This is a genomic window from Tenacibaculum sp. 190130A14a (assembly GCF_964048965.1).
GTDB lineage: Bacteria > Bacteroidota > Bacteroidia > Flavobacteriales > Flavobacteriaceae > Polaribacter > Polaribacter polynesiense.
Map to the genome: position 1 here is coordinate 2,710,557 of NZ_OZ040189.1, position 57,671 is coordinate 2,768,227.

Below are 57,671 nucleotides of genomic sequence, written 5' to 3' on the forward strand. Positions count from 1 at the left end.
ACTCTTCCTTGTTTTTTTGTTGATATCTTAATCTATTTATCTTGTCTTTTTTTTTAGAAATCTCCCGTATATTTGTTGCCTATTTTACCATATATGACTTCAAAAATTACCATAGCTATAGACGGATTTTCTTCTACAGGAAAAAGTACCATTGCAAAACAACTTGCTAAACAACTTGGGTATATTTATGTAGATACCGGTGCAATGTATAGAGCAGTTACGCTATATGCTATGCAACAAAATTATGTTTCAGATAATCATTTTGACGAGCATAAATTAATTGGAGATTTACCCAAAATTTCTCTTTCTTTTTCATTTAATGATTCTTTAGGTTTTGCTGAAATGTTTTTGAACGGACATAATGTGGAACAACCAATTAGAACTATCGAAGTTTCTAGATTGGTAAGTAAAGTAGCTGCTGTTTCTGAAGTTAGAAAAAAATTAGTAAGCGAGCAGCAAGAAATGGGGAAAAACAAGGGAATTGTAATGGATGGGCGCGATATTGGTACGGTAGTTTTTCCAGATGCAGAGTTAAAGTTATTTATGACCGCTTCTGCTGATAAACGTGCAAAACGACGTTATAAAGAGTTACTGGATAGAGGTGACAATGTAAATTACGAAGAAATTTTACATAATGTACAAGAACGTGACAGAATTGATTCTACCCGTGAAGACTCTCCTTTAGTAAAAGCAGCAGACGCCATTGAGTTTGATAATTCAGACATGGGACTTGAAGAGCAGTTCGAACGTATTATGCGCTTGGTAAATGATAAGATATAAATCAATTTAACAACATAAAAAAAGCAGTGAAAAATTCACTGCTTTTTTTATGTTATCTCATCTTATTTTACTCATCCTCTAACTCTAGTGTTGAGTTTTCAGAATAACGCTTCCATTTCTCTAAACAATCGGTGATATCTTTAGGTATTTCTGAATTAAATTGTAAAAACTCACCCGTAGTTGGATGCGTAAATCCTAAGGTTTTTGCATGTAAGGCCTGTCTTGGCAACACCTTAAAACAATTATCTACAAACTGCTTGTATTTTGTAAAAGTGGTTCCTTTCAAAATTCGATCCCCACCATAACGTTCATCATTAAAAAGTGTATGACCTATATGTTTAAAGTGTGCTCTAATTTGATGTGTTCTACCTGTTTCTAATTTACATTGCACCAACGTTACATAAGTATATCTTTCTATTACTTTAAAGTGTGTAATAGCTGGTTTTCCATGCTCTCCATCTGGAAAGACATCCATTTGCATTCTATTGGTAAAACTTCTTCCAATATGTCCTTCAATAGTACCGCTATCTTCATCAATATTCCCCCAAACTAAAGCATAGTACAAACGTTCTGTTGTACGGTCAAAAAACTGCTTAGACAAATGTGCCATAGCAAATTCTGTTTTTGCCACAACTAACAGTCCACTCGTATCTTTATCTATTCGATGTACTAATCCAGGTCGATCGCTACTATTGTTTGGTAAATTTTCGATATGATGAATCAATCCATTCACCAAGGTCCCAGAATAGTTTCCATGTCCTGGGTGTACTACCATTCCTGGCTCTTTGTTTACTACAATCACCTCATCATCTTCATACACTATATTCAACGGAATATCTTCTGCAACTAATAAGTTTTCATGTGGTGGGTACGCTAATACCACTCTCACCACATCTTTTGGCTTTACTTTGTAGTTTGACTTTACTGCAATATCATTTACTAACACATTTCCAGCCTTTGCTGCTTGTTGTATTTTGTTACGTGTAGCATTTTCAATAAAGTTCATTAAAAACTTATCTACTCGCAATGGCTCTTGTCCATCAGTTGCTACAAAGCGATAATGTTCGTATAATTCGTCGTTATCTATTTCTTTATTCTCGTGCTCTTTCATCAAAAAATCAATCTACATTTCTTCATTAATTAGCATTACCATCACCTAAAATTAGGTCGATTGTTGATTGCTTTGGTAAACTTGTTCCTGGTTCTAATTTTTCTCCTTTATACTTCAATCCTCTTACTACATTCTTACCTATATCTCTCACATAAGTTATATTGGTTCCTACTTTAAATCCAATAGAGCGTAAATGTGTCGTCGCTTGTCTTTGCGTACGTCCATTTAAATCAGGAATTAACACATCTCGGTACTTAGATGGATTTAGGGTTAAGTATATTTTTCTCTTTTCCTTTACAAAATCTCCTGGTTCAGGATTTTGCTCTAATACTGATTTATTTGGATAATTCGGATTGTAACTAGCACTATCAATTACTACATAGTCTAAATCCAATTCATTCAATTTTGTTTGTACATCAGCCAAAGACATTTTATGCAAGTTCGGCACCTGTATTTTCTGACCATGGTTTGTAGTTACCCCTAACCACCACTGTAACAAAAACACAAAAACCAAAATACCCACCACGGCAAAAATGATTTGTTTTAAAAATGATTTACTTTTTAAAAATTGAAATAATCCTTTAAGGTTCTCAGCAAAATTACTCATAGTTTTTCTTTAAAAGGTCGGACAAATTTACCATAAAAATATTAGTATTTTTAAATACTAAACAATTAAACGACTTTTTTTGGTAAGTTTGTATATGAGCTTTCAAATAGAAGCTAAATCGTTTTTTAAAAACTTCTACAAAAGAGACTAAACAAGTGAAGAAAAATATAGCCATTATCATGGGAGGATATTCTTCGGAAGTAGCAATATCCTTAAAGAGTGGAAATGTAGTATACAAACATCTAGACAAAGAAAAATACAACGCATTTAAAGTTCATATTTTAAAAGAAAAGTGGGTATTAATAGACGAAAACAATAACGAATACCCAATTAACAAACATGATTTTTCTGCTGAAGTTAACGGTACAAAAATTACGTTCGACTGTGTTTTTAATGCCATTCATGGTACACCAGGCGAAAATGGAGTTATTTTAGCCTACTTTGATTTAATTCATTTAAAACACACCTCTGCTCCATTTTACCAAATGGCTCTTACCTTTAATAAACGAGATACTTTAAGTGTTTTAAAACAATACGGAATTCCAACGGCTACTTCTATTTATTTTGATCAAGGAGATGCGGTTTCTAATGAAGAAATAATAGCCAAAGTAGGACTACCTTGTTTTGTAAAACCAAACAATGCAGGTTCTAGTTTTGGTATTTCTAAAGTGAATAAAAAAGAAGAATTAACAGCTGCCATTGAAAAAGCTTTTAAAGAAGATTCTGAAATATTGATTGAGAGCTTTTTAGATGGTACAGAAGTGTCTGTTGGAGTTATTGATTATAAAAACGAAACTAAAGTTTTACCGATTACTGAAATTGTTTCAGAAAATGACTTTTTTGATTACGAAGCAAAATACGAAGGTAAATCACAAGAAATTACCCCTGCCAGACTTACTAAAACACAAGAAAACAATGTGGTTGTCATGGCTAAGCGAGTGTATGAAATTTTAAACATGAGTGGATTTTCTCGTTCTGAGTATATTTTTGTAAACGACGTTCCTCATTTTTTAGAAATGAATACAGTTCCTGGTTTAACCGAAGCAAGTATTTTACCTCAACAAGCAAACAAAGCAGGTATCAGTTTATCTCAACTTTTTGGAAATGCAATTGAAACAGCTTTAAACAACTAACTTATGAAAAGAGCTATTTTTCCTGGATCATTTGATCCAATCACCCTAGGTCATGTTGATATTATTGAACGTGGTGTAACCTTATTTGACGAATTAATTATTGCCATTGGTGTTAATGCCGATAAAAAATATATGTTTTCTTTAGAAGAACGAAAGCAGTTTATTGAAGAAACATTTAAACATGAACCTAAAATAAAAGTAGTAACCTACAGCGGACTTACCGTTAACTTTTGCAAAGAACAAGAAGCTCAATTTATTTTAAGAGGTCTAAGAAATCCTGCCGATTTTGAATTTGAAAAAGCCATTGCCCATACCAATCGTAAACTTTCAGAAATAGAAACTGTTTTCTTACTGACTTCTTCAGGTAAAAGTTATATCTCCTCTTCAATTGTAAGGGATGTTATTAGAAATAATGGTGATTATACAGGTCTGGTTCCAGATGCAGTTAGAGTTTAATTCTCCTCTTCAAAAAAGGAATAAAATACTTGAGTTATACCCATTCTCAATAACCCATAATATTGAATCACATGCGTAAGATATTTTTTATCATTAGTAGTTTCGTTTTTCTATTATCATGTCAATCTAAAAAAGAAACTTCTTTTGATTTTACAACAACCTTTGAAAAATCTAAGGGTCTTGAGACTCCTACCTACCAAGAAGTCATTACTTTTTATAAAAATTTAGCCAATACCCATCCTGAAATTTCTCTTTTTGAAATAGGAGAAACTGACGCAAGAAAACCATTACATTTAGTAGTTTTCAATGCACAAGGTGCTATAGAACAATCACAATTAACATCTTCTTCTAAAAACCGAATTTTGATTAATAACGGAATTCATCCTGGAGAATCTGATGGTATTGATGCTTCTATGCTTCTTTTAAGAAATCTTGTTCAAAATGACACTCTAAAAAAACAATACCAAAACTCGTTAATTTGTGTTATTCCCGTTTATAATATCGGAGGCGCTTTGAACAGAAATTCACATACAAGAGCCAATCAAAACGGGCCTAAAGAATATGGTTTTCGTGGGAATACAAGAAACTATGATTTAAACAGAGATTTTATTAAACAAGATACTAAAAATGCTGCTGCTTTTGCGGAAATTTTTCATTTAGTCAACCCTGATGTTTTTATTGACAATCATGTTAGCAATGGTGCTGATTATCAATACACTTTAACTCATTTATTTACTCAACATAATAAACTAGGAGGTAATTTAGGCATGTTTTTAGAAAACACTATGCGACCAGAAATAGAAAAAAATCTATCCAATAAAAACATTCCTATTACTCCTTATGTAAATGTTTGGGGGACCACTCCTGAAAGTGGTTGGAATCAGTTTTATGATTCTCCAAGATATTCTACTGGATACACTACACTTTTTAACTGTTTAGGGTTAATGGTGGAAACACATATGTTAAAACCCTATAAACAACGCGTAGAGCAAACCTATGAGCTAATGCTATCTGTATTCGATATTTCGCAACTACATACTTCAAAAATAAAAAAACTGCGAAGTGAAGCATTGCAAAACATTGTTGATAAGGGTAACTACCCTTTACAGTTTAAAGCAGATAGAAATAACCCTTCTACATTTAATTTCAAAGGATATGAAGGTGAAATTATAGATAGTAAAGTTACCAATGGAAAACGCTTGTTTTATGATCGAACTAAACCTTACATCAAAGAAGTAAACTATTATAATAATTATATTACTACTAAAGAAATAAAGGTTCCTAGTGCTTATATTTTACAACAAGGATGGCATAAAATTGTTGACAGACTTGTTAACAACAAAATTGAATTTACGCGTTTTGAAAAAGACACCACTTTGACAGTAACGGAAAATCACATAGTGCATTTCGAAACAAGAAAATCTCCTTACGAAGGACATTATTTACATTACAACACTGTAATCAGGTCTTCTGAAAAAATGGTAAGCTTTAAAAAGGGTGATCTTTACATTCCAACTAATCAATCTGGAATACGATATATTATTGAAACCTTAGAAGCTGAAGCCACTGATTCGTTTTTTAATTGGAATTTCTTTGATACTATTTTACAGCAAAAAGAAGGATATTCTGCCTATGTTTTTGAAGATATTGCTGAAGACTTCTTAAACAATAATCTAAAAATCAAAGAAGAATTTCAAGAGAAAATAAAGACCCAAGAAGATTTTGCTAGCAATCCAAGAGCTCAATTATATTGGATATATCAGCAAACACCTCATTATGAAAAAGCTCATATGAAACTACCTATTTATAAAGTAAACTATTAAAAAAAGCCTCATTCACATGAGGCTTTTTTTAATAGTTTCTATATTGTTTTGTCTCTTCAAAAACATGTTCCAAAATTCGTTGTTCCTTTTCATCAAATTCTATATTTCGACGTCTCATTACAACCTCAGCTACTTCAAATACTTTATTGGTTTTATACTCGGTAAATCCAGAAGCTCCTCCCCAACTAAATGAAGGAACAAAGTTTCTTGGGAATCCACTACCAAAAATATTAGCTGACACTCCAACTACCGTACCTGTATTAAACATGGTATTAATTCCACATTTAGAATGGTCTCCCATCATTAATCCGCAGAATTGTAATCCAGTTTTTGCAAAACGTCCTGATTGATAATCCCATAAACGAACCTCTGCGTAATTATTCTTTAAATTTGAATTATTGGTATCTGCTCCTAAATTACACCATTCCCCCAGAACTGAGTTTCCTAAGAATCCGTCGTGCCCTTTGTTAGAATACCCCATTAAGACCGAATTATTCACCTCTCCTCCTACTTTACAATAAGGCCCTAGCGTGGTTGCTCCGTATATTTTTGCTCCCAGCTTCAACACTGAATTTTCGCACATTGCCAACGCTCCTCTTACTACAACACCTTCCATAATCTCTGCTCCTTTTCCTATATAAATTGGCCCTGTAGATGCGTTTAATGTTGCAAAGGTAAGTTTAGCTCCTTCCTCAACAAAAATATCTTCTCTATTGATACAGTTTACTGTTTCAGGTATTGGTGCCGATTTTCTTCCTTCTGTAATTAAATCGAAGTCAGCACGAATTACTTTATCATTCATTGAAAAAATATCCCATGTATTTTTTACTTGTAAGATATCATCTTCAAACTCAATTTCTTCATACGTTGTAAAATCGACCTCTTCTTGTGTATCTGTTGTATAAAAGGCAATTACATCTTCTCCTTTAAAAATAGCTTGATTTGGTCCTAAATTCTTAACAGCCTCAATTAATGACTTTGTTGGTAAAAAAGACGCATTTAATAATACATTTTCCTCCATCTCAACCATTGGATACTTTTCCTCTAAGTACTCTTCGGTAACTGTAGTGGTTGTATATCCTAAAAATCGCTCCCATTTTTCACGAATCGTTAAAATTCCAATTCTTATGTCAGCTACGGGTTTTGTATAGGTAAATGGTAATAATGCGTTACGTACATCACCATCAAATAAGATATAATTCATAGTTTCTATTTTCTAGTATAGCAAACTTACCAATTTCCATTCATTTTACAAGTCAAAATATTAATCTTACATTTGTTTAAGCTTAAAATAAATATTGTTTTATGAAGAAAATTTTAGCGTTAATACTTGTAGTTATTACCTTGATTGCCGCGCTGTACTATTCTTTTATCTATTTTATTCCTTATAGTGAAGGAGTTCGATCTGGAGAATTGATTAAGATTAGTTATAAGGGAGTTCTTGTAAAAACTTGGGAAGGAGAAATTAGCCAAGGTATTTCTGGTGCACAAATCTTTTCTTTTTCTGTAGAAGATAAAGAAGAACAAGTGATTAACGATTTACAAAAGTTTCAAGGAAGGTATGTAAAAGTACATTACAAAGAACGCTTTGGAACGTTTTTTTGGTTAGGTGATACCAAATATTTTATTACCAAAGTAGAAAAAGAACAATCTCCTCATTTCAGAGGTGTTACGAAAGATGATGATGAATAACTTTAAAAGTATAAAAGACACTCGCATTACCATTTCTGAATTAATGCTTCCATCACATGCTAACTTTAGTGGAAAAATTCATGGAGGTTACATTTTAAATTTAATGGATCAAATTGCTTTTGCTTGTGCGTCCAAACACTCTGGAACCTATTGTGTTACTGCCTCAGTGGATACCGTAAATTTTATCAACCCTATAGAAGTTGGTGAACTTGTTACCATGCGGGCTTCTATTAATTATGTCGGTAATACTTCTATGGTCGTTGGAATTCGTGTTGAATCTCAAAACATTCAAACTGGAAAAGTAAAACATTGCAATTCTTCTTATTTTACGATGGTTGCTAAAGATGGACTTGGAAACAATTCTAAAGTACCTGGAATTATTATTAGTAACGACAATGAAATGCGAAGGTTTCTAGAAGCTATTCATAGAAATGAAACTAAAAAGAATCGCCTTATAGATTTTGATAGCGAGAATTTCTCTCCAAAAGACCACATGAAAGAATTGGAAAATTACAACGTAAAAATTGCTTTGTAGTTCATGCCCGAAATTATTGATTTAAGTCAGGAAATTTTTGATGGAATGCCTGTTTACAAAAGTCTTCCTCAAGTAAAAATGAGCGTACATAACACCCATGAAGAATGGGACGGTATTGAAAACCCAACAACGCAAACTCCCGCTGTTTATAAATTAGAACTAGGAGAACATACCGGTACTCATGTAGATGCTATTAACCACATGGCGGCTAAGCACAAAGGAAAATCTATAGACACCATGCCGCTATCTATGTTCTATACAGAAGGGATTTGCTTAGATTTTTCTCATAAAAGGTTACAAGAATTGATTAGCTCTGAAGAAGTTAAAGACGCTTTAACCAAAGAAAACTTAACTATTAACAAGGGAGACACCGTACTGCTGTATACCAATCATTATAACAAGCATTTCAATACTAAAAACTGGGGAAAAGGACCTGGAATAACTATTGAATGTGCTCAGTGGCTTGGTGAGCAAGAAATAGCAGCTTTTGGAGTGGAAACAATGTCGCCCGGAGTTCCTAAAATTTCCAATAAGGAAGTGCATCATATCTGTGGGGATATGGGATTTACACATTACGAAAATATGATTAACCTTGACAAATTAATTGGCAGAGGACGTTTTAGATTTATTGCTTTGCCTTTAAAAATAAGAGGAGGTACTGGCTCTCCTGTAAGAGCTGTGGCTATTTTTGAATAAAAACCGAAGTGTAATAACACTTCGGTCAACTATATCTTTTAATTAATCTCATATTCAGTATTTACAGTCTCACTTAATCTGAAGTACCCCAATACCTCTTCACCTGGATCACTTACATTAAAACAATTCCCTTTTAAGCGCGCAGGAGTTGTCTGAAAAGGTCCACCTTCTCCTAGTTGTTCTATCAACAAGTCTAAATAATTATAATAACGCTGTGAAATTCCCTGAAAACTAAGGATAACATTTGTCCCTTTTTGCAAATTATCATCTTGATACTCCATAAAGTTTTGATTCCCATCTGTAAATTCATCCTTTAAAGTTTCAAAATCAGGAATGGCTATATTAGATGCTTTAAATACCCCTAAATAATAATTAGCAATATTAACAGGATCATCAAAATATACCTTTAATCGAATCTCCTCATCTCCACCAAACGAAGAAACTACTTCTTGCTCTATATTTACTATTTCAACAACAGAAACGAGTGTCTCTGAAGCATTATATGTACGACCTTCATATACTATTTCTAAATCATATGTATCATTTAAAACTGGATTAAAGGAGTTTGTGCTATATTCTCCATTATTCTGATGTACAAATGAAAAAACTTCTCCAGTAGTACTATTGGTAATAGTTACTGCCGCAGCAGTAACTGGTTCGTTTGAATTATTAGAAAAATACTCTGAAGATGTACTAAGCTTAATCGTTTGATTTGTTCCTGAAGTACCCTTTTCCCATAAGATTGAGGCTTCTACTACTAATCTCTCTCCAGCGTTTGGAACAGTTACATCTACTACTTTTGTGCAAGACGTAAAAACACCTATAACAACTAGTATTACTATTGATTTTATTGCGGTTTTAAACATAATCTATTTTTAGTTTAATTACTTGATATTTTATATAAACACTCTAGGGATTTTAGAACTTAAAATTATAACTCACTGAAGGAACAATTCCGAATATTGAGGTTTGTGTAGCTTCATTTAATCCCGATGTTGAATTCTGACCGAAGCTTATAGATGCTGCATTTTGCCTGTTGTATACGTTATAAATACTAAAAACCCACTCTCCTTTCCATTTTCTATTTTTATTCTTTCTTGGTGTTAAAGTAGCCGAAATATCTAAACGATGATACGCCGGTAATCTACTCGCATTTCTTTCTCCATAAGTTGGTACAGACAACCCTTGATATTGGAATTGACCATTTGGATACGTTACTGGCCTCCCTGTTTGGAAGGCAAAATTTCCTCCAAAACTCCACTTTTCATTTAACTTATAACTTCCTGTAAATGAAAAATCATGTGTACGATCATAGGCTGTATTGTACCAATTTCCATTGTTTATACCAAGACCTCCTGAATTATTCCCTGGTGTTCTTTGTTGTGCTTTAGATAATGTATATGAAATCCATCCGGTAAAATCTCCTTTGTTTTTTCTGAGTAAAAGCTCCGCCCCATAGGATCTCATTTCCCCAATTAGAATTTCTCTCTCTATGTTATTCTGTGCTATTAAATCTGCCCCATCAACATAATCTATACGATTGTTTACCGTTTTATAGTACCCCTCTATTTCGAAAGAATACATATTCTCTCGAAAATTCCTAAAGTATCCTATCGCATATTGATCTGCTAATTGAGGTTTTACAAATTTTCCACTTGGAGCCCATACATCTAGAGGAGTTGCTGAAGTTGTATTTGATATTAAATGTAAATATTGCGCTGTTCTGTTATAGCTAGTTTTAATAGATGATTTGTCATTTAATTGATAAGAAAGTGCAAATCTAGGTTCAAAATTCCCAAAAGAAGCTATCGTTTCACCACTTGCGTAAGCAGTTTCTCCTATAGCTACTGCTCTTTCATATATTCCTAGCTGGGTATTATATACTACAGGTAAATCATTCTCATACTCATTGAGTGTTTGACTTCCTAAACGATGAAACGTGCTAAAACGTACTCCATACATTGCTGTTAACTTATCTGATACTTTGTGCTCTAAACTCGTATAAACTCCTCCTTCCAAAGCAAACTTTTGATCTAGTTTTCTAGGGTTGATTCCAGAACTTTCATTTAAAGGATTCAACTCTCCTGGATTGAAGCGATAGTAAATTCCACTTGCTCCAAAATTGAATTTCATTTTATCATTAAGATAATAACCAATATCATATTTTACATTATAATTACTGATGTCAGATTTCCAATCTAACCCTGTTATATCTAATTGTAAGCCATAATTATACCTGCTATATATCAATGATAAGTTTGCAAATAATTTTTCATTGAAAATATGATTCCATCTCAAGTTTCCAGTCAAGTTTCCATAAGAGTTTGAAAATCTTTTAGATAAACTAAAATTATCTTGTCCTAAATACCCCGATAAAAACAATCTATTTTTATCGTTGATTTTATAATTAGTTTTAAAATTAACATCATAAAAATTGGCACTATTTTTATTATCGGTTAACTTTAAAAATAAATGAGCATAGAAGGCTCTCCCAGCCAATAAAAAAGAACCTTTATCATTAAATGCAGGGCCTTCAACTGTTAATCTACTAGAAATGGCCCCAACACCTCCTGTAAATGCTAATTCTTTACTATTTCCTTCTTTTTGTCGAATATCCAAAACCGAAGAAACTCGTCCTCCAAATTGCGCAGGAATACCACCTTTATATAATTTAATATCTTTAATAGCATCACTGTTAAAAACGGAAAAAAAACCAAATAAATGTGATGAGTTATAAATAATTGCTTCATCTAGAAGTACTAAATTTTGATCCTCTGCTCCTCCTCTAACATTAAATCCAGATGCTCCTTCTCCCGAATTTGTTACCCCAGGAAGAAGTTGTATGGATTTTATAATATCTACTTCCCCCATTACAGCGGGTATCTGTTTTATTGTTTTAGTAGATAGTTTTGTAACACTCATTTGTGGCGTTCGTAGATTTGTCTTTTTTGAACCATCCGTTGTAATTATAACTTCTTCCAATTGGGAAGTATCTTCTTTAAGTTCAAAATTTAACTTTACATTTTCCATTAAAGACACTTCTTTCTCAATTGTTGAATAGCCTAAATAAGATATCAAGAGTGTATAATCTCCTTTTACAACAGTTAATGAATAGAAACCATATTCGTTTGTTGATACCCCTAAATTAGTTCCTTTGATGAGAATAGTTGCTCCAGACAAAGTTTCCCCATTTGTTTTGTCCTTTAATATTCCACTAATGGTAATTTTTTCTTGAGAGAACCCATAGAAAGACCCCAAAAGCAAAACATATAGAATGAATTTCTTCATAAGTTTTAAATTGGTTTTTAATTAATTTTTCTTCAAAACTAACGAGAAGCCCCTCTTCGTATTGGTTATGTTTACTGGGGTTGGTGCGAAAAAACCTTTTTAGGTGCGAAAAGCTTTAGATTAACTTTTCTTTAAGAGAATGGAAAGTAACAAGAATAATATTAATACAACGACAGCTTTGTTTTAATATCTTTTAAATAAGTTTTTGAAACTGGAATTTTGATTAATTTTTCTGTTCCCAAAATCAAAATTGGCTTTTGATTAATGTATCGTAAGCTTACAATATTTAACATATTTACAGCATAAGAACGATGACATTTAATTATCGAAGGAAAATCTTCCAACTCTTTCAATGCTTTTGAAAATCGTGTTCTGACACTTTGTTCAAGTAATCGTTCATTTTTTAGATACTGGATAGATATATACTGGTTCTGCGATTCAATAGCATAAATTGCATTCATTGGAACAGTTAACTTACACTCATTCTTTTCATCTAAAAATTTTACAAGAGCTTCATTTCCCGATGCTATTTTATAATGATTTTCAACCGTTCTTAAATCACTCTCTATTTCTTTTTTATTTTCTTGCAATTGCTTTATATAATTATAAATCAGTGTTCCCATTACTGGATAAAGTAAAACGATTGACAAACTAAAAAAAATCTCTAATGACTGTAATATCACTTCATCAAAAAAATCTTGCCAATTTTTAATATCTTCTTCTAGAACAATAACATCTACAAAAGTTATAATTGTAACTATTAACGATACATCTATAAAAAACCATTTTAAAAGATACTTAATCGTGTACTTCTTTTTAGAATACTTATTTCTAATGATAAATTGACTCAATGATAGCACCACGAAAATAATAGTGGCAAAAATGAATACAACCAATACATAATGTACTAGAGAGTGATTATGTTCCTTAGCTCCATTTAAAATACCAAAAGGACGATAAATCAGTAAGAAAAGAATAAAGAACAACGTACAACTAATTACATATTGCCATTTTTCTTTTTTAGAGTTGCATAACTGGAAGGGAATATTGACAAATTGCTTTATTTTCATTGGTTAAGTTTGGGAATTACATTAACGGATATAAAACTAAAAAAATTGCGTTTTCAACTAGTTAAATTGTTCCCAATAAAAATCCCCAAAGGGGTTTCCTTTGGGGATTATCTGTTTTATAATAATCTTTCTATTTACTCAAGTACATTTTACGTCTTGAATATAGATCATAGAACGTATCATCTCTTAACGAATCAATAAATAAAATACTTTCTCCTGTAGACTTCATCTCTGGTCCTAGTTTCTTATTCACATTCGGGAACTTGTTAAACGAGAATACTGGTTGCTTAATTGCAAACCCTTCTAATTGAGGATTGAAATCAAAATCAGTTACTTTCTTCTCTCCTAGCATTACTTTCGTAGCATAGTTTACATAAGGCTCTTTGTATGCCTTTGCAATAAATGGTACTGTACGAGAGGCTCTTGGGTTTGCTTCAATAATGTATACTTTATCATCTTTAATAGCAAACTGGATATTTATCAATCCTTTTGTTTTTAATGCCAACGCAATTGTTTTTGTATACTCTCTAATTTGCTCTAAAACCAATTCTCCTAAGTTAAAGGCTGGCAATGTTGCGTTTGAATCTCCTGAGTGTACTCCACATGGTTCAATATGCTCCATGATTCCTATGATATATACATTTTCTCCGTCACAAATAGCATCTGCCTCTGCTTCAATTGCTCCTTCTAAGTAATGATCTAACAATAACTTGTTATTTGGAATCTTACGTAACAAATCTACTACGTGCTCTAATAACTCTTCTTTATTGATTACAATCTTCATTCCTTGCCCTCCTAACACATATGATGGACGCACTAATATTGGGAAATCTAGCTCATCTGCTAATTTCAATGCTTCATCTGCTGTAGATGCTACACCAAACTCTGGATAAGGAATATTATTATCTTTTAATAAGGTTGAGAAACTTCCTCTATCTTCTGCTAAATCTAAGGCCTCATAACTTGTTCCGATAATAGGAATTCCATAACGGTCTAATTTCTCAGCTAATTTTAAAGCCGTTTGCCCTCCTAACTGTACAATAACTCCTTCTGGTTTTTCATGCTTGATAATATCGTAGATATGTTCCCAGAATACTGGTTCAAAGTATAATTTATCCGCAGTATCAAAATCAGTAGAAACTGTTTCTGGATTACAGTTAATCATAATAGTTTCATAACCTGACTCTTTAGCGGCATATACCCCATGTACACAACAATAATCAAATTCTATTCCTTGCCCAATACGGTTAGGTCCAGAACCAAGTACTATAATTTTCTTTTTATCGGTTACAACACTCTCATTTGCTGGTAACTTCTCTCCATCAGCAGTTTCAACCTCATTTTCAAAAGTTGAATAATAATATGGCGTTTGTGCCTTAAACTCAGCTGCACAAGTATCTACTAACTTGTAAACACGCTTTATCTTTAACTCTTCACGCTTTTTATATACTTCACTCTCTAAACACCCTAACATATGTGCAATCTGACGATCTCCATATCCTTTTTGCTTAGCTTCTAATAATAACTCTCTATCTAAAGTATCAATAGTATACGTAGAGATTTCTTTCTCTAACTGGAACAACTCCTCGTATTGTTTTAAATACCACATATCAATCTTTGTGATATCATAAATCTTACTTAAAGGAATTCCCATTGCAATAGCATCGTAGATTGCAAAAACACGATCCCAACTTGCATAGGTTAACTTTTCAATAATTTGGTTATAATCTTTATATCCTTTTCCGTCAGCTCCTAAACCATTACGTTTAATTTCTAACGATTGCGTAGCTTTGTGTAACGCTTCTTGAAAAGAACGTCCAATTCCCATTACTTCACCCACCGCCTTCATTTGTAATCCTAAAGTTCTATCAGAGCCTTCAAATTTATCAAAGTTCCAACGTGGAATTTTTACAATAACATAATCTAATGTTGGCTCAAATAATGCCGAAGTAGATTTCGTAATTTGATTATCTAATTCATCTAAAGTATATCCGATAGCTAATTTTGCAGCAATCTTAGCAATTGGATATCCAGTTGCTTTAGATGCTAATGCTGATGAACGAGATACACGTGGGTTAATTTCAATTGCAATAATATCTTCTTTCTCATCTGGAGAAACTGCGAACTGAACATTACATCCTCCTGCAAATTCACCAATAGAACGCATCATTTTAATTGCCATATCACGCATTTTCTGATAGGTTTTATCAGAAAGTGTCATTGCTGGAGCAACTGTAATTGAATCTCCAGTATGGATTCCCATAGGATCCATATTTTCGATAGAACAGATAATTACAACGTTATCGTTATCATCTCGTAATAATTCTAACTCATACTCTTTCCATCCCATCATAGCCTTATCAATCATTACTTCATGAATAGGAGAAATTTCTAATCCTCTCGATAATGATTTTTCAAATTCAGCTTCATCATATACAATTGAGGCACCGGCACCACCTAAAGTAAAGGATGCTCTAATACATAATGGAAAACCAAACTCTTGTGCAATTTCTTTACCTTTTAAGAACGAAGTAGCAGTAGCTTGAGGAGCCATCGGCACATCTATTTCTTCCATTAACAAACGGAACTTATCTCTATCTTCCGTAATGTTAATTGCATCAATATCTACCCCAATAATTTCTACTCCAAAATCTTTCCAAATTCCTTTCTCATCTGCTTCAATACACAAGTTTAATGCTGTTTGTCCTCCCATAGTAGGTAAAACTGCATCAATTTGCGGATGTTCTTTTAAAATTTGAATAATCGATTTTGTATTTAAAGGCAATAAATACACATGATCTGCCATCGAAGGGTCGGTCATAATCGTTGCTGGATTCGAATTAATTAAAATTGTTTCGATTCCATCTTCTCTTAATGAACGTAATGCTTGTGATCCTGAGTAGTCAAATTCACATGCTTGACCAATTACGATAGGTCCAGATCCAATAATTAAAATTGATTTAAGGTCTTGTCTTTTAGGCATTTTTAATAGTGTGTTGTGTGTTTTTTGTAAAAATATAAATTGAATAGGTATAAAAAAAGGTGTTACTATAAAAAAGTAACACCTTTATTTAATGACTAACATCATTATCTTTTATGTCTTGTTTCAGAAGAAACAGATATTTTCTTTCTTCCTTTTGCTCTTCTTCTTGCTAATACTTTACGACCATTAGCAGAAGCCATTCTTTCTCTGAAACCATGTTTGTTTCTTCTCTTACGTTTCGATGGTTGGTACGTTCTTTTTGGCATTTCTAAATTTTTTAAATGTCTTGTTTATTAATTTAACTGCTTTCGTGAAATTCCGTCTGCTAAAAGCGTGGGCAAATATACAACAGTTTTTTAGTCTGACAAATCCATTTTTTATTTTTTTTCATTATTTTTTTTCATGAAAGAAAATCGCTGCAATATACTCTATTTTTTATTTTTTTTATTTGTTCGTATTGGCAGACTTCTTACTTTTGCCCAAACCTAACAACACCATGAACAACACTAAATATGTCTTTGTAACTGGAGGCGTAACTTCATCCTTAGGAAAAGGAATTATAGCAGCATCTTTAGCTAAATTATTACAACAAAGAGGCTACTCAGTAACCATTCAAAAATTAGACCCATATATTAACATAGACCCAGGAACATTAAATCCTTATGAACATGGAGAATGTTATGTTACTGACGATGGTGCTGAAACTGATTTAGATTTAGGTCATTACGAACGTTTTTTAAATATTCCTACTTCTCAGGCTAATAATGTAACTACTGGTAGGATTTATCAATCGGTAATTAACAAAGAGCGTAAAGGAGAGTTTTTAGGTAAAACGGTGCAAGTAATTCCGCATATTACTGATGAAATTAAACACAGAATTCAAATTCTTGGTAATACAGGTGATTATGATATTGTAATTACAGAAATTGGAGGAACTGTAGGTGATATTGAATCACTTCCTTACATAGAATCTGTACGTCAATTACAATGGGAGTTAGGAGAACACAATGCTATCGTTATTCATTTAACTTTAGTTCCTTATTTAGCTGCTGCAGGTGAATTGAAAACAAAACCTACACAGCACTCCGTAAAAATGTTAATGCAAAGTGGTGTTAGTCCTAATATTTTAGTGTGTAGATCTGAACATGAAATATCTGACGACATTAAGCGTAAACTAGCATTGTTTTGTAATGTTAAAAAAGAAAACGTTGTACAGTCTTTAGATGCTGAAACCATTTATGATGTTCCTAATTTGATGTTCAAAGAAGGATTAGATTATGTGGTTTTAGATAAATTGAACTTATCAACTAGAAAACAACCTAAGTTAACCGCTTGGAATAAATTTTTAGAAAAGCATAAAAATCCAACTTCTACGATAGAAATCGGTTTAGTTGGTAAATATGTAGAATTACACGATTCTTATAAATCAATAACAGAAGCCTTCATTCATGCTGGTGCTGCCAACAAAACAAAAGTAAATGTTCGTTGGATACATTCTGAAGAATTAACGCCAGATAATGCTGCATCAATGTTAGAAGGTTTAAACGGAGTTTTGGTTGCTCCTGGTTTTGGAGACAGAGGTATTGAAGGTAAAATTGCTGCAGTACAATATGTTCGTGAAAACAACATTCCGTTCTTAGGGATTTGTTTAGGAATGCAAATGGCTGTTATTGAATATTCACGTAACATTCTTGGATTGAAGGACGCCAATTCTACAGAAATGAATCCTAAAGTTAAGCACCCCGTTATTAACTTAATGGAAGAACAAAAAGATATTACCGATAAAGGTGGAACAATGCGTTTAGGTGCTTGGGATTGTCAAATAACTCAAGATTCTAAAGTTTTTGAAGCATATAAATCGGAGTTAATTAGCGAGCGTCACCGCCATCGTTATGAATTTAACAATGTATATAAAGAACAAATTGAAGAAGCTGGTATGAAAACAACAGGTATTAATCCAGATACTGGATTGGTTGAGATTGTAGAAATACCTTCTCACCCATGGTTTGTTGGAGTTCAGTACCACCCTGAATATAAAAGTACAGTGCTAAATCCACATCCTTTATTTGTTAATTTTGTAAAGGCTTCATTAAAGCACTCAAAAAAATAAAAACAAATCCTGCCTTTTGCAGGATTTTTTGTTTTTCCAAGAAAAACGGAACACCCTTTGAACTATATCCTATCAGTTAAATTAATCGTAGTAAAACCCATTAATTTATAGCTTGTTTTACTACCTTTGTCGGGTTTTCTCAATAAAAGAAAACGCATACTGACAAGTTGACATTTATAAAATATATCAATGGAACAAAAAAATTTTGATTTTAAATCCTTTATAGGAATGTTATTAATTGGTCTAGTCTTTTTTTGGTGGACCAATAACTCTAAAGAAGAAGTACCTACCGAAGAAACTACTACCGAACAGGTAACATCAGCACCAACGACTACAGAAACAACAGCAAGTGAAGCATTCATCGAAAATGATTCTTTACGTGCTATTGCTTTAAAAAATAAATTAGGAGCTTTTGCTTTTAGTGCTTTACAAACAAAACAAGAAACAAAAGTTTTAGAAAACGACGTTTTAAAACTTACTATTGATACAAAAGGAGGACAAATTGTTGAAGCTTTGATTAAAAATCAACAAACTTATGACTCTTTGCCTTTATATTTAATTAAAGACAAAAACGCCTCTTTTAATATTAATTTTGGAACTACTGATAACAGAATTTTAAATACGAAAGATTTACTATTTGAACCTTCTTATACTGAAAATGGAGAAAACAAGATACTTTCTATGAAGTTAAAAGTATCTGACAGTCAATTTTTGGAGTATCGTTATGAAATGAAACCTAACGATTATAGAGTTGGATTTGCAGTTCGTTCACAAGGATTAAGTACTGTTATTAATAGTTCACAACAAATCAACTTAGACTGGAACTTAAAAGGGTATAGACATGAAAAAAGTCAAAAGACTGAAAACATGTATACCTATTACTACTATAAAACAGATGATGAAGTAGAGTATTTAAATCCAAATGACTCTGAAGTTGTGAGTGATGTTGATTGGGTTGCTTACAAACAACATTTCTTTAGTTCTGTTTTAATGAGTGATACTCCTTTTAATGGAGCAACTGTTACTTCTACTGATTTTAAAGGAGAAGATGTAGACTCTGTTTACATGAAAACTTTTGCTTTAAAAACTCCTTTACAATTAATGAATGGAGAATTAAATTATAACATGGAATGGTTCTACGGACCTTCTAACTATAATTTATTAAAAACATATAAAGGAACCGATTTAGCAGAAATTAGTGATTTAGGTTGGGGAATTTTTGGTTTCTTAAACCGAACTATTTTCTACCCTGTATTTAACATGTTAAAAGGATTCATTGGAAACTTTGGACTCATCATTATTTTAATGACAATTGTAGTTCGTATTATCATGTCTCCAGTTTTATATAAATCGTATGTTTCTAGTGCTAAGATGAAAGTTATTCGTCCAGAAATGGAAGCGATTAACAAAAAGTATCCTGGAAATGAGAATGCAATGAAACGTCAACAAGAAATCATGGCGGTGCAACGAAAAGCAGGTGTTAGTATGATGTCTGGTTGTATCCCAGCACTATTACAAATGCCGGTATTCTTTGCTTTATTTAAGTTCTTCCCAACGAATTTCGATTTACGTCAAAAGAGTTTCTTATGGGCTAATGATTTATCTTCTTACGATATTGTTGCTAAACTTCCATTCAAGATTCCTTTCTATGGAGATCACGTAAGTTTATTTCCAATTTTAGCTTCTGTTGCTATTTTCTTTTATATGAAGATGAACCAGAGTCAACAAGCAAATATGCAAGCCCCTCCACAAGAAGGTATGCCAGATATGAGTAAAATGATGAAGTATATGATTTACTTCTCTCCTATCATGATGTTATTCTTCTTTAACAACTATGCAAGTGGATTAAGTTTATATTATTTCATCTCTAACTTACTTACCATCACAATTATGTTTGTAATTAAGAATTATGTAATCGATGAGGCTAAAATTCATGCTAAAATTGAAGAAAACAAAAAGAAACCTGTAAAGAAGAGTAAATTTAGAGAGCGTTTAGATGCTGCAATGAAACAAGCTCAAGAACAACAAGCTGCTCAACAAAAAGCTAAGACTAAAAATAAAAAATAAGCTATAATAGATATTCTATATCGAATCCCAAATCTTAATTGATTTGGGATTTTTTTAACGTATAAATTACAAAATATAATAACTATTTCAACGTTTGGAAGTACTAAACACTTCATATGCTTAGAACTATCCAAATAGTGGCTATACTACAAGGAATCTTTTTACTTTTCATTCTATCTCAACGTAAAAAAGTATATAAAAAAGTAAACTTTTGGCTCCTTTTTGCTGCTATTAGTTCGGTTATATTGTTTGTTATCGGAGATGATGATTATAACTTATTTGTAAAGAATTCTAATTGGTTTTTGTTTCACGAACCCCTAATCATAACTTTTTTCTTTTTATTAGTTCGTTATTACAAATCCGATAAAGATAGTTTTGCTAATAATGATTTTCTTTTTTTCCTTCCATACATATTAAACTTACTTTTAAATTTTTCAGAAGAGGTTCCAATACTTGCAGACCATATGATTATACTAATATTTGATGGATTGCTAGAGTTTGTTTTTATGGGAATGATTTTATATACTTTGTATGATATTGTAAAAAGAAAAAAGGAAAGCTGGCTCTTGTTTTTTATAGCTCCTTTGGCCTTTGTGTTTATAATTGGAGAATTCACCTATTTCATTACTAATTCACACGATACACCTTACTTTTTAGAAAGCTACGGGCTTATACTTACTTCTATATTCCTATTTTACTTGGTACTTTATAAACTCATTATAACTCCTAAAGATGTATTACCACAAGTTGGAGGCTGTAAATACAAATCTTCAAATTTGAATGAACTTTCAATTACTCATTTGAAAACGGCAATTCATCATTTAATTGTTGAAAAAAAATGGTATCGAAATCAAAAGTTGACCGTTAATGAAGTAGCGAAAGAATTAGGTGTACCTAGACAACAAATATCAGAAGTTTTGAATGTGCATATGCAAACCGGATTCCAAGATTTTCTAAACAAATATCGCGTTGAAGAATTTATAATATGCCTTCAAAATGAAACTTATAAAAGTTATACTCTTTTGGCTATTGCCAATGAAGTTGGATTTAGTTCTAAATCATCTTTTAATACTACGTTTAAAAAACTAACAGGTATCACTCCTAGCCAGTATAAAAAGGAATTAATGCTTTCTTAAATTATCTTAAAACAATACATCTACACCTATAAAAACCGTTCAGAATTCGAATTCTGAACGGTTTTTATTTCAAAATACATTTTCACAAACAATTAAAAAACAGCAAATTAACACTCGCTAGACTCAAATCAGTGTATAAAACGTATTCTGAACCTACTTTATTTTTAAACAGTTTACACTCCCTTTACTTTTGATTTAAAGTTCTTCTATATTTTTCAAATTCTAGAGAACATTTTGTTTAAATCAACTTTAATTCCTTTTAAAAATACGTGAACATAATTACTCTAAAAACAATAAAATGAATACAACTTTTAATTTGGCAATTGTAATTCCTTGTTACAATGAAGCACAAAGACTTAGAGTAGCAAAATATAAGAGCTTCCTAAAAAAATACTCCAATACCGTTATTTGTTTTGTAAATGATGGAAGTACCGATGACACCTATACCGTCCTAGAAAGTATTAGAACTGAATACCCATCCCAAGTATCAGTTTTAAATCAACCCAAAAATCTCGGTAAAGCAGAAGCTGTAAGAGCTGGAGTTTTACATTGCGGCAAAGAGTTTTATGCTGAAAAAATAGGTTATTTGGATGCCGATTTATCCACTTCCTTAGAAGAATGCTATCATATGAGTACAAACCTATCCTCTACTACTTATTTTGTTTTTGGATCTCGAATTGCAAAACTAGACAGTACTATAAACAGGAAACAATACAGGTTTTTAATAGGACGATGTATTGCTACATTAATCTCTCGGCAGTTACAATTAAAAATATATGACACTCAATGTGGCTGCAAAATTTTCAAACAATCCTTAGGTATGCTCTTATTTCAAGAGAGATTTATTTCTAAGTGGTTATTTGATGTTGAACTTTTTCATCGCTTAATCGCAATTTATGGAAGGAAGAATTTAAAAACCATTGCCAAAGAAATTCCTCTACAATCTTGGTGTGACACAGATGATTCAAAAGTTCCATTTAGCTATTTCTTTAAGCTTTGGACAGATTTAAGAAATATAGGAAGTACCTATAAGCGCTCAAACTCTCAATCTACTTTACCACATGAAACAATTCTTGAATAAAAAAACATTCTTTGGGTATGCTGTTCTTGGTTTACTATTGTTAAGGTCTTATTTAAATGCCGTACTTCCATTAATGGATAAAACCGAAGCTCGTTATGCCGAAATAGCTAGAATAATGGCTGAGACAAATAACTGGATTACTCCACAAATAGATTACGGCATCCCTTTTTGGGCCAAACCTCCTCTATCTACTTGGCTATCTGCATTGAGTATATCTTTATTTGGAGATAATGAATTTTCTGTAAGACTTCCTTATTTAATATTAGCTTTAGCCATAATCCTATTAGTTGGAAAATACGGTAAGAGAGCTCAACTTTCTTATTTCTTTCCTGCTTTTATCTTACTAACAATTCCTGAGTTCTTATTGCATGCTGGTGTAGTATCTACAGATACTGCTTTAGCCTTTTGTGTAGCCTTAACCATGCTTAGCTTTTGGGAAGCTATCCAAGAAAATGCCAAGTGGTATTGGAAATATCTCATTTTTGTAGGATTAGGGTTTGGTCTTTTGGCCAAAGGTCCTATTGTTGGCATTCTTACTCTTCCTCCTATTATCATCTGGTTGGCTTTACATAAAAAACTTTTATTTGCACTTAAAAAAACCCCAATTATCCTAGGCATATTAATCATCTTGTGTATTGCTCTACCTTGGTATTTATTAGCTGAAAAGAATACTCCTGGTTTTATAGATTATTTTATCGTAGGGGAACATTTTAAACGTTTCTTTGACTCTAGTTGGTCTGGAGACAAATATGGATTTCCTAAATCACAACCATTAGGAATGGTTTGGATATTTTTACTGTTTTTTGCTTTAAAATGGATTCAAGTAGTACTGTATAAAGTTTGGCAAAAACGAAAAACTATAAAAAAACACCCATGGATAAGCTTTTTACTCCTTTGGTTACTTTGGACTCCTTTCTTTTTTACCTTTTCAAAAAGTCTAATACATCCATATATTCTGCCAGTAATGGTTCCTATTGCTCTATTAATAACCCATTGGTTTAGTTCTTTTAACCGTAAAAAAACACTTATTAATATAGCGCTAGTTTTTCCAATACTCTCGCTATTTATAATCGTACCTGCTAACTTTCTTGGTTGCACAAAATACTTTGCTCCAACAGACAAATATTTAATTTTTAATAGTTCACCAATAAAGGGAAAACTATTCCATTTAAAATCCAAAAGTTATTCAAGTCAATTTTATTCAAAAGGTAATATAGAAAGTATTTCCATTCCTAAATTAGAACAAACAATTCAACAGAATGAAGATTCTTTCAAGGTTATTATTCCCAACAAAACGTTCCACAAAATATCTTTAGAGACTAGAAAAAAACTGCAACCTCTTGATAAAAATCACAAAAAGGGTATTTATGCTTTTTTCAAGTCAAAAAGTTAACGTTTTATTTAACACTCTTTTAACAAAGAAGGTTTAAACCTCTACGGAAATTTGCAGTCCTACTAGTTTAATCGAACAATTAACAATTTTAATGAAACATCTAACTATACTGCTACTTTTAATTTGTAGTGTAACCTTTGCACAAAGACCAAATTTCAAAGGAAAAAACATACCAAAAATTACACTAACTGGTAAAGTGGTAGAGACCAATTCGAAACAAGCTTTAGAATATGCTACGATAGTTTTAACGCATGTAAAAAGCAAAAGAGTAACCGGAGGTGTAACGGATATTCAAGGAAATTTTTCAATAGAAATTCCAAAGGGAAAATACAATATCAAAGTAGAGTTTATTGGTTTTAAAACAAAAAACTTAACCCCAAGGGTCTTTTCAGAAAACACCAATTTAGGAACCGTAACACTTTCTGAGGACACCGAAACTTTAGACGAAGTAGAAATCATTGCAGAAAAATCAACTGTTGAAATACGTTTAGATAAGAAAATCTATAATGTAGGTAAAGACATGACTGTAAAAGGAGGAAATGCTTCTGACGTTTTAGACAATGTACCCTCTGTAAATGTTGATGCTGAAGGAGCTGTTAGTCTACGCGGAAATGAGAACGTACGTATTTTAATCGATGGAAAACCATCAGCGCTTGTTGGCTTAAATGGTACCGATGCTTTAAGAAACCTTCCTGCAGAAGCTATTGAAAAAGTAGAAGTAATCACCTCTCCTTCTGCCCGATATGATGCCGAAGGTACTGCGGGTATTTTAAATATTATTCTTAGAAAAGGAAAAATTACTGGATTTAATGGTTCGGTAAATCTTACCGTTGGTAATCCAGACCAACTGGCTATAGCTCCTAATTTAAACTATCGTACTAAAAAGATTAACCTATTTTCAAACTTTGGGTACTCTTATAGAAAAGGTCCAGGAAATTCTTTTTCTAAATTTTCTTACTTAGGAGATGACGCTATTGTTGATAGTACTCAAACAGAAGACAGAACCTTTAACAGAAAAAACAAGAACTTTAATGCTTCTTTAGGATTAGAATACTATTTAACTAAGAACAGCTCTATTACAGGGTCTTTCTTTTACCGTGATTCTAATGGAGATGACATTGCTACAAATATTACAGACAGATATCTATTTGAAGATCCTAATCAAGCATTACTCAATGAAACACGTATAGAAAATGAGGAGGAAGATGGTACCGACAAACAATATTCTTTAAATTACACGAATAACTTTGACGGTAAAGGACAAAAACTAACTATTGATCTACAATATGGTGAAAGTGATGAAACAGAAAATGCTCCAATTACCACCAATGGAGTTCTTACAGAGAATAACTCTCAAATCACAAGTTCTACAGATAAACTTTTACAAATAGATTATGTTTTACCACTAGGTGAAAAAAGTCAGTTTGAAATTGGTCACAAGACTACTTTACAAGATTTAAATTCAGATTTTAGAGTACGTATTTTAGATCCTAACAACAGTTTTGATCCTTCAAATGCCATTAACTTTAAACAAAATATTTATGCATTTTACACCCAATTTGGAAGTAAAATAAACAAGTTTTCATACTTATTAGGGTTAAGAACTGAAATTACAGATATCGACTTAGATGTAATTACAACCAATCAAACTTCTGATAAAAATTTCACTGAATGGTTTCCTACAGTAAACCTTGGATATGAGTTAAACGATAATGAAAATATTACACTTGGGTATAGCAGAAGGTTAAGAAGACCTCGTCATTGGTTTTTAAATCCTTTTGAAAGCAGAAGCTCTGCTACCAATATTTTTAGAGGAAATCCTGATTTGACTCCAACATTTACAAGTTCATTTGATTTAGGATACAACACAAAAATTAATAAATTTAATTTAGGTGCATCTGTATATTATCAAATTTCTACAGATTTAATACGACCTGTTTCAATTACAGAAGTGAGAAATGGAACAAATGTATTTATTCGACAACCAATTAATCTGAATGACGAAAAAAGATATGGTTTTGAATTTACAACCAACTATACTCCCGCTAAATGGGCAAGATTCTCTGCATCTTTTAATTACTTTAAGTTTAATACAGATCCTTTTACTTATGTATATACCGCTTCTAATGGAGATCAAATAACTACCATTTTAGATGAAGTTAATGAAAGTAGCTGGTTTACACGTTTCAATTCAAGAATTACATTGCCTGCTAAAATTCAATGGCAAACACGTATTATGTATCGTGGACCTCAGGCCAATGCACAATCCGATAGAGATGGAATATTTGTTACGAACTTATCATTTAGCAAAGACATTTTTAAAGATAAAGCTTCATTGGTATTAAACGTTAGTGATGTATTCAATTCTCGTAAACGTCAAAGTACTACGTATTTTGGTAGTAGAGAAAATCCTACAACCCTTTCTACAGGAGAGTTTCAGTGGAGAGAACGTCAAATATCATTAAGTTTTACGTATCGATTCAATCAAAAGAAAAAACGCGAACGATCTCGTAGAGAATTCGATGGTGGTGGTGAAGAATTTGGTGGATAATAAAAATTAGAGGGAGTAATTATACTTCCTCTTTTTTTAAGAAAATAAAAAAAGCTCGTTCAAATGAACGAGCTTTCTTAATATCTTGCGTAAGATGCTTACTTACCTTCAGCAGCTTTCTTTGCTTCTTTTTTTAGTTTCCAGTTCTCCCAAATTGTTCCACCAATCCAGTAAGGTACTACAAATGTTAATAAGAAAATTAACAACCAAAATCCAGCTGTAAAAATAAACATGAATAATACTAATCCTGAAAATTCTGAAAAATCTAACATTTGTCTCTTCTTAATAATTTGTTACGCGACAAAATTAAAACTATTTTTTTTTACAACCAATAAAATCTCGTAAAAATCAACATCTAAAACTATAAGAATTTGTAATTTTGGACTTCGTTAATTTTAAGCAATTTAAACAATTCAACATGACTAAATATAGAATTGAAAAAGATACCATGGGACAGGTAGAAGTACCTGCAGATAAATATTGGGGAGCGCAAACAGAACGTTCTCGTAACAATTTTAAAATTGGAGCTCCTGCTTCTATGCCATTAGAAGTAGTATACGGATTTGCTTACTTAAAAAAAGCTGCTGCTTTTACCAACTGCGAATTGGGTGTTTTAGCAGAGGAAAAACGTGATTTAATTGGTCAGGTTTGTGATGAAATTTTAGCAGGAAAGCACGACAATCAATTTCCTTTAGTAATCTGGCAAACTGGTTCGGGTACACAATCTAACATGAATGTAAACGAAGTAATTGCCAATAGAGCTCATGAAATTGCTGGTAAAGTAATTGGTGAAGGAGAAAAAACAATTCAACCAAATGATGATGTAAACAAATCGCAATCATCGAATGATACCTTCCCTACTGGGATGCACATTGCTGCTTACAAGAAAATTGTAGAAGTAACTATTCCTGGTGTAGAACAATTACGTGATACTTTACAAGCTAAATCTGAAGCTTTTAAAGATGTTGTAAAAATTGGACGTACACACTTAATGGATGCAACTCCGTTAACCTTAGGACAAGAATTCTCTGGCTATGTAGCACAGTTAAACTTTGGTTTAAAAGCGTTAAAAAATTCATTAGCACACCTAGCTCAATTAGCTTTAGGAGGTACAGCTGTAGGTACTGGTTTAAATACTCCAGCAGGATACGATGTATTAGTAGCAAAATATATTGCAGAGTTTACAGGATTACCATTTGTTACTGCTGAAAATAAATTTGAAGCTTTAGCTGCACACGACGCTTTAGTAGAAACGCACGGAGCTTTAAAGCAATTAGCTGTTTCTTTAAATAAAATAGCAAACGATATTCGTTTAATGGCATCAGGACCTCGTTCTGGAATTGGAGAGTTAATCATTCCTGCAAATGAACCAGGATCTTCTATTATGCCAGGTAAAGTAAACCCTACACAAGCTGAAGCTATTACAATGGTTTGTGCACAAGTAATGGGGAACGATGTTGCTGTAACTGTTGGTGGAACTCAAGGACACTATGAATTGAATGTATTTAAACCAATGATGGCAGCTAACGTATTACAATCAGCTCAATTGATTGGTGATGCTTGTGTTTCATTTGATGTAAACTGTGCAGCAGGTATTGAACCAAACCACGGTAGAATTACAGAATTGGTAAACAACTCATTAATGTTAGTAACTGCTTTAAATACTAAAATTGGTTATTATAAAGCAGCAGAAATCGCAAATACTGCACACGCCAACGGAACTACTTTAAAAGAAGAAGCTATCAATTTAGGGTATGTAACGGCTGAACAATATGACGAATGGGTAAAACCAGAAGACATGACAGGTAGTTTAAAATAAATTATTACTTTTGTAAAGAACTTAAAAGCTGCAAATTTTTGCGGCTTTTTTTAGCTAGAAAATTAACCATATAAGATAATGAAGATGAACAAACACGAAGAATATATGAGTGAAGCTGTAAAAGCAGCTTTACGTGGAATGCAGAACAACGAAGGAGGTCCTTTCGGTTGTATTATAGTAAAAGATGGAGAAATTGTTGGACGAGGTAATAACAAAGTTACCTCAACCAATGACCCTACAGCACATGCAGAAGTAACAGCAATTAGAGACGCCTGTAAAAACTTAGGCTCATTTCAATTAGATGGCTGTGTTGTATATACCTCATGCGAACCTTGTCCTATGTGTTTAGGTGCAATCTATTGGGCAAGACCAGACAAAGTTTTCTACGGAAGTAATCAAGTAGATGCTGCTAATATTGGCTTTGATGATGAATTCATTTACAAAGAAATTCCATTGCCATATGAGAAAAGAAGTATTCCGTTTGAACAAGTAGGACGTGAAATAGCTTTAGAACCTTTTCAAAAATGGTCTGAAAAAGATGATAAAATTGAATACTAATTCAATTTGAATACATAAAATTAAAAGCCTTTGCATTTTCTTGCAGAGGCTTTTTTTTCACCCATACCCAAATACCATACTCTTAAGGATTCTTTTACAATAGCTTATTCCTGAATTCATAATTTTAGTTGTAGATTTATAGATAACCAAACTCAAAAAATTAACTAACTATGACTAAACCTTCAAATGAAAGGTCTTCATCATGCTGGAATTGTGATGGAGACATTGGTGTTGTTACACAACGTTTAAAAGAAATGTTCGTTGAAATGGGGCAAAAAACTCGAATTGAAAACGGACAACAACCAGCTGAAAGAGCTGTTTTTAGAAAGCAACACGGAATTACATATGGACATTTTATCGTAAATGAAGACATTGATGAAAAATTCAAAATTGGAATTTTTGCAGGAGATAGATATGAATGTGCTGTACGCTTTTCAAGTGACACCTCTCCTACATCACCTGACTTACATTCTACTTTAGGAGTTGGACTTAAACTTTTTGGAGTAGAAGGCCCTAAATTACTAGGAGACGGAACAAATGCTGATTTTATTTTTCAAAACATTGATCGTTTCTTTGCTCGCGATGCTCAACAAATGTGCTCGTTTACTACTGCAGGTGTTATTGATAGAGATTATAGCTCTTACATAGAAAAACACCCTGAACTAGCAGAAATTTTAAAAGCAATGACCAAGGAAGAAGCCAGCGTTTTAAGCGCTAGTTATTGGGCTATTTTACCTTTTAAGCTAGGCAATTCTCAAATTGTTAAATATCGTTTAGTTCCTGAAGACACTTACGAAGGCGCTCCTTTTAATGACAACAATTACCTTGCTCTAGATTTACAAAAACGTTTATTACAAGGCTCAGCCACCTTCCGTTTTGAAATTCAGTTAAGAACTAATGAGGCTACCATGCCTTTAGATGATGCTCAAAAAGTATGGAGTACTGAAGAGAGTCCATATATATGTATTGCTAAACTACATTTACCTCAACAGGATGTATGCAGTATTGGGCAAGCTGAATTTGGAAGTAATCTTTCTTTTAACATATGGAGAACCTTACCAGAACATGAGCCTTTAGGTTCTATTGCCCAGGTAAGAAAAGTAGTATATGCCGCAAGTGCAGAGGCCAGACATCAAGCCAACGGCCAGCAAATGCAAGAACCTAAAGACATCAATCCTAAGTTTGAAGGAAATACCGATGAGGATAGTGATTGTATTGTAAAAGCAGGAATATATCCTCCTATTGGTATCATGAGAGTTGGAAATAGTAAAGATGAATACTATGTAGGACCGTTAATTGATAATCCAGTCCCACAAACCGATCCATATGCTTACAGAGACCAAACCGGTGCTTTAAAAAGACAAGCTGCTCAATTTAGAATCTACGGATTCAATGCTGCAGGAAAAGCAGTTAAAGAATTAACAGCTGAAAATGCAACAATAAAATGGCATTGTCATTTAGCAAATCAAAAAGCTTCTTGGTATCAATTTAATATAGCTTTAGACATTCCAGAAGCAGCGGATGCACCTCCATCTATGCTAAGAAATATTGATGTAAAAGATCGAAACGATTTATTGATTGACGGCGGAGCACAAACTATTTCAGGAACCAATATTAGTGATGGACCATTCTTTGAAGGAGAGTTTTTATCGAAAAAAGTATACTTAGGAGAAATGCGTACTGATGAAAAAGGACGTTTACTAATGTTAGGTGGACATGGAAAATCTGAAAACATCAATGGAGATATTGCCATTACTTTTGCCAACAATGAAGGTTGGTATGATGATACCTCTGATGGACCAATTACAGCAGAAGTTGAATACAACGGAACAAAATTAAAAGTTGATCCGGCTTGGGTTGTTTGTGCTCCACCAGATTATGCTCCAATGCAAAAATCGGTAAGAACGATGTGGGATTTAATGAGAGATGTAGCTGTTCAGTCAAAAATGCTAATTCGCCCTACCCGACCATCATTTACCAAAGATATTCTACCTATTTTCCAACGTATGACTGATTTACAATGGGTAAATGCAGGATTTGCAGGAGCTTTCGGTTTTGGAGGTCAGTTTAACTACACCACAAACCAATGGATTAAAAAATTAGGAAACCCATCACCTGCCTTTATGGAAATGCGTAGAACTATTTCTAACAATTTCAGAAGATTTGATGTTTCTGGAGCAGAAGCTCCACAGTTATGGCCTTGGTTATATGGAGATGCTATTAGTATTCCTTCAACAGGATCTGTTCGTCAGCATGCAACACTATCCAATTTACAGTTAGAATTTTTAGACCAATGGGTTAAAGGAGATTTTGATGCTGATTATGTTGACATGACTGGATGTCCGCATACTCCAAAAACACCAACCATAGATGAACTACCTATTACTGAACAACCAGATATGTTAACCAAAGCTGCCATGGAATTTTGTTTGGCTGATGCTTTTCACCCTGGATGTGAAATGACTTGGCCAATGCGTTCTTCTGGAATGTATATGGCTCCTTTCAGGATTAAACATGCTCCCAAAACACCTCCGGTAAACACACATTATTATGGACCTCTCATGAATAATGACGTATTACCTTTAGCCAAAGGGCCTATATTAGGAGGTCAAGTAGCTGGTGGGATTACAAGATGGATGGCCATTCCTTGGCAAACAGATACCGCTAGTTGTAGAGATGGTTATACAAGCGAGTATGATCCTTACTTACCTACTTTCTGGCCTGCAAGAGTTCCGAACAACATTTTAAATGAAGAACGTTACCAACAGACAATAAATTCTAATTTGGCAGAAGAAACCAGAATGGAAGCATTTGCTTTTAGAGCAGATTGGTTAGACAACCTTCCGTTAGATGGACAATCACCTACTTATACCAATCAAATTAATAGTATGATTAAATATTTTGATAAGCTAGCGGTAGTTCAAAAACGACCTGGAGTATATAACGATCCTAACTTTCCAAATGAAATGCAAGTTGGAATTACACCAACTCCAGAACAAGAAGCTGCCTTACTAAAAGCTACTTTAGGTGATTTAGATAATGTTTTAAAGAGTAAAAAATTAAGTGGTGAAATACAAAAGATTGTACATACTGCTGTTGAGAAGTTATCAGACAAGCATCTACTGAATGAACAATTCTTATTGGAAAACACGCAAAATGAATTGTTAAGCTTAGTAGAAAATGAATTGATTAAAGATTTTGATGCAACACCAAATATTACCAAAACTATTCATTTAATAGCTTCTAAATTGCATCAAATAAATAAATCAAAATCGCATCAAGAAACTCCAGCTCCTAAAATTGAAGTTGGTATTCCTGAGAAAATGACGCGTTTCTCAAGATACACTCCAAAATAAAATTGCTTTTTGATATTCTTACATGTTACAAAAAACAGAAATACTAATTATTGGTGGTGGCATTGCAGGTTGCATTGCTGCCATTTCTTTAGCTGAAAAATATCAGGTAACTATAGTTGATAAACTTTACCATCCTATAGATCGTGTTGGCGAGTCTTTAGCTCCAGCGTGCCAAAGGATACTTAAAAAACTACGCATTTTACAAAATGAACCAGAAGAAGTTACGCAACAATTATATACTCATAACTTAGGAATGCAATCTTATTGGGGAAGTGACAATGTACAATTTGTAGACCATCTAAGAAATCCCGATGGGCCTTCCAAAAGTTTACATAGAAAAAACTTTGAAAGTTATCTTCGAAAATTAACGGCAGAGCGTAAAGTAAAATCTTTCTGGGGTTATAAATTACATCATAGTGTTTACAATGAAAACTCTTGGGAAGTTACAATAAAATCTGATGATAAAACTACTCAACATACCCAAACCGTTTCTGCAAAATTTGTTATTGACGCCACAGGAAGAAACAGTCATTTTGCACGTTCTCTTGGTATAAAGCGAGTTCACTTTGATAAATTGATTTCTTGTTGGATTAGTTTACCAAATAATGAAGTTAACAACATGAGTACCATTGTTTCTGAAAAGTTAGGATGGTGGTATAGTGCAGTAACTCCTCATAAAAAAAGAATTGTTTCTTTTCAAACGGATCCAGATTTAGTAAATCGTACTACTTTTAAGAATAAAGAGAATTTCTTACAGCTCATTAAGACTAATTCAATAATCAAACAACTTATTCCATCTGTTCCTTTAGAATCTATAAATTTTCATGGTACAGTTAGTGCAAACTCAACTCGTTTACAAACTGTTGCAGGTAAGCAATGGATTGCTTTGGGAGACGCAGCTATTAGTTTTGATCCTTTATCCTCCCAAGGTATGTTCAATGCCATGGCTTGCGCGATGCAGGTAAAAATATTACTGGATAAATTTGATTTCATCAAACAAAAAAGTCCTGAACTAAACGATGCTTTTACTAGAGAATACAAGCAACAAATAAGTTCTATATGGAAGCATTACTTAAAACATAAAAACATCTTTTACAATGTTGAAAAGAGATGGAAAGATGCTCCATTTTGGACTAGAAGACAACAAGCTTAATCAGAAGTTGAAAATCTTAACATCCTTTTATTAAATAGTAAAACCTCTCAACTAAATAAATTTAGTTAAGAGGTCATCCCGAAAATTAATATTAAACTTCTAGTTTAATTTTTTTCTCATAAAGTCTTCAACTTCTTGCTTAGCTTTCAGCTTTTCAACTTCTGATTTAGTTTTTCCTTCAGCTCCTTTAATAAATGCATCAAAAATATGACTTAAATATATTGGAGACGTATCTCCTGTATAACTCACAGCATTATGACAACTAAAACAATTTGCTAAATTATTAACGTTGATATCAGACAATTCACTTTTGAATGTTTGTGTATATGTTTCCATAGTTACGTTTGCATTGTTTAACGAACCTCTTGCTGGTGACCCTGATGTTGCTTTATCTAATTTAGAACCAGCATTTACTAATAGTTTTGCCTGTTCTTCTGTGGTTAATCCATCTGTATCTACCCAAATAGATCCGTTATAAAAATAATGCTTCCATGGTCCTTCTTCTTTATCTAAATTCTCTTTTACACAAGCATTGATGTTTTTAATATTATCAAAATTAATTGGTTCTTGTTGACAGGTTTTCATAAAATCACCTTTATTATCTAGAGGTACACCATACTTAAATAAATCGTAATTTTTATAAAGCTCTAATGCTTGCTTAGTAATTGTATCCCAATAAATACCTTTGATTCCAGTCGTGGTTCCTTTAGCAAACAATAGTTTATCTGTATCTGAAGTAGCTTTGTCTTCTTTCCAATTATAATTCGGTGCCAAATCATCATGTTCAAAAGTTGCCCAAATAAACTCTGGATGATTTTCTACTACTCCAACTACATGCATTCCTAATAAAGCTACTTCTGTATTGGTAAAATTACCATTACCGTCATTAATGGCTCCAGTTGTAGTAAAGTAATTTACTCTCTTGTTTTCTGGAATTGCATCTACGGTTACCCAAGAAACTTTTAGTTCTAGTGAACCTACTGGAAATGATGATAAATTGTTTTTTGCCAAAGTACCTCCTATAATAGAATCTTTAAACTTTTGTGCTGCATCAAATAATGTTGGTGAAACATGAATAGAATAAAATACTGTTTCCTCTTGATTGTTCTCAGGATTGTAAGCTGGATTTGTTCTTAAAATACCTGAAGAACCAGCTTGCGCTGTATCTTCTAAAACCACTGAGGCTCCAGAAATTGGCGCTATCTTTCCTAAATGTGAATCTACCTGATACGCTTCTGTTGAATTTAAAAACAACGGTAAATTAGCTTCCCCATCTGGTTTTGTAAGCCACAAAAACTTTTGCCATGACCATTGATGGAAAATACCATTAGTGGTACTAGATACATCAAATGGACTTCCTTTTCCTTCTTCTGGTGCTGGTGTTTGACTATGCGGAAACCAAGATGACTCACATAAAGAAGTATCAATAACTTTGTTATAAGTAGCTAAAACTTCTTCTTTAATTTCTTCTTTTGTGGTTGACTTTTCTTTCTTTTTACATGCATAAAAAGCCAATAAACTAGTTATAATAACTAGAGGGATTGTTTTGGTTAGTTTCATTATGTTAGTTTTTAAGTTTGATTACTCAAATTTCCATTTTTTTTATCAAAGATTTTAAAAAAATGGTATGAGTGTGATAGTTTTAAGTATAACAACGGAATTTTAGAGCATGAGATATTATGCTTTTTCATTAGAAATAAACTAGCTGACTCAAGAAGTATCTTTTAAATAAAACTATATATTTTTTATTACTTTTAGTGTCTCAAAAATTGCTAATTATATCAATAAACATAGTGCTTATGAAAAAAAGTATTGTTTCTTTTTTGTTTTTAATCATGTCTTTTGTAGCCTTTTCTCAAAACTTTGAAAAAACATCAATTACTAAAAAAGACTTAATTGAATTTATAGCACAATCTAGAAAAGAAGGTAAAATTAACAAGAACCATATTATCGTATTAGATGAGAAAATCATTTTAAACCTTAAAGAAATAGGTCCCAAGCAAAAATTTTTAAGTGAGATTAAGTTGATTAATAAGGGCAATAAAGAAATTGTTCAAATTTATGGTTCAAAGGCTATTAATGGTGTAGTTTTTATTCAGTCAAACACGCAATACAACACCTCTAAACCAGGTGGAGATGTACTGTTTTTTATCGGAGAAAAAGAGATTTCTGAAAATGACTTGAAAAAAATAGATCCAAATTCAATAAAAGAAATTAGCGTTTTCAAATCTAAGGATGAAATTAAAAAATACACTGACAAAGTTTGTGCTGGAATCGTTGTTGTTACTCTACACAAAAAAAGTAATTAAATCATAATCTTTTTCCAATAATGATATTAAAAAGAATACGAAAGAATACACATCCAAAAGGAGCCTTCAATTATGCCTTGTCTTGTATGTTAGAAAGGGGAGCTTATTATGGTTTTCGTGCTTTACTAATAATCTACTTATTAGGAGAAACTATAGCAATGGATCGAATGTTAGTTCTAACTATAATTGGTCTGCTTACGGGATCAATTGTTCTTTCTAAGATAATTGGAGCTCTTTTAGGTGATTTGATATTAGGCAATCGAAGAACAATTCTAATTGGAGGAGTTCTTCAAGTAATGGGAATTTTTAGCTTATTCATTCCCACAACTACCGGCGTATATATAGGAGTCTTTCTAATGATATTAGGAAATGGTCTATTTTCACCTAATTTGACTGCTAATTTCGGGAAACTTTATTTAAAAAAAACAACACTATTAGACGCTGGGTTTACACTCCTTTATTTATTTGTAAATTTAGGTACCTTTTTAGGTATTTTGCTAATCGGTTATTTAGAAGAAAAGTTAGGCTATAGAATCGGATTTATTCTTTGTGGAATTACAATGATTTTTTCGTTAATCCCAATATTATATTCTAAAGAACTAGAACAAAATAATTGCCCAAACAGTAGTCTTAATATAAACAGAAGGGTTTCCTATATATTAATAGCAATTATTCTTGCTGGTATTTATTGGACCATTGATGAAATAGCAACTATTCGCCTAAATGATTTACAATTCCAATTTAAAGAAGTCTCTTCAATACAAATTCTAAAAGAGTTTTGGCATTCTTTAGATGCTTGGTTTAGCTTTCCAATAAGCATTCTAGCTTTTGTATTATGGAGTCGATACTATAGCTCGCAATTCTTCAAACTGACAATGGGATTCCTGTTCGGTTTATTGCATTTGATATTATTATTAGTTATTCCTCAAACTGCAACAGAACAGTATACGATATTATATATAATATCTATTTTATTTTTAAACATTTCGGAAATTCACATTACTCCGATAATTAGTTCTACAATAACAAAGTATTCGAATCCAAAATATCTTGCAATCACCATTAGTTTAGCCTTTTTACCAACTAAAATATTTTCATTAACCTTAGGTTTATTTAAAAAACAGTTTATCGATCATCCCATTTTAGGTTTAAAATTTGCACTAATTAACATGGGTACTATCGGTTTTGGACTGCTAATATATTTATGGGTAAATAAAAAAAATACTCCTTTGTAAACTCATTATATAAAGAAAAATTGGAATCTTAAGATTCTCTCAATAAATTAAAAAGTTAACTTTAACCATTAACTCTAAGAATGTAATCGATGGATTTTAAAAATTTTAAAATAGTATTGACTAGTATTGCAATTTTGTTCTTATTTTCTTGTAATACTCTCAATACAGAAAATCAAAAACCTCAAAATCTTAAGGAAGAACTATTGGAAACAATCCAACAATTCAATACTGCTTTTCAAAAAGGTGATGTGGCTACCTTAAAAACAATGATTACTGATAATTATATACATACAAATGGGAGTTCTCAGCCTATAAAGAAAGAAGACTGGTTAGGCTACTTAAGCAAAAGGCAAAAACAAATAGCCTATGGAAACATTGAGGTGCTAGCATATAAAATGGATGAAGTACAAATAGAACTCTTCGGATCAACAGCTATTGTTTCTGCTAAAATAACAACCACCAACAAGGAAAATAATGAGGTAACAACAAAAGAATACAGAGTAACCAATGTTTGGGTAATCCAAAATGGAAACTGGAAAAGAGCCGGATTTCATGATGGAAAAATTTAGTACCTTTAAACATAAACTACCCTAAACTTCACTTATAATGAATAAAAAAATTGGACTAAAGGAAGCCATCTCTATTGGAATTGGCGGAATGGTTGGTGGTGGTATCTTTGCGGTACTTGGACTAGCTGTAGCACTAGCAAAAGGTGGTACACCTGTTTCTTTTTTAATTGCTGGTTTAATTGCATTAATTACCTCGTATAGTTATGTAAAACTATCACTTAAGTACCCAGATAGAGGTGGTACAGTGAAGTTTATCAATCAAGGTTTTGGTATTACTATTTTTAGTGGAGCTATTAATAATTTATTATGGATAAGTTATATCATCATGCTTGCCTTATACGCTTCTGCATTTGGTTCGTATGCTCCCAACCTATTTGAAATCACCAGCAATAAAGTTTTAGACACACATATTTATGCATCCGCAATTGTTGTTTTGGCTACAGTGATTAATTATTATAGCATTACAGTAGTAGGAAAAATAGAATCGTATGCGGTGGTTATTAAATTGGTAATTTTGTTAGCCTTTGTTGGTTTTGGTTTATATGGATTAGTTGGAAATCCACACTTAGAACAATTATCTCCACAACATTGGGAATCTTCGTTTAAGTTATTAACCGCTGGAATGGTCATTTTTGTTGCTTATGAAGGCTTTGAATTAATTGCCAATGCCGCTCCAGATATTGAAAATCCAACGAAAAATATTCCAAGAGCTTATTTTTGGTCAGTTATTTTTGTAATCTTTCTATATATCATTATTGCAGCGATTACAGTTGGTTCTTTAAATTTTACAGACATTGCTACCGCTCAGGATTATGTATTAGCCGAAGCTGCCAAACCTATGTTAGGTAAAATGGGCTTTACAATTATTACGATTGCTGCATTAATATCAACCTTCTCTGCTATCAATGCCTCTTTGTATGGAGGTAGTAGAGTGAACTATGAAATTGCAGAAGATGATGAACTTCCGAAGCAATTTACGTGTCAATTATGGAATCAACCTATTGGATTATTTATCACTGCTATTGTAACACTTGTTTTAGTGAATACTTTACAGTTAGAAAGCATTTCTACGGCAGGAAGTGTAGGCTTTTTATTGATTTTTTCTATTGTTAATTTTGTCGGATTCAAACTTGCCAAAGATACTGGAAGTAATAAACTCATTCCTTTAATTGGAGCCATACTATGCTTCTTTGCCATGTTAGCTTTATTAATACAACATTACTCAGTAAGTAAAACAGACGTTTTTATTGCTATTGGAATTATTGTATTTAGTTTTGTAATTGAATTCGTTTATAAAAAATTAGAAGACCGAAAAAAAACGTCCTAATGATTCAATTTATCAAAGAAGTATTTTCGCATTTCTTTAATAGTAATACTTTTCAAAAAGGAGCCTCTTTAGCATATTATGCAGTGTTTTCCTTATTGCCCATTATCATTATCATCACCTCTCTTTTAGGGGTATTCTTTGGAGAGCAAGCCGTTTCAGGAGAAATATACCATCAACTTAAAGATACTTTAGGTAGTGACGCAGCCAACCAAATACAAAACATTATTAAAAATCAACACGCACATCATAATAATGTGCTAACTACGAGTATAGGATTTCTTACACTAGCACTTAGTGCTTCTGGAATGTTTATTCAAATTCATAATGCTTTCAATAACATTTGGAATATAAAAGCCAAACCTAAAAGTAGTATTCTAAGTTATTTCACTAAACACCTTGCTTCATTTATCTTATTAATCGTTCTTTTCTTTATAATACTTATTAGTACTACAATTAACACTTTTTTAGTTGGTTTAACTCACAAAGGTCATTATCAATTAGAGTTTTCATATATCTATGAACATATCTTATCTTTTATAGTGTTTAGTCTAGTATTTGGAATGATGTTTAAATTTCTAGGAGATGCTAAGGTACATTGGAAAGCTTCCCTGTTTGGAGGTTTATTTACAGCATTTTTGTTTATGATTGGAAAAGTTGCTATTGGACTTTATATAGGAAAAAGTCATATTTCTTCTACCTTTGGCTCCGCAAGTGTATTAGCTCTTATAATGCTTTGGGTATACTATACATCTCAAATTATTTTTTTAGGAGCTTCCTTTGTTCAAACTTTAAGTACTAAACTCGGTTTTCAAATTTTACCAAATGACAACGCTGTGAAAATTGAAAATATTGAAATCCAATAAATTCCTAAAGTGTAGAAAGTAATAGTCCAATAATTCCTAAAAACAAACACAACGGAGAAAAATATTGAGTATCGTTCTTAGCAAATCGGGTATCTCTAATTCTTTTAAAAAAACCGACGTACTTAAACTCACCGATTGCTCTTATAATGAATATACTGGCTATGATATAAATTCCATAAATCTGTAACCAATTTGGAAAAACAGTTAGGCTAACCAATCCTACTTTTTCTGAGTATACAATTGCAAAAACCATCATTACCAGAGCAACTAATAAAGTAGCTATCATTGGCGGACTCAATACCTTTTGATCTTTGTTTTTTGTTGGTAAAACATCGGCTACTCCCCACTTTCCACCAAATGCCCAATAAAAATGAACCCCCGAAATAAAAAAGAGAATTAAAACACTAATCACACCTAAAAAATAAATCATAATTGTAGTTTTTAATGTAAGTTTGTCTTACAAAACTAAGAACAACACATGACAACTTTATTGATAAATATCAAGGAATTAATACAAGTTAGAGAAAACAATATTAAAAAGGTATCTGGAGCAGATATGAAAGTTTTACCAACAATCAAAAATGCTTTTTTACTTTTAGAAGATGATACAATTATTGATTATGGAAGTATGGAGAATGTGCCTTCTTCAGCAGATACAACGATTGATTGTACTGGCAAAATGATTTTACCAACTTGGTGTGACTCTCATACACATATTGTATATGCTGGAAACCGTGAACAAGAATTTGTTGATAGAATTAACGGGCTTACCTATGAAGAGATCGCTAATAAAGGAGGTGGAATTTTAAATTCCGCTAAAAAATTACAAGAAACTTCAGAAGATGATTTGTACGAACAATCTTCTAAACGTTTAGAAGAAGTAATGCAATTAGGTACTGGAGCCGTTGAAATTAAATCAGGATACGGACTTACGGTAGAAGCTGAATTAAAAATGCTTCGTGTTATAAAGAAGTTAAGAGAAAACTATAAGCTACCTATTAAAGCTACCTTTTTAGGAGCCCATGCTTTTCCTACAGAATATAAAAACAATAAAGAAGGTTATATTGATTTAATCATTAACGCAATGCTACCTAAAATTGCTAAAGAAAATTTAGCCGAGTTTATCGATGCATTTTGTGAAACAGGATATTTCTCTGTAGAAGATACGGATAAAATCTTAGAGGCTGGTAAAAAATATGGATTAACGCCAAAGGTACATGTGAATCAATTTACCACTATTGGAGGTGTACAAGTGAGTATAAAGCATGATGCATTATCTGTAGACCATTTAGAAGTAATGAACGCTGAAGATATTGAAGCTTTAAAAGGAACGAAAACCATGCCGGTAGCATTACCGTCTTGCTCATACTTTTTAAGTATTCCTTATACTCCTGCTAGAGAGATTATGAATGCTGGTTTACCTTTGGCATTAGCTACAGATTTTAACCCTGGTTCTACTCCATCTGGTAACATGAATTTTGTAGTTGCCACGGCTTGTATTAAAATGAAAATGACTCCTGAAGAAGCTATCAATGCTGCTACTATTAACGGAGCTTATGCCATGAATCTTTCTGAAGAAGTTGGAAGTATAACTAAAGGAAAAAAAGCAAATTTTATTCTTACCAAAGAGATTTTAAGCTATGGAGCTATTCCGTATAACTTTGGTTCTGTATTGATTGATTCAGTTTTCATTAACGGAAAAGCGATTTAATATGTTACGTATTTTTTCTAAGACAGAAATTCAAGAGTTTGTAAGTCCAAGAGAAGGAGAAACAAAATTAGGTGAAATGGTACAAACCATTTCAAGTATTGATGACTTGAATAATACCTCAGCTAGCTATGTTATACTTGGTGTTCCTGAAGATATTGGTGTAAAAATGAATTATGGAAATAGAGGCGCACAAACAGCTTTTACGCCTACTTTAAAATCTTTTTTAAACACACAACAAAATCAATTTATCGATGGAAAGGATATTCTGATACTTGGTTATTTAGATTATGCTGAAGAGGTTGCTAAATTTGATGGATCTGATCGTGAAAAAGGTGATTATTTAGTAAAAGCTATTGATAAAAAGCTATCTGAAGTTATCAAAATCATTGTAGCATCTGGTAAGACTCCAATAATTATAGGTGGAGGACACAACAATGCTTATGGAAATTTAAAAGGACTTTCCGAAGGAAAAAATCAACCTATAAATGTGATTAATTTAGATGCTCATACGGATTTACGCCGTTTAGAAGAACGTCATAGTGGTAATGGTTTTTCTTATGCTATTGAACATACATACGTTGATAAATACTTTATGTTTGGTTTGCATGAAAACTATACACCGCAATACATTTTTGATGAAATTCATAGCAATATAAATATCGATTATAATTTATATGAAGAATTGGAAGTTTACAAAACAGCTTCTTTTGAAAATGAACTACAACGTGCAGAAAACTTTATTCAAGAAAAACCTTTTGGAATAGAAGTAGATCTAGATTGTATTCAACATTTTCCAAGCAGTGCTATGACTCCAAGTGGTTTTCAACCTCAACAAGCTCGTAGGTTTGTTTATTGTCTTGGAAAAAACAATAATGCTTCTTATTTACATATTTGTGAAGGTGCTCCAGCAGTAATGAAAGATGTAATTGCCAATGGACAAGTAGGAAAGTTTATTTCTTATTTAATTTCTGATTTTATAAAAGCTAAAAACGCTTAGATAAACTAAAAGAGAATGTCGTTTTTTTACAATTAAAGGTTCTTTTATCAAATTACTTTTGAGTCTATAAACATAAATCTGTATGAAAAAAATAATTATAGCCCGATTAAGTATAAAAGAAGCGTATAAAACGCAATTTTTAACTCTTTCTGAAAATATGGTAAAAACTAGTAATTCTGAAGAAGGGTGCATTACATATCAACTACATAACGATGTATTTGATTCTAATAGCTTTTTATTTTACGAAGAATATATAAATGAAGAAGCGGTTAATCATCATAATAACTCAACTCATTTCAGTAATTTTATTAATGCTATTACTCCCCTTTTAACCCAAGCTCCAATTATTAACATGTACTAATTAATGAGTAGAATCCACTATAAACCATCAAAATATTTATCTAACTACATAGATAGATATTTTGTTTGTTCACAAAATAAAGGACTTCCTTTAATTTTACCTGGTACTGGGTTAGAGTTACTATTTCATTTAAAGGATTCATTATCAATAGCTAATGAAAAACTAAGTACAGCGCATACCATTTGTCCAAGAGAACGATTACTATTTGATACTACCAATAATGTAAACTATATTTCTGTGCGTTTTCATAGCGGTGCTTTTAGGCACTTTACCAATATCCCTCATAAATATATTGTTAACCATTACTTAACCGTTGAAGACATTTGGGGTACTGAAGGTACGGAGTTTTTAAACAGATTAAATGATGTGAGTACAGTTCATAAAAAAATACAACTAATAGATGTTTTTTTGTGCAAACAACTCACTAAAAATTTAAACTACGAATCTGTTAATTGGAATACAATTATAAAAACTTTATACAAAAACTACAATACGATTACCTTACCTGAGTTAGCCAATCATTGTAATTTAAGCTATCGACAGTTCGAAAGAAATTTTAAACAACACTTTGGAATTACTCCTAAAAAATTTCAGCGTATTGCTCGATTACAAAAAACAGTTAAAAATGTGTTGCTTAGTAAAAACAAACACTATTTACATATCGCTTTAGATTCTGGTTTTTACGATCAAAGCCATTTTATAAAAGAGTTCAAACATTTTTCAGACTTAAAACCTTCTGAATATTTTGTTACAGAAAATTTTGAAAATCATTTTTATTACAAACCTTTGAATTAATTAATCTTATAAAACTCTAGGTTCTATTACGTTGATTAATTATTGAATAAACTCTTTAAACTGTTTTACGCGCTCTCTACTAACAATAATTTCCTGTTCTTTGAAGGAGTTTAGTTTTAACTGTAATCTTGAATTTGTATAAGAAACGATATCGTTAATCGAGTTGATATGTACTATAAAAGTTCTATTAACTCTAAAGAATTTTTCTGGATCTAACTCTTCATTCCAATGTTCTAAAGAATGATCTAATAAATAGTTTCTATTTCCTGAAGTATGAATATATGTTGATTTATTTTCGGAATAAAAACATTCTATCTCATCAACATTAATAATCTTTAAATGTTGACCAACTTTGATTGTAAAACGCTTTTTATATTTTCTATCAATCGGATTGATTAATAACTTTCGAATATCATCAATATTTACTTGAAGATTAGATTGTTTTGGTTGATTTGCTTTAAACTTATCTACCGCTACCTTTAATTCATCATCATCAATAGGTTTCAATAAATAATCTATAGAGTTCAATTTGAAAGCCTTTAAAGCATATTCATCATAGGCCGTAGTAAAAATTATTGCTGATTTAACGGTAACTTCTTCAAATATTTCAAATGACAAACCATCAGAAAGTTGAATGTCTAAAAAAATTAAATCAGGATGTGGGTTGTTTTGAAACCAGTTAATTGATTCTTCTACGGAATGTAGCATTTGTTGAACTTCAATATCTAGTTCTGCTAACATTCTTCCTAAGCGTCTAGCCGCTGGTTTTTCATCTTCAATAATAATTACATTCATAGTTTGGTTAACTTTTACACAGTTATTCGTTCATATACTCTTTAATCTTACGCTCCTCCCATTTTTTTGAAAATACCCTTTGTTTTCCAAAAACATTAATTCCGTGTAATACTACAATAATTCCCCACCAAAAGAAAATATTATAATTACTAATATCTAGAAAAGCATCAGAAACCGACACATCATAATGTACAATGTCTTTATAAATTCTTCTTCCAATAACTAAAAGATTAATTCCAACATACACTAGCAAATGTTTATAAAATTGCTTTATCTCTTCTACCCTTCTTTGAGCTCTCACATATCTTTGATCTAAATTCTCTGTTGATTTCATTTTTTTATTTTTTCATTTCGTCTAAATACTCTTTAATTTTCTTTTGTTCCCAATCTTTACTGAAAAAGATATTAGTTCCAAATGTTCCTAACCAATGAAAGAAAACACCAATTCCCCAAAAAATCCAAGTTGCATACACTCCAAAGTTCGAAATTGCATCTGTAAAAGTGTCTCCTTCATCATGCATTAATCCAAATACAATTACTCCCGATATAAAAAAGTTCACACCAACATAAGCTACTAAATGCCAGTAAAACCCTTTTATTTTCTCAACTCTTTTCTTTGCAAGTAAATATTTGTGTTCTTCTGTATAATTTCTCTCCATCTTACTCCTTTTTATTTAAATACTCTTTAATTTTTTTCTCTTCCCAATCTTCTCCAAAACCAAACACATTCTGACCAAACACTAACATCCAATGAATAAAAGTTACTATTACAATTCCTGCTACTGCAAACCAAAACCAATGGAACCATGGTGAGAATACTAGGTTTACCGTTACGATAATAATTATTGAAATTACATTAACGAAAGCGTGTGCATAAAAGCCTTTTATCTGCTTGATTCTCTTCTTTGCTGCTAAGTATTTTTTTTCTTCTATAAATTTGTTTTCCATTGTTACTCTCTTTCTTTTAAGTATTCATTAATCTTTTTTTGTTCCCAATCTTTTCCTAAACCCATTCTTTCCAATCCATAAATACCGAACCAATGAAAAAACAGACCTATCAACATTCCTCCTCCAGCATAATAAAACCAATGAAAATGAGGAACAAATTTTAAATTGATAAAAATTAGAAATGGTATTACAAGTATGGTTACAATAAGATGAATGTATAATCCCTTTATTTTTTCAACCCTTTTTTTAGCTCTTGCGTATCTATATTCTTCCGACAGATTTTCCATGTTATCTATTTTTTTCATCTTCTTTCATTAACTCTTTAATCTTACGTTCTTCCCAATTTTTACCTAAAAACAACGTATAATTATTAACCTCTAAATAATGAAAAACTAACCCTATTCCCCATCCAATCATTGGAAACCAGAACCATTGGAAACCTGAGTATGTTTTCATATTTATAAAAATCAAAAATGGAATTACTAAACAGTATGAAACTAAATTTTGATAAAACTCCTTAAGTTTCTCTACTCGTTCTACCGCTTTTACATATTTACTGTTTTCTAAATTATTTGTGTCCATGACCATATCTTTTGTGTGTGTTAACAGTGGTAAACTCACTGTAAATGTTTTTTTATTATTTAATATCTCAACGTTTTTGTCCGTTATCAAACCGTAACGATCTGCTATATTTCTCAATCCGACTTTTGTACTTTTTCCAATAGCCTCTTTAGGATTGATATTATTTTGTACTTGTAAATACCCTTTTTCTTCGAAAATCTTTATTTCTAGTGGCTTTGCCGTAGAAACCACATTGTGTTTAACTGCATTTTCTAACAATAACTGTAAAGAAAGCGGAACTATTTTTAACTCAGAGTTATTCACATTATTGGGAATTGAAAACTGAATTGCATCTTCAAAACGCATTTGTAATAGTTCCATGTATGTTTTTGCAAATAATAACTCTTCTTCTATAGGAACTAATTCTTTATTTCGTTGCTCTAAAACATATCTATATACCTTTGAAAGTTTCGTTGTAAACTTTTCTGCTTGCCTAGGATTTTCTCCAATTAAAGAGGTTAATACGTTTAAACTGTTAAATAAAAAATGAGGATCTATTTGACTCTTTAATGTTTCGAACTTTGCCGTTTCTGTTTTTGCTACAATTTCATGTTGTGTTTTTTCTTTTTTAACAGAAGCTTTCCAATTAATCATAAAGCCTCTTGCATGAAAAAAAGTAGCAACTCCTAATGAAAGTATAATTGCAAAAAAGTGTGCCCAGATCAATTTTCCTGTAAAAAAAGCGTCTGTACTTTTTTCAAAAATTACAATATATTGAATATAGTGAATGACTAAAACTGCAATAACTGTATAAAGTATTGTTGTTATAACTCCTGCCCAAACTCTTTGATTTGTTTGTTCAATCCAATCCCATTTTGTATTCAAATAGTCGTTAATAATACCATTACCCAAACCTAAGGTGAATGAATACATTGCTGAAATAAAAAACACTAAACCTGCTTCTTTTAAACTAAATGCTTGATTTAATATCGTAAAAACGATTCCAAAAACGAGGGTAAGTTTAAAACAAATCCAAGCATCATTTTTCAATGTTTTCATATAGTTTGGCAACGGTAATTTCATGTCTTATTTAAAATTTGATTTCTAAAGATACATCTTTATCTGTTACCGAAAATTTTGAGTCTTCATACATCGGTGGTCCCATTCTCATTACATTATTTGAAGCTCCATAATCTTCCATTGGCATACCACTCGGCTCAAAATCCATTTTGTTATTATCATTTTTATCGTGAAAGCAAATTACTGCATACTCCCCTAATGGTACATTTTCAAAAACTACAGTACTCTTACCATTTTCAATACTAGATTTTTTAGCTTGAATAGGTTGTTTCATATAATTCTCTTTATCATATAGCGCATAGCTAACTTTCCCGTTATCTGAAGTAACATTAATAACTGTCGCTGTTATACGATACTCTTGTGCATTTACAACTTCTATAACAAATAGAAATGCTATTATTAAAATGTGTGTTACGATTTTCATTGTATTTGTTTTTTGTGGTTAATTACACTACAAATATGATTCAGAAAGCCGATTTTAAAAACAAAATATAACTGAACTGTATTTTTTTTAGGATGAGTTGTAACTTTTTATATTTTTGAGCTACTTATACAACATCAATATTAAACCAACTGTAACAGAACTTAGTGAAAAAGGATTTAGAAAATAAGTTTTTATCTGAATTTGAAGCCAATCAAAACATTGTGCATAAGGTATGTAGAATTTATACGACTAACCAAGATGCCCATAACGATTTGTTTCAAGAGATAACCATACAGTTGTGGAAAAACTTCAGCAAATTTAGAGGTGATGCTAAATTTAGTACATGGATGTATAGAGTTGCTTTAAACACGGCTATTTCTTTATACCGAAAGTCAACTCGATCTGTTAAAACACAAGACTTTACAGATTATTCCTTTAAAATTAAAGCTGAAGAATATGATGATACAGAAGAACAACAATTAAAAGCTTTGTATAAAGCAATACATAAATTAAACGATATTGACAAAGCTCTAATATTCTTGTACTTAGAAGACAAACCCTACAAAGAAATTTCTGAAACCTTAGGTATCAGTCAAGTAAATGCAAGAGTAAAGATGAACAGAGCTAAGGACAAACTTAAAAAAATATTGAACCCATAAATGGATGCATTAGACAAATACAAAAAGGCTTGGGACAATCAACCAAAAGAAGAAAATACTATTTCTAAAGTAGATATTTATAAGATGGCGCACGCCAAATCTTCCTCTATAGTGAAATGGATTTTTATCATAGGAATTTTAGAGTTTATACTTTTAAATTCTCTTTACTTCTTTGTTGATATGGATAAAGCGAATGAAGAATATGATAGATTAGGTTTAAAAGGATTTGTTTTTTACTCACAAGTGATTGCTTATGCCGTTTTATTTTATTTTTTAATAAGATTTTATTTAAACTATAAAAGTATATCTGTTGTAGAGTCTACTAAAACCTTAATGACTAAGATTCTAAAAACTAGAAAAACTGTTAGACATTATGTTCTTTTTAATTTAGCATATGTTCTCGTAGTAATTGTTTCTGTTACGGTTGCTACATTAAGAACTCATCCAGAATATGATTCTTCTAAAATGCTTGCCGTTGTAATTACAGCCATCATTTTTGGTCTAATCATGCTTGGAATAATATGGTTATTCTATCAGTTATTATACGGTATATTACTGAGAAAATTAAATAAGAATTATAAGGAATTGGCCAAATTAGATGAATTAAAATAAAAAAAGAGCAGTTTTTAACTGCTCTTTTTTTATTATTCAAATTTTGTTAGCTCCTCTAACAAAATCTCATGCATTTTGGCTGTATAATCTAAATGAGTCACAATACGTATTTTTCCTTCTCCCATTGAAATTAAAAGAATTCCTTTTTCTTCTAATCTTTTTATAAAGTTCATAGAATCTATGCTATCGTCTACATAAAATATTACAATGTTTGTTTCAATAGGTTCTATATTTTTTACATAAGAACATTGCTTTAAAACTTCCCCTATTTCTATTGCTTTCTTATGATCCTCTGCTAAACGCTCTACTTGATGATCTAATGCATATATTGCTGCTTCCGCTAAAAAACCTGCTTGTCGCATTCCTCCACCAAATAGTTTCCTAACGCGAAGAGCTTGCGCTATATGTTCTTTAGATCCTATTAAGACAGAACCTACTGGTGCTCCCAAACCTTTGGATAAACAAATAGAAATTGTATCAAACAACGCTCCATATTGTTGAGGTGTTTCGTTTTTTGCTACCAAAGCATTAAATAAACGAGCACCGTCTAAATGGTATGCTAAATTATTTGATTTCGCAACTTCTTGAATCTTTATCAACTCTTCAAAATCCCAACAAGCTCCTCCTCCTTTGTTCGTCGTATTTTCAATACATACTAACCTGTTAAATGGTACATGAATATCTGCTCTTCCCGAAACAGCTACTTTCAATTGTTCTGCCGTAAACATTCCTCTATTTCCATCAATCAAATGAGAAGTTACTCCAGAATTAAACGCTGCCCCTCCTCCTTCATAATTATATACATGTGCCCATTTATCGCAAAACATACGATCTCCTGGCTGTGTGTGTAATTTTATAGCTGCTTGGTTAGCCATAGTACCTGACGGAAAAAACAAAGCATCCTCCATGCCAAACATCGCCGCTACTTTTTCTTGTAACAAATTTACCGTAGGGTCTGCCTTAAAAACATCATCTCCAACTTTGGCATTCATCATCGCATCAAGCATTCCTTTTGTTGGTTTGGTAACTGTATCACTTATTAAGTTTATTTCCATTTCTATCTATAATTTTAAAGTGTATTTTTGCAGTATGATAACACACGAACAATTAAAAAATATTTCTGAACGAATTGGCAAGTTAAGAGGATATTTAGACATTGACAAGAAGTTAATTGAAATTACTAATGAAGAAGAAAAAACTGCTGACCCTAATTTTTGGAACAACCCAAAAGAGGCAGAAGTTTTAATGAAATCGTTACGTTTAAAAAAGAAATGGGTAAACGATTATGACGAAGTTGTAACAATGCAAGATGATCTTATTGTTTTGTATGACTTTTATAAAGAGGGTGATGTAGATGAACAAGAAGTTGTTGAGCAGTATAATAAAACAAGTACTTTTTTAGAAGATATTGAGTTTAAAAACATGCTTTCTGATGAAGGTGATAATTTAAGCGCAGTAATTCAAATAACTGCCGGTGCTGGAGGAACAGAAAGTTGTGACTGGACAGAAATGTTGACACGAATGTATACCATGTGGGCAGAAAAACATGGTTTTAAGTTAAAAACATTAAACTATCAAGCTGGAGATACGGCAGGAATTAAAACAGTAACCATAGAAATAGATGGAGATTATGCCTTTGGATGGTTAAAAGGTGAAAATGGAGTACACCGTTTGGTACGAATTTCTCCTTTTGATAGCAATGCCAAACGTCACACATCCTTTTCTTCTGTGTATGTATATCCTGTAGCGGATGACTCTATAGAAATTGATGTTAATCCAGCTGACATTGAAATCACCACTGCTCGTTCAAGTGGAGCTGGAGGGCAAAATGTAAATAAAGTAGAAACAAAGGTTCAATTATTACACAAGCCTACTGGAATACAAATTCAATGTTCCAATTCACGTTCTCAGCATGATAACAGAGCCACTGCCTTACAAATGTTAAAATCTCAATTATATGAAATAGAGCTACAAAAACGTTTGGCAGCAAGAGAAGAAATAGAAGCTAATAAAATGAAAAATGAATGGGGAAGTCAAATAAGAAATTATGTAATGCATCCTTATAAATTAGTAAAAGATGTTCGTACGGCTCATGAAACAGGTAATGTGGATGCTGTAATGGACGGAAATATTAATCCATTTTTAAAAGCCTATCTTATGATGATGGGGCAAAAAGAAACTTCAAATTAAATGAAACTATCATGATTAAAATATACCATAACAACCGTTGTAGCAAATCTCGTAATGGAGTACAATTATTAGAAGAATCAGGAAAAGAATTTGAAATCGTAAAATATTTAGAAAATATTCCTTCTAAAGAGGAACTTTCTGAAATTATTAAAATGTTAGGAATCACTCCTCTTGATTTGATTCGAAAAAATGAAAAAATCTGGAAAGAAAACTTTAAAGGAAAAGATTTATCAGACAGTGATATTATCACAGCAATGATTGAAAATCCTAAACTTATTGAACGTCCAATTATTATAAATGGCAATAAGGCAGTCATTGGTCGTCCAACAGAAAAAATATTAGAGATTATCTAAGAAACAAGGCATCCTTTTACGGATGCCTTTTCTTTTTAACAGTAATTAACAACTAAAGTTTTAGTTTTAAAAAACTATGGTGTATCTTAGTAGCTCAATTTTAACTCAATAACTATGAAAAAATTACTGTATTCCATTTCCTTAGCGGCTTTACTATCGATTCCTACCTATGGGCAAGCCTTGAAAGAAGCTAAAGGAAAAGGAACACTGAAGTCTATGAAAATCCCAGTAGACCCTTCAGTAAAAATTGGAAAACTCTCTAATGGTTTAACGTATTACATTAAACAAAATCCAAAACCTGAAAACAAGGTGGAGCTTCGTTTAGTAGTAAACGCTGGATCTATATTAGAAGATGAAGATCAATTAGGATTAGCTCACTTTATGGAGCACATGAACTTTAATGGTACTAAAAACTTCAAGAAAAATGAATTGGTAGACTATCTACAATCTATTGGAGTTAAATTTGGTGCACATTTAAATGCATATACAGGATTTGATGAAACTGTATATATCTTACCTATTCCAAGTGACGATGAAGCCAAATTAGACAAAGGATTTCAAATTCTTGAAGATTGGGCTCATGGTGCTTTGTTAGAAGACAAAGACATCGACGAAGAAAGAGGTGTTGTTTTAGAAGAGTATAGATCTCGAAGAGATGCTAGCAGTCGTATGTTGGAACAGTATTTACCTAAAGTAATGCACGGTTCTAAATATGCCGATCGTTTACCAATTGGAACTAAAAAAAGTATTGAAACTTTTAAATATGAAAGTATTAGACGTTTTTATAAAGATTGGTATCGACCAGATTTAATGGCCGTAATTGCTGTTGGAGATGTTGATGTTGCTACATTAGAAAAGAAAATAAAATCGCATTTTGAAAAAATTCCAGCTGCCAAAAATGCTAGAAAAAGAGAAGTAGCCCCCTTAAAAAATCATAAAGAAACTTTTATTGCTATAGAAGCTGATAAAGAATCTCCTTTTTCAAGCGTTCAATTGATGTATAAAGACAAAGGAGCTTCTAAAGAAGATAAAACTATTTTCGATTACAGAAGTAGCATGGTAAAATCTTTATTTACTCAAATGATTAATAATCGTTTAAGTGAATTAAGAAATGCTGAAAAACCGCCATTTGTTTTTGGATTTAGTTATCATGGTGGTACTTGGGCAAGAGGTAAAAGTGCTTATCAATCTAGAGCTACTACCAGTGCCGATGGACAACTAGTTGGTTTACAAGCTTTATTAGATGAAAATGAGCGTGTAAAGCGTCATGGATTTACACAAGGTGAATTAGAAAGAGCAAAAAAGAACGTTATTTCTCGTCTAGAAAAATCTTTTAATGATAAAGATAAAACTGAGTCTAATAGAATTACGAGCGAATATGTAAATAACTTCCTTGAAGACGAACCAATTCCAGGTATTGAATGGGAGTTTAGAGCACACCAACGATTACTTCCAACAATTAAACTAAGTGAAGTAAATGATATTATTCAAAATTTTTTACATGATGACAACAGAGTTGTTGTAATTACAGGTCCTAAAAAAGTAGTTACTGAAAAACAAGTAGTAGATGCTTTAAACAGTGTAAAAACAAAAGAATTAAAGCCTTATGAAGACAAAGCTGTAGCAACTTCATTAATTACCAAAATGCCTAAAGCTGGAAGTATTGTAAGTACTTCTGAGAATAGTAAATTAGGTACTAAGACTTTTGTTTTAAGCAACGGAGCTAAAGTAACCTATAAGAAAACAGATTTTAAAAATGATGAAATCCTGTTTGAAGCATTTAGTTTTGGAGGAACATCATTGTATACCGATGCTGAAGCTAAAGCAACTTCTTTCGCAAATGGAGCGTTAAGTCAAGCAGGAGTTAACAATTTTAAATTAAACGACCTGTCTAAAATGATGATGGGTAAAGTAGTACGTGTAAATCCTTTTATTGCTACTTATAGTGAAGGTTTTAGAGGAATGGCTTCTCCTAAAGACTTAGAAACTTTATTTGAAATGGTGCACTTATATTTTACAGCTTTAAATAAAGATGAAAGTGCATTTAAATCATTTGTAAATAAGCAAAAAGGATTTTTAGGGAACTTAATGGCTAGTCCAAATTTCTATTTTCAAAATGAAATGGGGAAATTTATGTATGGTAAAAACCCAAGATATACAGGATTTCCAACTCCAGAGAAATACGATGCTGCTGATTATAACCTTGCTTATCAGAAATACTTAGAGCGTTTTGCTGATGCTGGAGATTTTAATTTCTACTTTGTTGGAAATATTGATGAGAAAAAATTAGCAAATTTTGCTACTAAGTATATTGCTAGTTTACCTGGTAAAAATTCTAATGAAATGTACAAAGTTTCAGATTTCAGACCTCTTTCTGGTTCTCATAAAAAAGTAGTTGCTAAAGGGAAAGATCCTAAAAGTAATGTAAGAATTGTTTACAGAGGTGAAACTAAATATGATAAACATGATGCTTTAGCTTTTAATATGCTTGCAGAAGCTGTTAAGATTAAACTTACAGAGAAATTAAGAGAGCAAGAAGGTGGAGTTTATTCAGCCGGTGCTAGAGGAAGTATGAGCAAAGTGCCTTATGGAAGTTTTAACTTAACAATTAGTTTCCCTTGTGCTCCAGAAAATGTTGAAAAATTAAAAACAATTGCGGTGAATGAAGTAGCCAATATTGTAAAAAATGGTCCAACTTCTGAAGACTTAGAAAAGACTAAAAAAGCAATGGTTTTAGATCATAAAGAAGATCTTAAGAAAAACAGATATTGGTTAAGAACCATTAAGAACTTAGATTATTTAAAAAATGATGCTAAAGATTTAGGGTCTTTTGAAGAGAACGTTAATAAAATGACTCAAAAAGATATTCAAAAAGTAGCTAAAAAGTTTTTAACGAAAGGTTACATTTTAGGAATCTTAAATCCAGAAAAATAGTTTTAACTAAATTTCTATAAGATAAAAAAGCTCTCAAATTAATATTGAGAGCTTTTATTTTTTCTAAACTTTACAGATAAATACTATTCGTTTCTTAATACTTCATCAAAATAAGTAATTACCTTTTTAAGACCTTCATCTAAACTTACTTTAGGTTCCCAATTATTAAGTGTCTTTTTAGCTAAAGAAATATCTGGTTTACGTTGCATAGGGTCATCTTCTGGTAATGGTTCAAATATAATTTTTGACGAAGAATTTGTCATTGCTATTATCTTTTCTGCCAATTCCAAAATCGAAAACTCTCCTGGGTTACCTATATTTATCGGTCCTGTTACATGGTCTGAAGTATTCATCATACGAATCATTCCTTCGACTAAATCATCTACATATTGAAAACTTCTTGTCTGCTTTCCTTCTCCATAAATTGTAATATTCTTTCCTTTTAAAGCTTGCACAATAAAGTTAGAAATTACTCTTCCGTCATTAGTGTTCATTCTTGTTCCATACGTATTAAAAATTCTTATAATCTTAATACGTACATCATTTTGCTTATGATAGTTGATAAACAAAGATTCTGCACAACGTTTCCCTTCATCATAACAAGATCTTAATCCAATCGGATTTACATTTCCCCAATAGGTTTCTGGTTGTGGATGTACATGTGGATCCCCATATACTTCACTTGTAGATGCCTGTAAAATTTTTGCATCAATACGTTTCGCTAAGCCCAACATATTGGTAGCACCTACAACAGAGGTTTTAATCGTTTTAATAGGGTCATGTTGATAGTGAATTGGTGAAGCCGGACAGGCCAAATTATAAACCTCATCTACTTCGGCATAATAAGGCTCTGTAATATCGTGCCTTACCACTTCAAAATACGGGTTATCTAAAAGGTGAATGATATTTTTCTTACTACCTGTAAAATAATTATCTAATGAAATTACTTCATTACCTTCTTTTAATAATCGTTCACATAAATGCGAACCTATAAAACCTGCTCCTCCTGTTACTAATATTCTTTTCACCTATTTAAAAAATAATTTTGGAAATTGTTTCTGTGGATCTCTATTTAGTAAGCGAATGTAAAAAGTAGATTTTAAAAAAGCCAATCCATATCCAAAAAATTGAATAAATACTGCATAAACAGATAAAAAACCTACTTTAATACTCTTATTTAATAAAGTTGAATGTACCAATAATAATATTAAATACCCCACTAATGGAATTAAAACTATAGGGGAGTATACTATTCCTCCAAGAATAGACATTAAAGTAAAAAACACAAAAACGCTTGGTAGCCAAAATGTAATTTTAGCTGTAGTTGGGTGCCATTTTGTTAATATAGGTCTTACCATACCAAACTTTTTTACTTGTGTATGAAATTTTTTCCAAGAAATTCTTCTTTTATGATATACATACGCATCTGGTAAAAAACCTGTTGTAAATCCTTTATTTACTATTCTTTGAGACAAATCTGGGTCTTCTCCTGGATGAATCTTAGAAAAACCTTGAGTAGCTTCAAAAGCTTCTTTTGAAATTCCCATATTAAAACTTCTAGGTTCAAATTTTTGCACCTTAACCTTCCCTCCTCTTATACCCCCAGTAGTAAAAAAAGAAGTCATGGTATAATTAATTGCTTTTTGTAAATCTGTAAAACTATCATGAGCAGCATCAGCTCCTCCAAAACAGTCTACATAACTTTTACTTAAAAAAGTGTAAATCGTTGATAAATAATGACTTGGTAGTATTACATCCGAATCTAGCACAATAAAATAATTACCAGCAGCTCTTTTCATTCCATAGTTTCTAGAATCTCCTGGTCCACTATTTTCTTTATAAAAATAGGTAATGTTTATCTCTGAATTATATTTCTCTATTATTTTCTCAGATGATTCTGTCGACCCATCTTCAATAATAACCACTTCATAATCTTTTTGAAAGTCTTGTTTAGTTAAACTTTCTAAAAGTTCATCAATTTCATCTGGTCTATTATAAACCGGAATTATCAGAGATAATTTTACTTGATTCATACTAAAACTGCTGTATTAATTTCTTTGGTAATACCATTCCAAAGATTAACTCTCTTCTTTAAAGACTCTTTTGCATAAAATAATACATCATCCCATTTTTGCTGATCATCACCGCATAACTCTTCTATCATTTGCAATGATAATGGTCCATGCTCATCCCCATCTAGCTCAATATGCCTCTTTAAATAGTAGGTTAACTTCCCATAATCAATATTATTCTCTTCTTCTGTATTTTTAACTATTTCTAAAAACATATCTGGTATCAAATCCTCTCTACCAAACGTAAAACAAGAAGCGATAATATGTGGTTGCTGAGTTTGTATTACCTCAAATGTAAAAGATACAAATTCCTCCACCTCTTTACTTACGATGTTATTTTGCAAAGCATCAACTATCGATTTTCCATCATAAATATCTGAAATAAAGTTCGAAATATGTTCAATGCTTGCTCCTGTTTGTTTCATAGCATCTATATACATTTCAAAGTGACTTTTAGGTTCTCCTAACTCATTCACATCTGTTTCTTCTCCTAAAACTATCTCATTTATAAATCTTGCTGTTTTTGCATTTGGAGTAGGAATCCAGGGTAATGTAACACATGTTAAGCTTTGCTGTAATGACTTTAAAAGCGACATAAAATCCCAAACTGCAAAGACATGCGATTCCATGAAAACCTTAACATCCTTTATGCTATTTAACGCATTGTATAATTGATGTTCTCTTAACTCTTTTCTTAAAGCTTCTAACTCGTTTTCTACAAAAGAAATTCTATTCATAAATATCTATCAATAAAAAATGCAAATCTAACGATTTGCATTTTGATTATCTTACTTTATAACTCATTACTCTTCAGTAAATCTTTCCATTACTGCATCACTTACTCCCATATTAGAGAACCCTCCGTCATGGAATAAGTTTTGTAAAGTTACTTTCTTTGTCAAATCAGAGAATAATGAAATTGTATAATCCGCACATTCTAATGCTGTAGCATTTCCTAATGGAGACATTTTTTCTGCATAAGAAATAAATCCATCAAAACCTTTAACCCCTTGACCTGCTGTTGTAGGTGTTGGAGATTGAGAAATTGTATTTACACGTACTTTATGGTCTCTTCCGAAGAAATATCCAAAACTACGAGCAATAGACTCTAAATAAGCCTTATTATCTGCCATATCGTTATAATCTGGAAATACTCTTTGTGCAGCCATATAAGTTAAGGCTACAATACTTCCCCATTCATTCATTGCTTGTTTGTTATATAAAACATTCATCGTTTTATGAAAAGAAACAGCAGAAACATCCCATCCTTTTGTTGTAAAGTCGTATTTAGAATCTGTGTAATGACGTCCTTTACGTACATTAACTGACATACCGATAGAGTGTAAAACAAAATCAATTTTACCTCCTAATATCTCCATAGACTTTTCTACTAAGTTTGTTAAGTCGTCCATTGAAGTTGCATCGGCAGGAATAATCTCAGAATTAGTTTTAGCTGCTAACTCCTTAATTTGCCCCAT

The 57,671-nt window shown here is 31.9% G+C and carries 54 protein-coding genes (1 of these 54 only partly in view); 31 read left to right on the plus strand and 23 right to left on the minus strand.

The window, feature by feature from the left end:
* Positions 1-93 precede the first annotated feature (93 nt).
* On the plus strand, positions 94-780 hold the full coding sequence (gene cmk / locus ABNT22_RS12680) for a (d)CMP kinase (protein WP_348713718.1): 687 nt from the start codon (positions 94-96) through the stop codon (positions 778-780).
* A 67-nt stretch (positions 781-847) separates the two neighbouring features.
* On the opposite strand, the gene ABNT22_RS12685 is transcribed toward cmk, so the two are convergent.
* Positions 848-1,891: an RluA family pseudouridine synthase gene (locus ABNT22_RS12685; RefSeq protein ID WP_348713720.1), complete on the minus strand. Its 1,044-nt coding sequence runs from the start codon at positions 1,889-1,891 to the stop codon at positions 848-850.
* A 25-nt stretch (positions 1,892-1,916) separates the two neighbouring features.
* Positions 1,917-2,498, minus strand: a complete 582-nt coding sequence (locus tag ABNT22_RS12690; protein ID WP_348713722.1) for a PASTA domain-containing protein — start codon at positions 2,496-2,498, stop codon at positions 1,917-1,919.
* Positions 2,499-2,653: 155 nt separating this feature from the next.
* Here ABNT22_RS12690 and ABNT22_RS12695 point away from each other — a divergent pair, with 155 nt between their 5' ends.
* The 3 genes from ABNT22_RS12695 to ABNT22_RS12705 all read left to right on the plus strand — a co-directional run bounded on the left by ABNT22_RS12695 (position 2,654) and on the right by ABNT22_RS12705 (position 5,910).
* Positions 2,654-3,631, plus strand: coding sequence for a D-alanine--D-alanine ligase (locus ABNT22_RS12695; RefSeq protein WP_348713724.1), 978 nt, complete (start codon positions 2,654-2,656; stop codon positions 3,629-3,631).
* A gap of 3 nt (positions 3,632-3,634) precedes the next feature.
* Positions 3,635-4,087: a pantetheine-phosphate adenylyltransferase gene (gene coaD, locus ABNT22_RS12700; protein ID WP_348713726.1), complete on the plus strand. Its 453-nt coding sequence runs from the start codon at positions 3,635-3,637 to the stop codon at positions 4,085-4,087.
* A 71-nt stretch (positions 4,088-4,158) separates the two neighbouring features.
* Positions 4,159-5,910, plus strand: a complete 1,752-nt coding sequence (locus ABNT22_RS12705) for a M14 family metallopeptidase (protein ID WP_348713728.1) — start codon at positions 4,159-4,161, stop codon at positions 5,908-5,910.
* 28 nt (positions 5,911-5,938) lie between these two features.
* On the opposite strand, the gene ABNT22_RS12710 is transcribed toward ABNT22_RS12705, so the two are convergent.
* On the minus strand, positions 5,939-7,114 hold the full coding sequence (locus tag ABNT22_RS12710) for a GlmU family protein (protein WP_348713730.1): 1,176 nt from the start codon (positions 7,112-7,114) through the stop codon (positions 5,939-5,941).
* 101 nt (positions 7,115-7,215) lie between these two features.
* Between ABNT22_RS12710 and ABNT22_RS12715 the strand changes: the two genes are divergently transcribed.
* The 3 genes from ABNT22_RS12715 to ABNT22_RS12725 are packed head-to-tail and all read left to right on the plus strand — an operon-like array spanning position 7,216 to position 8,833.
* The gene (locus ABNT22_RS12715) at positions 7,216-7,602 is read left to right on the plus strand and encodes a 6-phosphogluconate dehydrogenase (RefSeq protein WP_348713732.1); all 387 of its coding nucleotides are present in this window, start codon (positions 7,216-7,218) and stop codon (positions 7,600-7,602) included.
* Positions 7,592-8,137 carry an acyl-CoA thioesterase gene (locus ABNT22_RS12720; RefSeq protein WP_348713898.1) on the plus strand — a complete coding sequence of 182 codons (546 nt, stop codon included), beginning with the start codon at positions 7,592-7,594 and terminating at the stop codon, positions 8,135-8,137. Before ABNT22_RS12715 ends, ABNT22_RS12720 begins: the two co-directional genes overlap by 11 nt.
* A 3-nt stretch (positions 8,138-8,140) precedes the next feature.
* On the plus strand, positions 8,141-8,833 hold the full coding sequence (locus ABNT22_RS12725) for a cyclase family protein (RefSeq protein ID WP_348713734.1): 693 nt from the start codon (positions 8,141-8,143) through the stop codon (positions 8,831-8,833).
* Between the two features lie 38 nt (positions 8,834-8,871).
* On the opposite strand, the gene ABNT22_RS12730 is transcribed toward ABNT22_RS12725, so the two are convergent.
* From ABNT22_RS12730 to rpmH, 5 genes are all read right to left on the minus strand, one after another.
* A complete protein-coding gene (locus tag ABNT22_RS12730) occupies positions 8,872-9,699 on the minus strand; it encodes a DUF4249 family protein (protein ID WP_348713736.1) in 828 nt (275 codons plus the stop codon).
* A 52-nt stretch (positions 9,700-9,751) separates the two neighbouring features.
* Positions 9,752-12,121: a TonB-dependent receptor gene (locus tag ABNT22_RS12735; RefSeq protein ID WP_348727109.1), complete on the minus strand. Its 2,370-nt coding sequence runs from the start codon at positions 12,119-12,121 to the stop codon at positions 9,752-9,754.
* Positions 12,122-12,282: 161 nt separating this feature from the next.
* Positions 12,283-13,191 (minus strand): LytTR family DNA-binding domain-containing protein, encoded by a 909-nt coding sequence (locus ABNT22_RS12740; RefSeq protein ID WP_348713740.1) that lies wholly within the window; start codon positions 13,189-13,191, stop codon positions 12,283-12,285.
* A gap of 130 nt (positions 13,192-13,321) precedes the next feature.
* A complete protein-coding gene (carB, locus tag ABNT22_RS12745) occupies positions 13,322-16,174 on the minus strand; it encodes a carbamoyl-phosphate synthase large subunit (RefSeq protein WP_348713742.1) in 2,853 nt (950 codons plus the stop codon).
* Between the two features lie 104 nt (positions 16,175-16,278).
* The gene (gene rpmH / locus ABNT22_RS12750) at positions 16,279-16,440 is read right to left on the minus strand and encodes a 50S ribosomal protein L34 (RefSeq protein WP_088352940.1); all 162 of its coding nucleotides are present in this window, start codon (positions 16,438-16,440) and stop codon (positions 16,279-16,281) included.
* Between the two features lie 230 nt (positions 16,441-16,670).
* Between rpmH and ABNT22_RS12755 the strand changes: the two genes are divergently transcribed.
* The 6 genes from ABNT22_RS12755 (at position 16,671) to ABNT22_RS12780 (ending at position 26,512) form a co-directional block, all read left to right on the plus strand.
* A complete protein-coding gene (locus tag ABNT22_RS12755; RefSeq protein WP_348713745.1) occupies positions 16,671-18,284 on the plus strand; it encodes a CTP synthase in 1,614 nt (537 codons plus the stop codon).
* A 189-nt stretch (positions 18,285-18,473) separates the two neighbouring features.
* Entirely contained in the window at positions 18,474-20,351 is a 1,878-nt protein-coding gene (gene yidC / locus ABNT22_RS12760) for a membrane protein insertase YidC (RefSeq protein ID WP_348713747.1), read from the plus strand.
* Between the two features lie 116 nt (positions 20,352-20,467).
* Entirely contained in the window at positions 20,468-21,487 is a 1,020-nt protein-coding gene (locus ABNT22_RS12765; RefSeq protein WP_348713749.1) for a helix-turn-helix domain-containing protein, read from the plus strand.
* A 298-nt stretch (positions 21,488-21,785) separates the two neighbouring features.
* Positions 21,786-22,568: a glycosyltransferase gene (locus tag ABNT22_RS12770; protein ID WP_348713751.1), complete on the plus strand. Its 783-nt coding sequence runs from the start codon at positions 21,786-21,788 to the stop codon at positions 22,566-22,568.
* Positions 22,549-23,961 carry a glycosyltransferase family 39 protein gene (locus tag ABNT22_RS12775; protein ID WP_348713753.1) on the plus strand — a complete coding sequence of 471 codons (1,413 nt, stop codon included), beginning with the start codon at positions 22,549-22,551 and terminating at the stop codon, positions 23,959-23,961. Before ABNT22_RS12770 ends, ABNT22_RS12775 begins: the two co-directional genes overlap by 20 nt.
* A 91-nt stretch (positions 23,962-24,052) precedes the next feature.
* Positions 24,053-26,512, plus strand: coding sequence for a TonB-dependent receptor domain-containing protein (locus tag ABNT22_RS12780; protein WP_348713755.1), 2,460 nt, complete (start codon positions 24,053-24,055; stop codon positions 26,510-26,512).
* 98 nt (positions 26,513-26,610) lie between these two features.
* Here the strand turns inward: ABNT22_RS12780 and ABNT22_RS12785 are convergent, their stop codons facing one another.
* On the minus strand, positions 26,611-26,784 hold the full coding sequence (locus ABNT22_RS12785) for a hypothetical protein (RefSeq protein WP_198938429.1): 174 nt from the start codon (positions 26,782-26,784) through the stop codon (positions 26,611-26,613).
* Positions 26,785-26,930: 146 nt separating this feature from the next.
* Between ABNT22_RS12785 and fumC the strand changes: the two genes are divergently transcribed.
* The 4 genes from fumC (at position 26,931) to ABNT22_RS12805 (ending at position 33,398) form a co-directional block, all read left to right on the plus strand.
* Complete coding sequence (fumC, locus tag ABNT22_RS12790; RefSeq protein ID WP_348713758.1) at positions 26,931-28,331, plus strand: class II fumarate hydratase; 1,401 nt, start codon at positions 26,931-26,933, stop codon at positions 28,329-28,331.
* Positions 28,332-28,415: 84 nt separating this feature from the next.
* On the plus strand, positions 28,416-28,889 hold the full coding sequence (locus tag ABNT22_RS12795; RefSeq protein ID WP_086030913.1) for a nucleoside deaminase: 474 nt from the start codon (positions 28,416-28,418) through the stop codon (positions 28,887-28,889).
* Positions 28,890-29,059: 170 nt separating this feature from the next.
* Positions 29,060-32,245 carry a LodA/GoxA family CTQ-dependent oxidase gene (locus ABNT22_RS12800; protein WP_348713761.1) on the plus strand — a complete coding sequence of 1,062 codons (3,186 nt, stop codon included), beginning with the start codon at positions 29,060-29,062 and terminating at the stop codon, positions 32,243-32,245.
* Between the two features lie 22 nt (positions 32,246-32,267).
* Complete coding sequence (locus ABNT22_RS12805; protein ID WP_348713763.1) at positions 32,268-33,398, plus strand: tryptophan 7-halogenase; 1,131 nt, start codon at positions 32,268-32,270, stop codon at positions 33,396-33,398.
* A gap of 99 nt (positions 33,399-33,497) precedes the next feature.
* Here the strand turns inward: ABNT22_RS12805 and ABNT22_RS12810 are convergent, their stop codons facing one another.
* Positions 33,498-34,958 carry a hypothetical protein gene (locus ABNT22_RS12810; protein ID WP_348713765.1) on the minus strand — a complete coding sequence of 487 codons (1,461 nt, stop codon included), beginning with the start codon at positions 34,956-34,958 and terminating at the stop codon, positions 33,498-33,500.
* A gap of 239 nt (positions 34,959-35,197) precedes the next feature.
* Between ABNT22_RS12810 and ABNT22_RS12815 the strand changes: the two genes are divergently transcribed.
* From ABNT22_RS12815 to ABNT22_RS12835, 5 genes are all read left to right on the plus strand, one after another.
* Positions 35,198-35,707: a hypothetical protein gene (locus ABNT22_RS12815; protein ID WP_348713767.1), complete on the plus strand. Its 510-nt coding sequence runs from the start codon at positions 35,198-35,200 to the stop codon at positions 35,705-35,707.
* Between the two features lie 20 nt (positions 35,708-35,727).
* Positions 35,728-36,942 carry an MFS transporter gene (locus ABNT22_RS12820; RefSeq protein WP_348713769.1) on the plus strand — a complete coding sequence of 405 codons (1,215 nt, stop codon included), beginning with the start codon at positions 35,728-35,730 and terminating at the stop codon, positions 36,940-36,942.
* Positions 36,943-37,031: 89 nt separating this feature from the next.
* Entirely contained in the window at positions 37,032-37,511 is a 480-nt protein-coding gene (locus tag ABNT22_RS12825) for a nuclear transport factor 2 family protein (RefSeq protein WP_348713771.1), read from the plus strand.
* 37 nt (positions 37,512-37,548) lie between these two features.
* On the plus strand, positions 37,549-38,838 hold the full coding sequence (locus tag ABNT22_RS12830; RefSeq protein WP_348713773.1) for an APC family permease: 1,290 nt from the start codon (positions 37,549-37,551) through the stop codon (positions 38,836-38,838).
* Positions 38,838-39,701 carry a YihY/virulence factor BrkB family protein gene (locus ABNT22_RS12835; RefSeq protein ID WP_348713775.1) on the plus strand — a complete coding sequence of 288 codons (864 nt, stop codon included), beginning with the start codon at positions 38,838-38,840 and terminating at the stop codon, positions 39,699-39,701. Before ABNT22_RS12830 ends, ABNT22_RS12835 begins: the two co-directional genes overlap by 1 nt.
* A 4-nt stretch (positions 39,702-39,705) precedes the next feature.
* Here ABNT22_RS12835 and ABNT22_RS12840 read toward each other — a convergent pair whose 3' ends face one another.
* Complete coding sequence (locus ABNT22_RS12840; RefSeq protein WP_348713777.1) at positions 39,706-40,131, minus strand: DUF3995 domain-containing protein; 426 nt, start codon at positions 40,129-40,131, stop codon at positions 39,706-39,708.
* A 48-nt stretch (positions 40,132-40,179) separates the two neighbouring features.
* Between ABNT22_RS12840 and hutI the strand changes: the two genes are divergently transcribed.
* From hutI to ABNT22_RS12860, 4 genes are all read left to right on the plus strand, one after another.
* Positions 40,180-41,412, plus strand: coding sequence for an imidazolonepropionase (gene hutI, locus ABNT22_RS12845; protein WP_348713779.1), 1,233 nt, complete (start codon positions 40,180-40,182; stop codon positions 41,410-41,412).
* Between the two features lies 1 nt (position 41,413).
* Complete coding sequence (locus tag ABNT22_RS12850; protein ID WP_348713781.1) at positions 41,414-42,409, plus strand: formimidoylglutamase; 996 nt, start codon at positions 41,414-41,416, stop codon at positions 42,407-42,409.
* An 82-nt stretch (positions 42,410-42,491) separates the two neighbouring features.
* The gene (locus tag ABNT22_RS12855) at positions 42,492-42,770 is read left to right on the plus strand and encodes a putative quinol monooxygenase (RefSeq protein ID WP_348713783.1); all 279 of its coding nucleotides are present in this window, start codon (positions 42,492-42,494) and stop codon (positions 42,768-42,770) included.
* 3 nt (positions 42,771-42,773) lie between these two features.
* Positions 42,774-43,565 (plus strand): helix-turn-helix transcriptional regulator, encoded by a 792-nt coding sequence (locus ABNT22_RS12860; protein WP_348713785.1) that lies wholly within the window; start codon positions 42,774-42,776, stop codon positions 43,563-43,565.
* Positions 43,566-43,604: 39 nt separating this feature from the next.
* Here ABNT22_RS12860 and ABNT22_RS12865 read toward each other — a convergent pair whose 3' ends face one another.
* Genes ABNT22_RS12865 through ABNT22_RS12895 form a run of 7 tightly spaced genes read right to left on the minus strand, consistent with a single transcriptional unit; the run spans position 43,605 to position 47,373 of the window.
* Positions 43,605-44,360, minus strand: a complete 756-nt coding sequence (locus ABNT22_RS12865) for a LytTR family DNA-binding domain-containing protein (protein ID WP_348713787.1) — start codon at positions 44,358-44,360, stop codon at positions 43,605-43,607.
* Between the two features lie 22 nt (positions 44,361-44,382).
* The gene (locus ABNT22_RS12870) at positions 44,383-44,694 is read right to left on the minus strand and encodes a 2TM domain-containing protein (RefSeq protein ID WP_348713789.1); all 312 of its coding nucleotides are present in this window, start codon (positions 44,692-44,694) and stop codon (positions 44,383-44,385) included.
* A gap of 4 nt (positions 44,695-44,698) precedes the next feature.
* Positions 44,699-45,019 (minus strand): 2TM domain-containing protein, encoded by a 321-nt coding sequence (locus ABNT22_RS12875; protein WP_348713791.1) that lies wholly within the window; start codon positions 45,017-45,019, stop codon positions 44,699-44,701.
* A 1-nt stretch (position 45,020) separates the two neighbouring features.
* Positions 45,021-45,308 (minus strand): 2TM domain-containing protein, encoded by a 288-nt coding sequence (locus tag ABNT22_RS12880; protein WP_348713793.1) that lies wholly within the window; start codon positions 45,306-45,308, stop codon positions 45,021-45,023.
* Between the two features lie 2 nt (positions 45,309-45,310).
* Positions 45,311-45,613, minus strand: a complete 303-nt coding sequence (locus ABNT22_RS12885) for a 2TM domain-containing protein (protein ID WP_348713795.1) — start codon at positions 45,611-45,613, stop codon at positions 45,311-45,313.
* Entirely contained in the window at positions 45,597-46,928 is a 1,332-nt protein-coding gene (locus tag ABNT22_RS12890) for a 2TM domain-containing protein (protein WP_348713797.1), read from the minus strand. The genes ABNT22_RS12885 and ABNT22_RS12890 overlap by 17 nt, the downstream gene beginning before the upstream one ends.
* A 31-nt stretch (positions 46,929-46,959) precedes the next feature.
* On the minus strand, positions 46,960-47,373 hold the full coding sequence (locus ABNT22_RS12895; protein ID WP_348713799.1) for a DUF2141 domain-containing protein: 414 nt from the start codon (positions 47,371-47,373) through the stop codon (positions 46,960-46,962).
* 164 nt (positions 47,374-47,537) lie between these two features.
* On the opposite strand from ABNT22_RS12895, the gene ABNT22_RS12900 reads away from it, so the two are divergent.
* Positions 47,538-48,032 carry an RNA polymerase sigma factor gene (locus tag ABNT22_RS12900; RefSeq protein WP_348713801.1) on the plus strand — a complete coding sequence of 165 codons (495 nt, stop codon included), beginning with the start codon at positions 47,538-47,540 and terminating at the stop codon, positions 48,030-48,032.
* Complete coding sequence (locus ABNT22_RS12905; protein ID WP_348713803.1) at positions 48,033-48,644, plus strand: hypothetical protein; 612 nt, start codon at positions 48,033-48,035, stop codon at positions 48,642-48,644.
* Between the two features lie 32 nt (positions 48,645-48,676).
* Here ABNT22_RS12905 and ABNT22_RS12910 read toward each other — a convergent pair whose 3' ends face one another.
* On the minus strand, positions 48,677-49,699 hold the full coding sequence (locus ABNT22_RS12910; protein ID WP_348713805.1) for a GntG family PLP-dependent aldolase: 1,023 nt from the start codon (positions 49,697-49,699) through the stop codon (positions 48,677-48,679).
* Between the two features lie 34 nt (positions 49,700-49,733).
* Between ABNT22_RS12910 and prfB the strand changes: the two genes are divergently transcribed.
* The 3 genes from prfB (at position 49,734) to ABNT22_RS12925 (ending at position 54,121) form a co-directional block, all read left to right on the plus strand.
* Entirely contained in the window at positions 49,734-50,834 is a 1,101-nt protein-coding gene (gene prfB, locus ABNT22_RS12915; RefSeq protein WP_348713807.1) for a peptide chain release factor 2, read from the plus strand.
* Between the two features lie 11 nt (positions 50,835-50,845).
* A complete protein-coding gene (gene arsC / locus ABNT22_RS12920; protein WP_348713809.1) occupies positions 50,846-51,187 on the plus strand; it encodes an arsenate reductase (glutaredoxin) in 342 nt (113 codons plus the stop codon).
* Positions 51,188-51,301: 114 nt separating this feature from the next.
* Positions 51,302-54,121: an insulinase family protein gene (locus ABNT22_RS12925; protein ID WP_348713811.1), complete on the plus strand. Its 2,820-nt coding sequence runs from the start codon at positions 51,302-51,304 to the stop codon at positions 54,119-54,121.
* A gap of 83 nt (positions 54,122-54,204) precedes the next feature.
* Here the strand turns inward: ABNT22_RS12925 and ABNT22_RS12930 are convergent, their stop codons facing one another.
* The 4 genes from ABNT22_RS12930 to ABNT22_RS12945 form a co-directional block, all read right to left on the minus strand.
* Positions 54,205-55,149, minus strand: coding sequence for a UDP-glucuronic acid decarboxylase family protein (locus tag ABNT22_RS12930; RefSeq protein ID WP_348713813.1), 945 nt, complete (start codon positions 55,147-55,149; stop codon positions 54,205-54,207).
* Positions 55,150-56,154, minus strand: a complete 1,005-nt coding sequence (locus ABNT22_RS12935) for a glycosyltransferase (RefSeq protein WP_348713815.1) — start codon at positions 56,152-56,154, stop codon at positions 55,150-55,152.
* Positions 56,151-56,930 (minus strand): DUF3050 domain-containing protein, encoded by a 780-nt coding sequence (locus ABNT22_RS12940; protein ID WP_348713817.1) that lies wholly within the window; start codon positions 56,928-56,930, stop codon positions 56,151-56,153. The genes ABNT22_RS12935 and ABNT22_RS12940 overlap by 4 nt, the downstream gene beginning before the upstream one ends.
* Before the next feature lie 66 nt (positions 56,931-56,996).
* Positions 56,997-57,671, minus strand: the 3' portion of a protein-coding gene (locus ABNT22_RS12945) for an enoyl-ACP reductase (protein WP_348713819.1). 138 nt of this gene lie beyond the right edge of the window; only the last 675 of its 813 coding nucleotides appear in the window; the start codon falls outside the window, past its right edge; its stop codon occupies positions 56,997-56,999.

Coding starts and splice junctions, on each gene's coding strand:
- cmk (WP_348713718.1), top strand. CDS start 94: ATGACTTCAAAAATTACCATAGCTATAGACGGATTTTCTTCTACAGGA.
- ABNT22_RS12685 (WP_348713720.1), bottom strand. CDS start 1,891: ATGAAAGAGCACGAGAATAAAGAAATAGATAACGACGAATTATACGAA.
- ABNT22_RS12690 (WP_348713722.1), bottom strand. CDS start 2,498: ATGAGTAATTTTGCTGAGAACCTTAAAGGATTATTTCAATTTTTAAAA.
- coaD (WP_348713726.1), top strand. CDS start 3,635: ATGAAAAGAGCTATTTTTCCTGGATCATTTGATCCAATCACCCTAGGT.
- ABNT22_RS12705 (WP_348713728.1), top strand. CDS start 4,159: ATGCGTAAGATATTTTTTATCATTAGTAGTTTCGTTTTTCTATTATCA.
- ABNT22_RS12710 (WP_348713730.1), bottom strand. CDS start 7,114: ATGAATTATATCTTATTTGATGGTGATGTACGTAACGCATTATTACCA.
- ABNT22_RS12715 (WP_348713732.1), top strand. CDS start 7,216: ATGAAGAAAATTTTAGCGTTAATACTTGTAGTTATTACCTTGATTGCC.
- ABNT22_RS12720 (WP_348713898.1), top strand. CDS start 7,592: ATGATGAATAACTTTAAAAGTATAAAAGACACTCGCATTACCATTTCT.
- ABNT22_RS12725 (WP_348713734.1), top strand. CDS start 8,141: ATGCCCGAAATTATTGATTTAAGTCAGGAAATTTTTGATGGAATGCCT.
- ABNT22_RS12730 (WP_348713736.1), bottom strand. CDS start 9,699: ATGTTTAAAACCGCAATAAAATCAATAGTAATACTAGTTGTTATAGGT.
- ABNT22_RS12735 (WP_348727109.1), bottom strand. CDS start 12,121: ATGAAGAAATTCATTCTATATGTTTTGCTTTTGGGGTCTTTCTATGGG.
- ABNT22_RS12740 (WP_348713740.1), bottom strand. CDS start 13,191: ATGAAAATAAAGCAATTTGTCAATATTCCCTTCCAGTTATGCAACTCT.
- carB (WP_348713742.1), bottom strand. CDS start 16,174: ATGCCTAAAAGACAAGACCTTAAATCAATTTTAATTATTGGATCTGGA.
- rpmH (WP_088352940.1), bottom strand. CDS start 16,440: ATGCCAAAAAGAACGTACCAACCATCGAAACGTAAGAGAAGAAACAAA.
- ABNT22_RS12755 (WP_348713745.1), top strand. CDS start 16,671: ATGAACAACACTAAATATGTCTTTGTAACTGGAGGCGTAACTTCATCC.
- yidC (WP_348713747.1), top strand. CDS start 18,474: ATGGAACAAAAAAATTTTGATTTTAAATCCTTTATAGGAATGTTATTA.
- ABNT22_RS12765 (WP_348713749.1), top strand. CDS start 20,468: ATGCTTAGAACTATCCAAATAGTGGCTATACTACAAGGAATCTTTTTA.
- ABNT22_RS12770 (WP_348713751.1), top strand. CDS start 21,786: ATGAATACAACTTTTAATTTGGCAATTGTAATTCCTTGTTACAATGAA.
- ABNT22_RS12775 (WP_348713753.1), top strand. CDS start 22,549: ATGAAACAATTCTTGAATAAAAAAACATTCTTTGGGTATGCTGTTCTT.
- ABNT22_RS12780 (WP_348713755.1), top strand. CDS start 24,053: ATGAAACATCTAACTATACTGCTACTTTTAATTTGTAGTGTAACCTTT.
- ABNT22_RS12785 (WP_198938429.1), bottom strand. CDS start 26,784: ATGTTAGATTTTTCAGAATTTTCAGGATTAGTATTATTCATGTTTATT.
- fumC (WP_348713758.1), top strand. CDS start 26,931: ATGACTAAATATAGAATTGAAAAAGATACCATGGGACAGGTAGAAGTA.
- ABNT22_RS12795 (WP_086030913.1), top strand. CDS start 28,416: ATGAACAAACACGAAGAATATATGAGTGAAGCTGTAAAAGCAGCTTTA.
- ABNT22_RS12800 (WP_348713761.1), top strand. CDS start 29,060: ATGACTAAACCTTCAAATGAAAGGTCTTCATCATGCTGGAATTGTGAT.
- ABNT22_RS12805 (WP_348713763.1), top strand. CDS start 32,268: ATGTTACAAAAAACAGAAATACTAATTATTGGTGGTGGCATTGCAGGT.
- ABNT22_RS12810 (WP_348713765.1), bottom strand. CDS start 34,958: ATGAAACTAACCAAAACAATCCCTCTAGTTATTATAACTAGTTTATTG.
- ABNT22_RS12815 (WP_348713767.1), top strand. CDS start 35,198: ATGAAAAAAAGTATTGTTTCTTTTTTGTTTTTAATCATGTCTTTTGTA.
- ABNT22_RS12820 (WP_348713769.1), top strand. CDS start 35,728: ATGATATTAAAAAGAATACGAAAGAATACACATCCAAAAGGAGCCTTC.
- ABNT22_RS12825 (WP_348713771.1), top strand. CDS start 37,032: ATGGATTTTAAAAATTTTAAAATAGTATTGACTAGTATTGCAATTTTG.
- ABNT22_RS12830 (WP_348713773.1), top strand. CDS start 37,549: ATGAATAAAAAAATTGGACTAAAGGAAGCCATCTCTATTGGAATTGGC.
- ABNT22_RS12835 (WP_348713775.1), top strand. CDS start 38,838: ATGATTCAATTTATCAAAGAAGTATTTTCGCATTTCTTTAATAGTAAT.
- ABNT22_RS12840 (WP_348713777.1), bottom strand. CDS start 40,131: ATGATTTATTTTTTAGGTGTGATTAGTGTTTTAATTCTCTTTTTTATT.
- hutI (WP_348713779.1), top strand. CDS start 40,180: ATGACAACTTTATTGATAAATATCAAGGAATTAATACAAGTTAGAGAA.
- ABNT22_RS12850 (WP_348713781.1), top strand. CDS start 41,414: ATGTTACGTATTTTTTCTAAGACAGAAATTCAAGAGTTTGTAAGTCCA.
- ABNT22_RS12855 (WP_348713783.1), top strand. CDS start 42,492: ATGAAAAAAATAATTATAGCCCGATTAAGTATAAAAGAAGCGTATAAA.
- ABNT22_RS12860 (WP_348713785.1), top strand. CDS start 42,774: ATGAGTAGAATCCACTATAAACCATCAAAATATTTATCTAACTACATA.
- ABNT22_RS12865 (WP_348713787.1), bottom strand. CDS start 44,360: ATGAATGTAATTATTATTGAAGATGAAAAACCAGCGGCTAGACGCTTA.
- ABNT22_RS12870 (WP_348713789.1), bottom strand. CDS start 44,694: ATGAAATCAACAGAGAATTTAGATCAAAGATATGTGAGAGCTCAAAGA.
- ABNT22_RS12875 (WP_348713791.1), bottom strand. CDS start 45,019: ATGGAGAGAAATTATACAGAAGAACACAAATATTTACTTGCAAAGAAA.
- ABNT22_RS12880 (WP_348713793.1), bottom strand. CDS start 45,308: ATGGAAAACAAATTTATAGAAGAAAAAAAATACTTAGCAGCAAAGAAG.
- ABNT22_RS12885 (WP_348713795.1), bottom strand. CDS start 45,613: ATGAAAAAAATAGATAACATGGAAAATCTGTCGGAAGAATATAGATAC.
- ABNT22_RS12890 (WP_348713797.1), bottom strand. CDS start 46,928: ATGAAAACATTGAAAAATGATGCTTGGATTTGTTTTAAACTTACCCTC.
- ABNT22_RS12895 (WP_348713799.1), bottom strand. CDS start 47,373: ATGAAAATCGTAACACACATTTTAATAATAGCATTTCTATTTGTTATA.
- ABNT22_RS12905 (WP_348713803.1), top strand. CDS start 48,033: ATGGATGCATTAGACAAATACAAAAAGGCTTGGGACAATCAACCAAAA.
- ABNT22_RS12910 (WP_348713805.1), bottom strand. CDS start 49,699: ATGGAAATAAACTTAATAAGTGATACAGTTACCAAACCAACAAAAGGA.
- prfB (WP_348713807.1), top strand. CDS start 49,734: ATGATAACACACGAACAATTAAAAAATATTTCTGAACGAATTGGCAAG.
- arsC (WP_348713809.1), top strand. CDS start 50,846: ATGATTAAAATATACCATAACAACCGTTGTAGCAAATCTCGTAATGGA.
- ABNT22_RS12925 (WP_348713811.1), top strand. CDS start 51,302: ATGAAAAAATTACTGTATTCCATTTCCTTAGCGGCTTTACTATCGATT.
- ABNT22_RS12935 (WP_348713815.1), bottom strand. CDS start 56,154: ATGAATCAAGTAAAATTATCTCTGATAATTCCGGTTTATAATAGACCA.
- ABNT22_RS12940 (WP_348713817.1), bottom strand. CDS start 56,930: ATGAATAGAATTTCTTTTGTAGAAAACGAGTTAGAAGCTTTAAGAAAA.